Source organism: Methanobrevibacter thaueri (assembly GCF_015062915.1).
GTDB lineage: Archaea > Methanobacteriota > Methanobacteria > Methanobacteriales > Methanobacteriaceae > Methanocatella > Methanocatella thaueri_B.
Genome location: NZ_SUTJ01000001.1, coordinates 61,507 through 118,472, shown reverse-complemented (window position 1 = coordinate 118,472; position 56,966 = coordinate 61,507). Strand labels below are relative to the sequence as shown.

Below are 56,966 nucleotides of genomic sequence, written 5' to 3'. Positions count from 1 at the left end.
AGGTCTTCTGAAATTTCAAAAATCACTGCTGATGCTTTAAGGCCAGCATTGATGCTCGAGAATTATCCTCGTTCAATGATTGATATTTACATAGAAGTAATCGAAGCGGAAGGAGGAACCCGTTGTGCAGGAATCACAGCAGCTTCCGTTGCATTAGTTGATGCAGGAGTGCCTATGAAGGATATTGTAGTGGGCTGTGCTGCAGGTAAGGTTTATGATGAAATCGTTCTTGACTTATCCGAAAAAGAGGATAAGGAAGGACAAGCTGATGTTCCAATAGCTATGATGCCAAGAACCGGTGAAATCACATTGCTTCAAAGTGACGGTGACTTGACCGAAGAAGAATTTGCAAAAGCAATCGATTTAGCTATGGAAGGATGTCGTAAAGTAAACGAAATCCAAAAAGAAGCTTTAATGAAAAAATATTCTATTGAATAAGTGGGTGGATTAATATGGAGATAGTACCGGAAATTACAAGAAAAAGTATAACAAGCCTTGTCATGAATGATAAAAGAGAAGACGGCAGGGCCCTTGATGAATATAGGGACATTTCTATTGAAACTAATGTTATTTCAAAAGCAGAAGGATCCGCTCGTGTAAAACTTGGTAAGACTCAGGTCATTGTAGGTATCAAACCTACTCTCGGAAGTCCATTCCCAGACACTCCTGACTTAGGAGTATTGATGACCAACTGTGAAATGTTGCCAATGGCTGACCCTACCTTTGAACCAGGTCCACCTAGCGACGATTCAATAGAACTTGCACGTGTAGTTGACAGAGGAATTCGTGAAAGTGAATTGGTTGAACTCGACAAGTTATGTGTAGAGGAAGGAAAACACGTTTGGATGCTTTTCATTGACCTTCACATCATCGACAACTGCGGAAACCTTTTCGACGCATGTGAACTTGCGGTTATGGCAGCACTCAAAACAATGAAATTGCCAGTCGCAACCATTGAAGATGAAGAAGTAGTCATCAGCGAAACCGAAACCATTGATTTACCGATCAACAATGAACTTGCTTTATGCACATTCGTTAAAATCGGTGACAAGATGGTAATTGACCCAACATTAACCGAAGAAAAAGTGGCTAGCGCCCGTTTGAATGTTGGTGTTACAAAAGACGGTCACATCTGCTCCATGCAGAAAGGTGGTAAACAACCATTGACCAAAGATGACATTCTTTTCGCTGTCAACATGGCAGTTACAAAAACAAAAGAGTTAATAGAACATCTTTAAATGTCCGTTGGACGATTAAGATTTCTAAATTCTTTTTTTTCTATTTTTTTATTATCAATAAATACAAATTTCGAATCTATTTTTTCTATGAGCCCCTTTATGTGCAGAATATCCTCGTTTAGAAGATCTTCAATTACAGGGATTATGTTCCTATTGTAGATTGAATGCAATGGCTCTGATGTCTTTAATTTATTGGACTCATCATGATACGGCACGATGGCCTGATAATTTTCATTAATCTCTTCAAAAATAGTGTTTATATAGTTTGCGGAAACATAAGGGCTGTCGCAAGGCAATACCAGGGCATAGTCGCTTCCGATTTCACCAAGCCCAGTCATGATTCCAGGCAATGGGCCCTTGTTTTTGATTTCATCCTCCACAAAGGCAAGTTTATAGTCATAATCTTCAGGGTCGATGAATTTGCCATATCTGGCAATCCTGTCCTGGTCATTTAAAACGATTATGACTTCATTTATATGATGGTTTAAAGTAGAAAGAATATGTTTAATCATAGGTTTGTCTTGAATAATCATTGAACCCTTGTCCTGACCCATTCTGCTACTTTTACCTCCACATAAAATAATGCAGGATTTAATATTTTCACTACTTTTATCTTCATTACTCATATTAAATCTCTCCGAAATTATTCTTTCACGTAAACGTCCGCAGTCTCATCGAATGGATTGGTACGGACAATCAATGCAATCATGTATGGGTAATGCTTGTAAAGGTATTTCAAGTAGTAAACCCATTCATAGACAAGCTTGTTGTAAACCCTTTGCATGTCTCCATTCAAGTGACCAAAATCAGCGTCATTGACCAATGCCAAATCGGTCCTGTGCTCCAATTCCTCATCCAAGTGGAGAATGGCATTCATCAATTCAGTGAATTCCTCTTTTTCAAGCAGATTAGGATTGTTAATCAGATTGATAATGAAATCCCGTTTGCCTGCAAGTAATGCCCTTAAGTTTTCAAGGAACTCTTCACGCTCTTCAGGTGAAACGTCAGCGCTGAAGTCAAGGGATGAGCCCTTAAGCTCAGCCAGCTTATTGTCAAAGTCATTTTCATCCCAATTCTTGATTGATTTGAGGTTTTCAGTGCTTGCTTTGTATTTGTTTGCATGGCTCAATTGGCTGATCAATTCATTTCCAACTTCAGAGAAGAATGTGCTCATAAGCATGTCCAATTTCTCAAGCATTGCTTCTTTCTCTTTTCTTTCGATAATTTCGTCAAGCAGGAATGCCACAATAAGTATATCAACAGGAATGAAACCTAAATGGGTCCATATGTATGATATGATATGCTCGGCATCGCCTAAAACAAGATAGTTTGAACCATAAATGATAATTATCAGGATAACCATCAATATGGAAAATTTAGCTTTCCAGCTTAATCGTTCACTCATTATATAATCTCCAGTATTTTCTATCGTTTTTTAGCAGTAATGATAGCTATTGGGTTTTCACTAATCATCAGAACTCCACGATCAAGAATTCTTCCGTTTGAAACGTTAACTTCCATCAGTTTTGGATTGTACCCTAAATCCTTAAGCTTGTTGACTGCTTCAACCTTAGTGTCAACCAGGATAGCTGTAATTAAAATTCTTCCTTTTGAATTTAGTTTTTCATCAACAATTTCAAGGATATTCTCAAGCTGCTTGCCGCTGCCCCCTACAATGGCAATGTCAATGCCGTCAATATCCTTAAGGGCATTTGCCCCATCATCGTTAATAAGGGTGACATTGTCTCCAAGTCCGAATTTCTTGAGGTTTCTTGAAGTCACTTCAATCGCTTCGGGGTTTGTGTCGATGGAAATCACTTCGCCGGCTCTCTGTGAGAACTCACAGGTGATTCCGCCGGTTCCGCATCCGCAATCGACAACCTTGTCAGTTGAGCTAACTTCAGACTTATAAAGCAATATTGCTCTTATGGCCTCTTTTGTAGGTCCTGGAACGTCACAGGATTTAATGAAATCCTTATCTTCTAACATTTACTCCCACCTTTTAAATAGATTGTTTTCAATTTTCAAGGAGTCCAATATTTTGCCGACTATGAAATTCACCTGGTCGTCAACGGTATCATGTGTTGAGTAGAAACCGGGCATTGCAGGCAATATTATTGCTCCCTCTTGTGATAATGTTAGCATGTTCTGTAAGTGAATGCTCCTGAGTGGAGTTTCACGTGGCACAATAACAGTTGGTCTTCTTTCCTTTAAACTCACGTCTGCCACTCTTGTTATTGTGTTTGCACCATAGCCGTTGGCTATTGATGACAATGTCTTCATGGAGCATGGCACGATTGCAAGTGCATCGGCCTTGAATGATCCGCTGTTGATGGATGCGGTCAGGTCATTGAAGTCATAGTATTTATCCGCCAGTCCTATTACATCATCCACTTTGTAGTCGGTTTCTGATTCTATGACTATCCTGGCGGTGTCGCTTATCACCAATGCGTTTTCAATATCCAATTCCTTCAGTGCCTCAAGGAGTCTTATTCCATATATTACTCCACTGGCTCCTGTTATTCCAACAACAATCATTTTATTCTCCTAAAACAGTTTAATTTGGTCATAATGAATTCCATGGAATTTTTCCCTGTCGATTTCAGGTAAATCCAGGTAATTTTCAAGCTTGAACTTATCGAATTTTATCTTTTCCTCTTCGGGAACATAGACGCTGATGTCTGGTATGTTGAATCTCGCCTTGCTCAATGCCCCAATGATGTTTGATATTTCAGTCAATGGGTAAAGCTTACCGTCCACGCTGACTTGGGTTTTCATCTCGTCAAAGCGAGGGTATTCGGCAATGTTGATGAATACGTAATCCTTATTTATATCATAATCCTCGGCTATTTCCTCTTCAGCCTTTCTAAGTTCACTTGCTTTAATCTTATACATTTTTTCAGGTATCTTGAAATTGTCAAGCCTTATTGTCTTTACCCTTTTCGGGATTATCCTGTTGTCGAGCCTGTTCATGATGTCTCTTGCAAACTCGTCCTCGCAATTCCTGAAAATTGATATGATGTCTGTGTCATCGTACTTGTAGATGTCGTTTTCATCGATGATTTCATTATCTATTATTCTTTTAAGCGCTCGTCTGAACATTGTGTTGACGATTCTGGTTGTGTGGTGCTGATAGACGCTTGGGTACATGAAGTATCTTGACACCAATGCCCCTTCAGCTGCCTGAACTCCCTTGATGTCCAAAATCAATCCGTCATCCAATGTGAGATTTGAAATCAGTCTTTCATAATCAATCTTACCGTATGAAACGCCGGTGTTATGGGAGTCCCTTAAAAGATAGTCCATCCTGTCGACGTCAAGCTCGCCTGAAACGATTGGGCCGAGATGCCCCTTACCGTTTATGATGTCGACGATTTCATTGACATCGAATTTCTCTTCAAGCAAATCCCTCATTGATGTTTGGGTTATCACGAATTTTGACAATTCCTCATGGGGAACTGATAGGACTCCTTCGGATACATGGGAAAATGGTCCGTGACCTACGTCATGCAGGAGCGCTGATGCTCTGATGAGGTCTATTTCATCGCTGTTCAGGTCCAGCTCCTCGGACAGTTTTGATCCAAGATGCATTGTTCCGACACAATGCTCGAATCTTGTGTGTGTGGCGCCAGGGTAAATCAAGCTGATTAGACCTAACTGCTTGATTCTTCTTAAACGTTGAAACTGGGGCATGTCCATTATTCTTATTTCAAATTCATTTAAGCGAATATCTCCATATACGCTGTCTCTGATAAACTTCTTTTTTTCACTCATCATACCAGTCCTCGTATACGTCTTCCCAATCATCATAGCTAGTATTCCAATCCTCGTCAGTATCATTTGTGTAGGTTACATTCTCTATGGTGTTATTTGTTGTGTTAGTGTTATTCTTTGGCTTGATTGTTGGCACATAGTTGATTTCATCAGGCTCGAATGAGTCATTGTCAAGTGATATCAATTTGTATGAGTCGTTGTCCTCATGGATTGTCAGGCTTGCAAAAGCTGAGCTAATGCAAAATGCAGCGACTGCAATTATTAAAAATATAATCAAATTTGCTTTTACTGACCCTTTCATAATAACACCAATATTTATTTCGATTAAGAATATAAACTATACTATTGTTATTTTTTTAAAAGCTATTATTTATAGTTGCTTAAAAAATAACGATTTTTAGCTATTTTTTTTCACAATTTTGATGTGGCCTGCAAAAACTTTATATATGATTGTGTTCTATCATTATATATCGGAAGTATACTTCCGACATATTATTGCCGACTAAATGGCAATTGTTCAAATTAAATATAATAGAGTATGATAAGATGGTTATGTTTAGTGCTGGCGACACCGCATGGGTGCTTGTATGTACCTTACTGGTACTGATTATGAGCATTCCTGCAGTCGCATTTTTTTATGGAGGATTAAGTAAACGAAAAAACGTATTAAATACAATATTTCTGACTTTCATTGCATTTTCAATAATCAGTGTAATCTGGGTAATATTTGGCTATCAATTCGCATTCGGAGCCGATATTAACGGACTGATTGGTGCACCAACCAATTTCTTCCTGCAGGGAATCGGATTGGAAGACCTTAACGGAACAATCCCGACATTGCTCTTTGTGATGTTCCAGTGCGCATTTGCAGGACTTACATGTGCAATCATGTCAGGTGCACTTGTTGGAAGGATGAGAACAAAAGCATGGGTAATCTTCGTTCCGCTATGGGCATGTCTCGTATATGTCCCAATTGCCCACTGGGTATGGGGCGGAGGATGGTTAATGCAAATGGGAGCGTTAGACTTTGCAGGAGGAGCAGTAGTACACATAAACTCAGGAATCTCCGCACTAGCAGTAGCATTGGTATTAGGAAAAAGACAGGACACATCACTGATTCCGCACAACCTCGGATATGCAGTTCTCGGCGCAGCATTGCTGTGGTTCGGATGGATGGGATTCAACGGAGGATCAGGCCTAGCAGCTGACGGGCTTGCAGCAAATGCAATTATCGTCTCAAACGTTGCAGCAGCAATGGGACTGATTGTCTGGACCGTGATAGATACATATGTGGTTGGAAAACCGACAGTGCTCGGTGCAATATCCGGAGCGGTTGCAGGTCTTGTGGGAATCACTCCTGCAGCAGGTTTCGTGGATGTTCCGGGAGCACTTGTAATTGGTGCGGTCGCTCCAATAATCTCATACTTCGCAATCTATTACCTCAAACCGAAACTCGGATACGACGATGCATTGGATGTATGGGGCATTCACGGAATGTCTGGAGTATGGGGAGCAATAGCAACAGGAATCTTTGCAGTGCCAACAATCGGAGGAGTTGCAGGACTGATTGCAGGAAACCCTGAACAGGTAGTAATTCAGATAATAAGCGTAATAGCAACAATGATCTATTCATTTGCAATCAGCTACGTACTGGCCAAAGTCCTTGACAAGGCAATGGGAGGCATAAGAGTTGAAAGCCATGAAGAGGTCGGTGGACTTGACTCCAATCTCCACAAGGAATCCGCATATAACTTTAATTAGAGGTGATGTTTATGAAATGTATAGTTGCAATAGTGAGACAGGAAAAGTTCGAGGATGTTAAAAGGGCCCTGGTTGAAGTGGGATGCGACGGAATGACAGTTTCTGAAGTGAAAGGAAGAGGAAGCCAAAAAGGAGTAAAGGAATCCTACAGAGGTTCAAGCTACTGCATTGACCTTTTGCCAAAAACACGTGTTGAAATCGTTGTAAAAGACGAAAAACTCGACATCTTTGTAGAGGCCATCAAGAAAGGAGCCTACACCGGAAACATAGGTGACGGAAAAATATTCATACAGCCTATTGAAAACGTAATAAGAATCAGGACTGGTGAGGAAGGTGATAAGGTAGTTTAAATTATAATAACACTAAGTGGGAAATATCCAAAATATTTCCCATTTCTCCCTTCTAGTAATCTATAACCACACCAGAAATGTCTGAAATGTCAACCCAAGTGGTGACACCCTTGATTTCGTAAAGCCCACCATTAATGAACTCGTATGAGACTTCCTTATTGTCGCTTATGAGATGAACATCACTGCCGTTGATTTGATCAACCCTTTTTATGATGCCTCCGTATTCGCTTGAATTGGCAACTACGATATCTCCGACATGTACGTCATGGGTCTTGTTCAAAAGCACGGTCTGGCCGTCCTTAAGGGTCGGAAGCATTGATGTTCCGTCAACATGGATACTGACTGGGATCTGATTGGGTCCTAAACTTGAATCAATGTTTACTGTAGGATTGTTCAACCCATACCTATTGCATATCTTTTCAATGCCGTCATGAAGTCCTGTGGCGTTGGTTGTGGTGTCATCCATTACTGATGTAGTGTAGTTGCAGATTTCATGGTTCATTCTGTCTATGTCCACATTGCTCATGCTTCGTGTCTCAACGCTTACGTTTTCACCGTCAATGTAAACGTCAACAGTGTCATTATTAATCATCAGCAATGCTCCAAAAGCTATAAAAATAAGTATTATTAAAGCTAAAATAAGTTTTTTAGCCATCACAATCACTCGTCCATGATGTTCAAGTCCATATTGAGCAGTGCGCGCATTGTCTCAATGTCAATCTGGCCGGGAGCGGTAACGTCGGTTCCTGCCGCAAATGTGATTGGTGAGTCGAATTTTGATGCCATCACGCGAGTGTAACTTCCCAAATCTCCCATGGATATGGCTATGGTGTTTTCACAATGTGAAAGAACTGCCAAAATGGTTAATGTGTCCTCCAAATCCTGAGGCATGAATGCGACCTTGGCAATGTCGCCCAATTCCTGTTCCTTTTCGACAATGTACATTATCTCATTCAAGTCAGGAGTCTTTTCAAAATCATGATATGAAACGATGGTCTTGACTCCTGTATCATGGATCTGTTTGATGTATTCGTCGCTGCTTTGAAGCTCAATGTCAACATAATCGACCAAGTCACAGCATTCATAAAGAATATTGAACCTTTCCTCTTCAGATCCCTTGAATGCGCCTCCTTCAGTACTGATTCTGTTTGTTGCAATCATAGGGAAATTAATTTCACGGATTGTATCCTTGATTTCACTGATATCAGGGTTTTTAAGAGCATCTATCCTGAACTCCAATACGTCAGCGCCCTTTCTAATACAATCCTCTGCTACAGCGATTACGTCCTCGCACTTTTCCTGAAAGATAGGAATTGCAATTTTTGTTTGGGAATACATTATTATATAATATAATTGTTACCATTAATTAAATTTTCTTATAAACTTTATATAAATTGAAAAACATAATATATACCAATAAAATTTAAAAATTTTATTATTTATTTAATTAATTATACAAGGTGTTAATTTGAAAATTACAGCTATAGGAGCAGACATATCAAAAAATGATGTGTCATGCAGTTCTAAGCTAGTAGAAACTATTGAGAATAATCTTCATACAGTATTGGACGCAGGAGCAAAGGATGTTGCATTGACAAATGTGACAGGAGATGACGTTGTCATCAGCGCATTTGTCGAGGATGACCTGCATGAGGCTGTCAATGAAGCTATCGTTAATGTTTTACGTATGAGTGCAGAGAACTTGGGCGACGTATCCGGAATTTCCGACAATCCTGAAGATGCAGGAGAAGGAGTTTCATACGCCGAAGCGAATATCAGGCCAGACAGATTCCCTGACGCTATTGTTTTAGGTTTTGATACATACGGTGGTGAACCGTTTGTTGCAGATGTTGCAAACTCAGCCATTGAGGCTGCAAGAGGAATGGCAAACTGTACAGATGTGTCAGATTTGATTGAACCGAAAACAAGAAAGATACCTGGTGTGGGTTATGTGTCACCTGAAACAGACGATCCAGTGGTTGTCGCCACAGTCGAGAATATAGAGTCTGTCGGAGTGATTGCAGGAGCCATGATTGGAGCTGCACTTGGAAATAAGAACGTTTATTTAGTTAAAAGAGGAACAACTTGTAATGTATTGCCCGGTAGCGTTATTTTTTCAGCTACCGCTTTTATGAATGGAAATGTGATAGATTTAGCTGTTCCATTCGAAAATAAAACTAGGATATTAAGATAAGGGGGTTTATTAATGATTTTATTGAATGAAGATACAAAATGTCTAGTTCAGGGAATAACCGGTAAGCAAGGTTCATTCCACACTGAACAAATGTTAAATTATAATACTAATATTGTTGCAGGACTGACTCCTGGAAAAGGAGGCCAGGACTTCATGGGAGTGCCTATATTCAACTCCATGGAAGAGGCTGTTGAAGAAGTTGACGTGAACGCTTCCATAATTTTCGTGCCTGCAAGATTTGCAAAAGACGCCGCTTTCGAGGCAATCAGACACTTGGATTTAGTTGTAATCATCTCAGAACATATTCCAGTCCATGACAGTATGAAAATCATGGCATATGCAAAACAGATGAACACTACAATCATCGGACCTAACACTCCGGGAATCATCTCTCCGGGCGTTGGAAAGTTAGGTATCATGCCTACTCACATCTTTTCAGAAGGAAACGTTGGAGTAATCTCAAGAAGCGGAACATTAACTTATGAAATTGCTAGTGAACTCACCAATGCAGGAATCGGTCAAAGTACAGCAGTGGGAATCGGTGGAGACCCAGTGACCGGTGACAATTACGTTGACATATTAAAAAGATTCGAAAAAGATGACCAAACAGACGCAGTGGTTTTAATCGGTGAAATCGGAGGAACTGCAGAGGAAAGAGCCGGTAAATACATTGCAGAAGAAATGTCAAAACCGGTTGTATCATACATTGCAGGAAGAACCGCACCACCAGGCAAAAGAATGGGTCACGCAGGAGCTATCATTCAAGGATCATCTGGTACTGTTGCAAGTAAAACCAAAGCCTTAAATGAAGCTGGTGTTGAAGTGGCTGTAAAACCATCAGAAATCGTAGATTTACTCAAAAAGGTAATGTAGATGTCAAATCAGGAAATTATTGATAAATTATTAAACGGCGAAATGAAGCTTTACCAAGTGGACAAGGAAGTTTCAGCTCGCGAAGCAACTGACATTAGAAGAGAATTTTTAGAGCAGAAATATGACTTGGACTTGTCCAACATCTCCAACTACACCCTTGACATGGAAAGGGCATCTGCAAGAAACATTGAAAACTCAATTGGAGTATTGCAACTCCCTATGGGTATTGCAGGACCAATGAAAATCAATGGTGAATATTGTCAAAGGGAAGTATTCATTCCACTTGCAACCTCCGAGGGAGCACTGGTTGCATCCATCAACCGTGGAGCATCAACAATAACCGCTTCAGGAGGAGCAAACGCAAGAGTCGTATCAGACATCATGACCCGTGCGCCTGCAATAAAATGCGATGGCGTCAACGATGCAATTGAAGTCAAACAATGGTTTATTGATAATTTCGATGAATTAAAAAGCATTGCCGAAAGCACAACATCTCACGGTAAACTAATTAAAATAGACCCTATATTAATCGTGGGAAGCTATGTATACCCAAGATTTGTATTCTCAACAGGAGACAGTATGGGAATGAACATGGTTACAATAGCTTCCGAAAAAATCTTAGACAAACTTGCAGAGGAAACCTCTGCAACACACATTGCCCTAAGCGGTAACGTATGCGTTGACAAAAAGCCTGCTGCTATAAACATTGTTGAAGGAAGAGGAAAAAGCGTTATAGCAGATATCCTGATACCAAAAGACATTGTTGCCAAAAAGCTCAAGACAACTGCCGAAGCAATTGTTGAGGTAAACACAGCAAAGAACCTTATCGGTTCAGCCGCAAGCGGATCCATGGCATTCAATGCCCATTATGCAAACATGGTTGCAGCAATATTTCTGGCAACCGGTCAGGATGCGGCACATGTTGTTGAAGGATCATTAGGAATCACAACCGCTGAAAACCGCAACGGCGATTTATATTTCTCAGTTAACCTGCCTGACCTGCCAGTGGCAACAGTCGGTGGAGGAACAAGCCTTGAAGTTGCACAGGAAGGATTGAACATCCTTGGAGTTGCAGGTTCAAATCATGCAAAGGAATTTGCTGAAATTGTGGCATGTACCGTTCTTGCTGGAGAGCTTTCTCTTGTAGGCGCATTGGCTGCTGGACACCTTGCCAGGGCTCATCAGGAACTCGGAAGAGGATAAAATGGATGATCTTTTAGAGGATTTATATCCTGAAATCACCCTTGAAACAGATGATTTGATAATGCAGATATCTGTTAAAAAGGATTACTCCCAAATTAAAGATTTAGATGAAAGAAAAAAAGAATTCATCAATGATTTAAATGAGTTCATTAAGGAATTTAGTGAAACTCCCGAATCAAAGGAATTCATGGCTTTTTTTGATTAAATTGGAGTCATACAATTATTGTATGATTTCCAATCAACTCATGTAAACTATATTTTTCAATAATATTAAATTGGGATAAACTATATGAAATATACAACGAGTTTAGTTTTCATTATAATGGGAGGTTTTTAAAATGGAACATAAAAATATAATAATTATACTGCTTGTTGTAATTGTTATATTGGCATTTGTGGCGGGCATAATGTTTTTACAGCAAAACACATCTGAACCAAAAAATGTTGACAATAACCAAGATGAAGTGGATGAGGTCGATGAATCTTCACCTTCACCAGACACCATAACTGTGAAATTGCCTGAATTTGACAAGACTTACACAGAAACTGCAGGAGATTATGCTGTTGATGCACAAAAGTGGATGGGAGGATCTGTTGGTGGATTTGAAATTCATTTATATAAAAACGGCAAATCAGTTGACAAAGATTCTTATTTGACTAGAGCTTATTTCTACATGGATGGTGAGTGGAAATGGAGTGAATGGGGTAATGGTGAAGATGATTATGAATTATGTCATAGATACCCTGTAAGCAACGGAGTTGAAATCCAAAAAGTTGAAGTTAAATTTTAAGGATTTTGGATACTAGTATTTGGAATCCAGTTTTTCAAATACTTTTTTAACATTGACCTTGGTTTCAAAGCAACCGGTCTTTTCAAGCAAAACCCCTTGAGGGTAAAAATCAGACAGTAACATCATCATCTGGTTTAGGTCCTCATGACAGGCAACGCCAAGAACAGTCTGGAACTTGTTTTCCATAACTATCTTTTTAACGAAACTGGAACCTGGAACGATGTACATTTTATATCCTAAAGGTTCTGCTTTTTTCTTTATTACACCGATTGAGCATAATCCACATTCAGTGCAGTTCAATCCTTCCTTTTGAAGTGTTGCAGGACAATCCTTATGCCTGAGACAATGTGGTAGGAATATCAATGTCTTTTCAGCAGGGATTCTGTTGTACTGTTCCTTATTGAGATCGTTTCTCACCTTGATTGCAATGTCGTCGATGAGATTGTCGTCAAGTTTTAGAAAATGAGCTATTGTTTTTAATGGTGAGTAGAGAAGGTCAACTATGTATAATAGGAATCTTGGAAACTTTATCTGGTTTTTCTTGGCTATCAAAAGGCCCAGTATCAGGAATATAATCAGCAATATTATGATAATGCCCACTATAAGCACTACCAACTGGCCTAAGAACATGTAAAAAGAATCAATGAACAACATTATTTCAACCTAAAACTCTTCAATGGTGTAATTGTCAAATTCCCTGTTCAGTCTAACTCCGGTTGGTGTTTTTACAATTTCTAGTCCTGACAGACTGTCGCATGAACACAAAACGTTCTGTTCGGGATGGGTTCCTGGAGTGATGTTGCAATTGAGGTTCACCTCGTCACCAATTGATATGACGGTTTCCAATCGTTTGGTTGATGGATGATCCTTATTTAAAATAACCAATGGTGAGGACTCTTCACGGGAAAGGTAAGCCTGTGATCTTATGGCGCGCTTGTCCTTTTTGAAGTTTGACACGGCTATGATGTCATCTGATTCTAAAAACTGGACTATTTCCTCATTGTCCTGTGTTGCAATGAAAAGCATCTTGTCATCATATGCAACCTTAACAACACCCACCATTCCTGTTTCGCCTTCAAGAAATAGTATCTCATCATTTTTAAAATCAATATTCATGTTATCACAAAAAATAAAAAAAGAGAGTAAATATTGAATTTACTCTGCAACTTCCACATTGTCACTTTGACAAGATGGACAAACAACTTTCTTTCCAAGTCCTTTAAAGGAATTTCCACAGTCTTTACAATGATATTTTTTTGTTTTCAATTTTTTCAAATCGATATCGGCCATTGGCCCTCCGCTAGAGCACATTTTAAATCACCTGTTATATTATATATAATATATATTATTAATAAGTTTAGTTTTGAAGTTTCTCACGTGTCTCATTAATCTTACTTAGTGTTTCCTCATCCCTTGTCAGGTCAAACTTAAGCTCCAGGAAATACATTAACTGATTATATAGCTTATTTGCCTCATATTCCTTGATGAATTCGTCAAGGGTTTCAAGAATAAACGGATTCACGCCCAATTGAATATTCTTATTGCCTATTATTTCAATGCATTCCTCAAGTGAAAGTTCCATATTGTCGTTTTTGGACTGGATGGACTTGATTTCAGCATATGCAAGAGGGCTTGGCTCAAACTCCATGCTGTAGATGTAAAGCGCCAGGGCTGTTTTCATGTCATTTTCCTCAACATAGTAATATCCGAGGTTCCTGTAGCATCTTGCAATGTCCTGCGGATAATAGGAGTATTTGAGTGCATCGCATGTTCTGATGAAGCTTTCATTTAACGTGTAGGTGTGAACTTTATAGATTTCGGTCAGCTCAAGGATTATCCTTGCTGAAACAGGATCGATCTTTATTGCCTTTTTCAGGTACTCCTCTGCCTTGTCATATTCCTTGTTTTCCAAAAGCAGAAATCCGTATACATAGTACAAATCAAGCAGTGGCTGGTTGTCGGGAATGTATCTGAGCTGCTTTTCAGCACCGACATATTTCCTGAAAATCAACTCTTCCAATGGGTTTGTGAAATAATGGTACTCGCTTACCTTGTCGTCCTCAAACATTCCCGGAAAAGTTTTCATGAAGTCATTGAGCTTTTTTAAGGGCTCATCATAGTTTCCGTTCTCAATCTCATAGAAAATGTCATTTAATACATCAATTATAGGATTTTCCCTTTCGGATATCTCTATGAATTCCTGTTTCTCGTCATCGCTCAGGCAATCCCACATTAGACGTGAAATCTCCTTGATGATTTCCTTGTTGTAGGGATGGTCCTTGTAAACCTCAATCTGTGAGGAAAGGTACTTCCTGTTCAAATCCGGGTTTTCACCCAGGTTAGCCTTAATCTCTTTTATTATCTCTTCGTACATTAACACACCTAAAGTTAGTTTAATGGGTAATGTTTTTATATTACTTCTTACCTATCTAAATATGTATAAAAACTTAGTTTTATATTTTTATTAAAAAATTTTTAGGTGATTATTAAATGGCAAATCAACCAATATTTATCCTTCCTGAAGGAACTGAAAGATATTCAAAAAGAGATGCTTTAAGAATGAATATCACTGCCGCTAAAGTATTGGCAGGTATTGTAAGAACTACATTAGGTCCTAAAGGTATGGACAAAATGTTAACAAGCTCATTAGGTGACGTAACCGTAACCAATGACGGTGCAACCATTATGAGAGAAATGGAAATCAACCAACCTGCAGCTAGAATGCTCGTTGAAACAGCTAAAAAACAAGAAGAAATCGTTGGAGATGGAACCACTTCTGTTGTTGTTATTGCAGGTGAATTATTAGCTAAAGCTGAAGAATTATTAGATGACGGCATTGCAACTTCCGTAGTTGTTAAAGGATTCAGAAACGCTACTGCAAAAGCTGTTGAATTATTAAAAGAAATTGCAATTGACGCTGACGATGAAGAAACCCTTAAAAAAGTGGCTGTAACTGCTATGAGTGGTAAAGGTTCAGACTATGCAAAAGAACACTTAGCAGACCTTGTTGTAAAAGCAGCTTTAAGAATTGAGGAAGACGGAAAATCCGATATTGACAACATCAACATCCAAAGGGTTTCCGGAGACTCCGTGGAAGATTCATTCCTTGCTGAAGGAATCATCATCGACAAGGCATCAGTATCCAAAAACATGCCTAAAGATGTTGAAGACGCTAAAATCGCAATAATGAAATATCCAATTGAGCTTAAAAGCATCAATACCGATTCTAAAATTGACATAACCAGTCCTGATCAATTTGAAATCTTCCTCCAACAGGAAGAAACCATGATAAAAGAGTTAGTTCAAAAAATCATCGATTCCGGAGCAAACGTATTATTCTGTCAAAAAGGAATTGACGACATGGCAGAACACTACCTTAAAAAAGCAGGAATCATGGCTTTCAAACGTGTCAAAAAATCTGATATGGACAGAATCGCAAAAGCAACCGGTGCTAAACTCGTAACTGACATTGAAGATTTATCCGAAGAAAAATTAGGTAAAGCAGGTCATGTATACCTTGACAAAATCTTTGACCACGAGTTAACCTTAATCGAAGAATGTGACAATCCGAAAGCATCTTCAATCGTATTAAGAGGAAGTACCCGTTACGTTACCGAACAAATCGCAAGAGCACTTGACGACGCATTAGGCGTAGTTGCTGCAACCATTGAAGAAGGAAAAGTTCTCATCGGTGGAGGAGCTTGTGAAATCGATTTGGTAAAACAATTAAGAGAATATGGTGAATCCGTAAGCGGAAGGGAACAATTAGCTATTTTAAAATATGCTGAAGCATTGGAAGTAATCCCTAGAACCTTAATTGAAAATGCAGGTTTAGACACCATCAACTTGATTGCTGACTTGAAAGCTGCTCACGAAGACTCTCCATTCATTGGAATCAATGTATTTGAAGGTAAAGTTGTTGACATGAAAGAAGCTGGCGTTATTGAACCTTTAAGAGTTAAAATACAAGCTCTCCAATCCGCTGGCGAAGCTGCAGAAATGATCTTACGTATCGATGACATGATTGCAGCAAGAAATGCACTCAACTCCACCGGACCTGATGAGTCTGGAAACGATGCAAGCGGCATGCCACCAATGCCTGGTGCAGGCGGTATGGGCGGAATGCCTCCAATGATGTAAAATTAAAAATTTTACACATTTTTCTTTTTTTTATTATTTTTGCTTATTTTTTAATATTCTTTGTTAAACTTATTGTTTTTAATTATAACTTGACTTATCTTTATGGTTATAGCTTAAATAACTTTAAATCATGCCCTATTTTATCTAAAAAGCTTTAACATTACTGTTCTTATTTTTGTTTTATTAAGTCACTTTAAAAAATGTTTCATCATGTAATATTCTTTTAAAGCTTAATTCAAAGATATTTTTACTTCTTTGTTTATTTTCATAAAGTTTTAGACTTAATTTTAAAAATTAAACTCATTTAATTGGATTTAGCAAATACAAAGCTTTATATAAGATATTTGCAATAAATATTTGTACGATGAGAAAATATTCTCATTAATTTTTAAAAATTTTGTTAAGGAGGTAAAATATTTTGAACAAAAAAATATTACTCACTTTAGTGGTATTGTTCACGGCTGTGTTATCGCTCAGCGCAATATCAGCAAGTGATGTTAATGTTACAGATTCATATGCTACTAGCTTAGTAGATGACACATCAGATGTATCAGTCCCACTGGAGAAAACTGCTGATTCATCAGAAATTTCTGTATCAAGTGTTTCAAATGTTGATAATGATTCATCTAAAGTTTCTCTATCAAGTGAAGAAGTTTTAGAATCTGAAAATTCAAATACTTTATCAACTAACTCGGATAGTGACTATCTCTTGAATAGTGAAAATGGGATTGCCAGCCTATCAGCTTCATCCGACAATGAGCTGTTAAGTGCAGAAGGCAATGTTTCTTCAAAAATCGATGTATCAAAGACTATTCAGGCAAAGGATATCACTAAATATTATAAGGGAACTGCACAATACACAGCTACCTTTTTGGATGAGTACGGAAATCCTCTGGCGAACACCAATGTCAAGATCACTGCCAATGGAGTGACATACACCAAAAAGACCAATGCGAAAGGTGTGGCTTCTTTAAGCATAAATCTTAAACCTGGAACCTACAAGGTGATTGCACAAAACCCTGTTACAGGTTATAAGTTGACTACAACCTTCAAGGTACTGTCAACAATCACTGCAAGTGACATCTCTAAGGTGTACACTGATGGCAGAAAATTCACTGCTAAATTCCTTAAAAGCAACGGTAAGGCTCTAGCTAAAAAGACAGTTAAGTTTAAGATTAACGGAAAAACATATAAGGTAAAAACAGATGCTAATGGTGTTGCTAGTTTATCATTGACCACCCTTAAAAAGGGAACCTATAAGATAATCTCTTATAACACTGATGGTTTGACAAAAACCAACACTGTTAAGGTAGTTAGGTCTACTACTTCATCATTAACTGCAAGCAATTACGTTTTCCTTAATACTGACACTAAGAAAATTAAAGTCAAATTGTTAAACAAGTTCGGATACGCTCCGGGCAAAGGAAAAGTAGTTAAATTTACTATCAATGGAAAAACATATTCTAGAACAACAAATGCCAATGGTATTGCTTCACTTAATCTTCCTTCATTGGCGAAAGGGGTTTATACAGTAAAATATAAATTTGAAGGGAATAGTTTCTATAAGGCATCAAGTACAACAAGTAAAGTAACTATCATTACTACTAAAACTCCTACATTTACTGTAAAAAGCGGAACCAGCTTCACTTATGGTAAAAGCAACACATTTAAGGTTGCTGTAACTGCAGCTGGCGTTCCATTAATAAGCAAAAAGATCACATTCAATGTGGACGGTAAAACATATACTAAAACCACTGACAGCAATGGTATCGCATCGTTACCGATTGATTTGGTGATAGGTAAGCACACAATTAAGTATTCAATAGCTAAGGACTCCAAGATAAACGCTAAAACTGCGTCAAGTACAGTTACAATCAAGGAAAAGACTGTAACAACACATAATGCATATTGGTTGTACGGTTCAGACATGAAAAGCGTGAACCTTAAGACTCTTGCTTCAAAAGGAGTTACAGATATTCTATTGAACTTCAAGGCTTACGAATTATACGGTAAATCAGGTGTTGAATCATGGATTGCTAGTGCGTCTGAAGTCGGAATCGATGTTCACATGTGGGTTCAGGCATTCTACTCAGGCAGCACAGGTTGGGTAAATCCAGTTAAAGACGGCAAGGAATATACATCATATTTCACAACTAAAATAAATGAAATAAAAACTTATGCGGCTTTAAAAGGTCTTTCAGGTATCCACTTGGATTATTTAAGATATCCTGGAACCGCTTATAAGACTACTGGAGGAACCGAAGCAATAACATCATTTGTAAAGCAGGTTAAGACTGCTGTTGATTCAATTAACAGTAATTTGGTCCTATCCTGTGCATTGATGCCTGAAACTACAAGCAGCGCATATTATTATGGACAGGATTATGACTCATTAAGTAAGTACATGGATGTAGTAATCCCTATGGTCTATAAGGGAAATTATAACAAGGACACTACATGGATTGCTTCAGCAACCAAATGGTATGTGGAAAACTCAAAAGGAGCTGATGTATGGACAGGTATTCAAACATACAAGTCCGATGAGGATACAACAAAACTCTCAACATCAGAGCTCAAAACTGACATAGCATCAGCGTTGAAAGGTGGATCAGCCGGTGTCGTATTGTTCAGATACGGTATTTCAAACGATGTGGACTTCAATTCTGTGTCCTCATCATCCTCATCAGTCAAGACAGTATCCATCAAGAATATTGTCACTGGTGCAACCAATCTGAAAAAGTTCTATGACTCCAACGGCAAACTGCCTAATACAGTAACAACCGGAGGATACACATTCACTTTACCGGAATTCCTGTACTTGATGAGTCAAGCAATATATCAAATAAACAGTTCCAATACCAATGACATTATTGTCCTTAGCGGAGTTTCAGTACCAAGCGCTCCTTCCGGAGACACAATAAACTCTAAAAAGTTATACGATTATGTAACTGTCGCAAAGAATGTTGCAGTGTTCATTAGCACAAACAATCATGCTCCGAACTATGCTTCATCCGACGTGGGTAAGATTATCTACTCCGAATTGGTTGACGCATTTTCACGCGTATTGTACTTCTACGATACCGAAAATAGATTGCCTAGCTATGTGACTGTTACTTACGCTTCAAGCTCAAGTTCCAGTTCAGATTCCAGTTCAAGTTCAACAACCGGAACAGGTTCAGGATTGAATGAGAAATGTACTGAAACCAGTTTGGCCAAGTATCTCAAGTCCACAACCAACTGTCAAGTTGGCGCTTCAGCAATTAAATCTATTGTCAATTCAGTTACAAAAGGATTGACCACTGATCTGGCTAAAGCTAAAGCGATATTCAATTACGTCAGGGACCATATATCATATAGTTTCTACTATAACACCAAATATGGTGCTACCGGTACTTTAAGCGCCGGAAAAGGTAATTGTGTTGACCATTCACACCTGTTGGTTGCAATGTTCAGAACCGCAGGTCTTGAGGCAAGATACGTACACGGTACCTGTAAGTTCTCAAGCGGAAGCACATACGGTCACGTATGGACTCAGGTATTGGTTAACGGTCAATGGTATGTTGCTGATGCAACTAGTTCAAGAAACTCTTTAGGATCAGTATCTAATTGGAATACAAACTCATTTACCTTAAACGGTATCTACTCCAGCTTGTCATTCTAATGGATATTCTTTTCTTTTTTTTCTTTTTTTTAAATTCTATTTTTTTATATTTTAGGTTAATCAAAACTTTTTTATACTTTCAATAATAAACATTTAGATTAATTAAAAAATAGGTGACTTTCATGGCAGAGGCTAAAATAAGTGAAAACATTGAAGAATACTTGGAAGTTCTCTACCGTAACGGCAGCAACGGAGAACAGGTTTCAACCACACAATTATCAAAGGACTTAGGTATTGCACCAGGCAGTGTAACCCAAATGCTTAAAAAACTAGAAGATTTAGGTTATATTGGATATACTCCTTACAAAGGAGCAACCTTAACTGACGAGGGCATGAGAATCGCTCAAAAGATTACAAGAAAACATAGGATTTTGGAAAAATTCCTATTGGATATCTTAAAAGTCAAAGAGGAAAATGTCCATGAACAGGCCTGTGAAATGGAACATACCTTGTCTGATGAGGCTGAAAGGGCTTTATGCACTATGATGCACCATCCTGACCTGTGTCCTGATGACCATATCATTCCTGCATGTGATTTTGATTTTGAAAGTTGCCAACAATGCTTTTCTCAAAAAGACTTTGACCAGGTCATCAATAGGAAATTCAATTTATTGTCTGTTTCAGAGTTAAATTCCAATGCGGAAGGTACAATATCATTCATTCGTGGAAACGAAGACCTTCTTGATGAAATCACTGACGCTGGAATTAAGGTCGGTCAACACTTGAAGTATGAATTCAATGAAAACCGCATAGGCAACCACTATCTGGTTACTATTGATGATGTAGAGTTAAACATTCCAACCGAAATGGCCCATAATATCTTTATTAGGGTTTAACTTTACCTTTCTTTTTTTTACAAAAATTTTATATAATATTTATTTCAAACTTATTAGCATTAAATATAATTTATTTCTTTTTACGGTGTTTTAATGCGTGGAAATTTATCAAACGGTATTGTTTCTATAAAGATTGAGGAAGGAAGTAAAAGACCGATTGCCTTGCATGAGAAAAGCAAGTTCGGAAAAATCGAGGCAGATTTTCTTCACCTTTCATTAATTGAGGCATGTTACCTTTCAGAAAAGGGACGCCTGAATATCTATGAGGATGACGTTGAATGCAGCGTGGGCTATCTCATTGACCTTTTAAAGGAACAGGATGTCTACGGCAAGTATGTTGTCTACAGGGACTTGAAGGACAGGGGCTATGTGATAAAGACCGGTTTCAAGTACGGTTCCGAATTCAGGCTCTATGACCGTGGAGGCGGTCCGGGCCAAGGACACTCAGACTACCTGGTAAAGATCATCTTTGAGAATTATGATATCAATGCACGTAATTTTGCAAGCTATGTGAGGGTCTCACACGGAGTCAACAAGAAGTTGCTTCTGGCCATTGTCGATGAGGATTTCGACATAACATACTATAATATAGAATGGACAAGACCATAGTTTAAATCAAAGGAATCATTTATATTTCATAACTTTTATAATAATTTTTAATAATTTTTAATCATGAATTTAATTTAACAGAATTGTTGGTGAAAATATGGCAGATTTAATAGACCCATGGGCATCATTTACCCTAGATTATGACAAATTGGTGAATCAATTCGGTATAGGTAAGATTTCAGAAATTCTAAAAGACGTTAAAAACCCTCAAAGGCTAATGCAAAGAGGAGTCATATTCGGACACAGGGAATTCAATGAAATCAACAACCTGATCAATCAGGACAAGGACTTTGCAGTTGTTACAGGTATGATGCCAAGTGGACAAATGCACATTGGCCACAAGATGGTTGTAGACCAATTGAAATGGTACCAGGACATGGGTGCAATGCTTTCATTGCCGATTGCAGACTTGGAAGCATATGCTGCACGTGGAATGAGCTTTGAAAAGGGTCGTGAAATCGCTGTCAATGAATACCTGACAAACTGGATAGCATTAGGTTTGGACCTTGAAAGGGATAACGTTAACGTTTATCTGCAATCCCAGAATCAGGAATTGCAGACCTTGGCATTCAAGGCAGCCAATAAAACCAATTTCAGCCAGCTCAGGGCAATCTACGGTTTTGAAAACTCAACCAACATTGCTCATGTGCAAGCGCCATTGATGCAGGTTGCAGACATTCTGCTTCCGCAAATCGAGGAATTCGGCGGACCGAAAAAGGTTGTTGTTCCCGTTGGAATCGACCAGGACCCTCACATAAGACTTACAAGGGATATTGCCCACAGGCTTCATGAGGAAACAGGCTTCATCCAGCCGGCATCAACATATCACAGGTTCCTCACAGGCTTAACCGGGGATAAGATGAGCAGTTCAAAGCCAAACACTGCAATATATCTTAATGACGACACAAAAAGTGCAGTCAAAAAGGTCAAGTCCGCAAAAACAGGCGGAAGGGAAACCCTAAAAGAGCAGGAAGAGCTTGGTGGAGAGGTTGACAAGTGCGTAATCTATGAGATGCTATTATACCACTTCATCGATGACGATAAGGAGCTTGAACAAATCAGGCATGACTGTCTGAACGGAACCCTGCGCTGCGGTGACTGTAAGATGAGAACCGCCGAGCTGATGGAAGAGTTCATGGATGACTTGCACGAAAAGCAAGATGAAGCAAGGGAACTTGCAAATACCCTGATATAAATGATTGATTTTAAAAAAGAGATAAGGCAGGCATTCACAGAAAACAAAATGGCCGTTTATGCATCAATAGCCCTCCTTGTCATTTCACTTCTTGCAGGATACTTCCTTGAACCCTACCTGAATTCATTTCTCAACCCTGTTGTCGAAAACATTTCAAACCAGGTTCGCACAGGCAATATCCAGCTGACATTTCAAAGCATATTTTCAAACAATATCAAAATAGTGTTCATAATGTTTATAATGGGAGTTTTATGCTGCTTTTCAGCGGTTATACTTGCATTCAACGGTTTGTTCATTGGATATTTCACTGCAATTCAGGATGACCTGTTAACTACATTGCTGATGCTGGTGCCTCACGGCATTTTCGAGCTGCCATCATGCATCATAGCCTGTGCATCAGGTTTTGTTCTATTCAATTTTATACTGAATTTCTTTAAGACATTCGCAAAGCAGGAAGACGGGCCGATTTCAAGTCAGCTGTACGATTCATATGTTGACAATTTCGACAAGCTAAAACAGGCAATCATTCTGCTAGCTGTATCAACAATACTGATGATAATTGCAGGTTTCGTTGAGGTTTACCTGACACTGCCTATTGCAGAATTCATAACCTCTAATTTTTAGTTAAATTTTATATAAAATAATTTTAAAAAATATATATGTGATTTTTTATGATAAGATGTGTTTCATGTGGAGAAGAATACGACGATGATGAAGTAATCTACACTTGTGAAAAATGTGGATCAGTACTTGAACTCGTCAATGAAATAGATGTTTCTAAAGACATTTTTGACGGTAGAAAAGATAACTTATGGAAATTCAAGGAATGCATTCCAGTTGATGAGACAAAAATAGTCTCCCTTGATGAAGGTGGAACCCCATTCTGCAAATGTGACAAGCTAGGAGATGAGCTTGGAGTAAACTTATACGTTAAGGTAGAAGGATCAAACCCTACCGGAAGTTTCAAGGACAGGGGAATGACTGTCGGAATGACCAAAGCTATGGAATTGGGTGTAAGCACCGTAGGTTGTGCTTCAACCGGTAACACTTCCGCTTCACTTTCAGCATACGCTGCCCGTGCAGGATTACGCTGCATCGTATTTTTACCTTCAGGTAAGGTTGCACTTGGAAAACTTGCTCAGGCAATGTTCCATGGTGCCGAAGTAATGTCTATCAACGGAAACTTCGATGAGGCACTTGAAGCCATGACCGCTCTTGCATTGGAAAAACATCTTTACCTATTAAATTCTATCAACCCTTACAGACTTGAAGGGCAAAAAACCATCGGTTATGAAATCGTCAGAGACTTAGGCTGGCAGGCTCCTGACAGAATAATACTCCCTGTTGGTAATGCCGGTAACATTTCAGCAATATGGAAAGGAGTGAAAGAATTCTACGACGCAGGATTCATCAAGGACTTGCCAATGATGACTGGTATCCAAGCGGAAGGTGCATGTCCTGTAACTAATGCATTCAAGAAAGGTGACAAAAGAGTAGTGCCTGTTGAAAATCCTGAAACTATCGCTACCGCTATACGTATCGGTGCTCCGGTCAGTGACATCAAGGCATTGAATGCAATCTATGATTCAAACGGATATTCCGAAACAGTGAGCGATGAGGAAATCTTAGATGCTCAAAAGTTGCTTGCAAGAACTGAGGGTATCGGTGTCGAACCGGCTTCAGCAGCTTCCATTGCAGGTCTTAAAAAACTTGTTGATGAGGGTGTTGTTGACAAGGGTGAAACAATAACCTGTGTGGTTACCGGACACTTGCTCAAAGATCCTAACACTGCTATTGATGCATGTACCCAACCTACTGAGGTTGATGCGGATATAGACACTTTAAGAGAGATTTTGATGAACAAATAAATTTTGCTTTAAATCTCTTTTACTTTTAATTTTTTCTTTTAATTCTTATTTATTCAAACAAAAGTTACACTTTTTTTATTTCAAGTCATTTGTGAAAAACATTTCACGATATAGTAATGTCACTATTTATGTTAAAATATCATGGTAAGTTATGTTGTAATTATCAAAAATCAACCCTTCATTACCAATAGATTTATATATAAGCAAATTAAAACTATTATTAACAAATTAAATGAGGTGTATAATTATGAGTGAATTACCAATTGCTCCTGTAGGCAGAATCTTAAAAAATGCTGGTGCACAAAGAGTAAGTGATGATGCTAAAATCGCATTAACCGAAGCTATCGAAGACTGCGGTAACGAAATCGCTCAAAAAGCTGTCGGATTTGCTCGCCACGCTGGTAGAAAAACTGTAAAAGCAGAAGACATCAAATTAGCAATCAAATAGATTTGTTAGTTGATCTTTAGATAGTATCCAATACTATCTCTTTTACTATTTTTTTTAATTTTATTTTTTTTTAAAGAATGATTGAAAGTTCTGAAATTACTTATTTTGGCTTATTTTTTGAAAACATTTATATACTATGCTAACTAATTTAATATTGTCTAGTTCTCTAGAATTATTTCATTAATTACTAAATTTTTATTTTTAGTTTTGCTAAAAATTATATGAAATTCAGAAGTATTTGTATTGAAAGTCTAATCCCTCTTATTTTTTTCTCGGGATTGTGGATTTAGTGATATATGAATTATTCAAGAATTAGTATTATTAAAGGCTGTTAGATTACTCTATAGATAAATTAAGGTAATTTAGAAGCCGTAATTAAATAATATTATGATTCAAAATGGATTATAATATCTGCCGATGGATGGCATAGCCAGATGAAAAAGGAGGTATATTTTATGGCAAACATTTATGTAAAATTTGACACACCAGAAGAATTAGCTAAACAAGCTGAAGAAGCATTAGAAACCGCACAAGCTACCGGTAAAGTAGCAAAAGGTACCAACGAAGTAACCAAATTCATCGAAAGAGGAGACGCAGCATTAGTTGTTATCGCAGAAGATGTTGATCCTGCTGAAATCGTTGCTCACATTCCTGTATTAGCAGATGAAAAAGAAATTCCTTACGTTTACTTACCTACCAAAGAACAAGTTGGAATTGCTGCTGGTTTAACTGTTGGAACTGCTTCCGCATGTATTGTTGATGCTGGTGACGCAGAAGCTGCTGTAGCTGAAATCGTAGAAAAAGTTGCTGAATTAAAAGAATAGATAATATTCTTTTAGTGATTTACGGTGATTTAAATGGAAGAAGGAACTCCTGCTGAAGTCATTGAAGTTTTAAAAAGAACTGGTATGACTGGTGAGGTAATGCAAGTTAAATGCAGAATCCTCGATGGTAGAGACAAAGGAAGAATTTTAACAAGAAACATTATGGGTCCTGTAAGACAAGGCGACATCTTAATGTTACTTGATACTATTAGAGAAGCTAAAGAAATTAGAACTCCTTAAGAAGGTGTAAAAGCATGAGAACTTGTTCATTCTGTCATAAAGAAATAGAAGAAGGTACAGGAAAAATGTACGTCAAAAGAGACGGTTCAATTTATTTCTTTTGTAGCAGCAAATGTGAAAAAAATATGATTAAACTCGGAAGAGTTCCAAGAAAAGTTAAATGGGTTAAAGAATGATTCAAAAAAGTTTTGTAATGATGAAACCAGACGCTGTACAAAGACGTCTTATGGGTAAAATATTATCCCGTTTTGAAGAAAAAGGTCTTCAAATCGTGGCTTGTAAATTAATTCACATTGATGAAGATTTAGCAAAAACTCATTATGGAGAACACGCTGAAAAACCATTTTTCCCAAGTTTAGTTGAATACATTACTTCTTCACCATCCCTTGCAATGGTCATTCAAGGAGAAGAAGCAATTACCACTATCAGGAAAATTGTCGGCGCAACCAATCCTTTAGAAGCAGATCTTGGAACAATCAGAGGAGACTTTGGTATGGATACCGGTAGAAACATTATTCATGCTTCAGATGCTCCTGAGTCTGCAGAAAGAGAAATTGCACTTTTCTTTAATGAAGATGAAATTTGTGATTACAAAATCGTCGATAACGATTTAATTTATGAATAGATAAATTTTAGAAATTTTATTATTAAGAAGATATTATGAAAATCAGATCCCCGATTGTATCAGTTTTAGGACATGTAGACCACGGAAAGACTACATTGTTGGATTATATTAGAGGTAGTACCATTGCTGATAAGGAAGCAGGAGGTATTACACAACATATAGGTGCTACAGAGATACCTAACGATACTATTGAAGAAATCTGTGGGAATTTCATATCAAGATTAACTATCAAGGACTTGATTCCTGGATTATTCTTTATTGATACTCCAGGTCACGCAGCTTTCACCAGTTTGAGAAAACGTGGTGGAGCACTTGCAGATTTGGCCGTTTTGATTGTTGATATTAATGATGGTTTCAAACCACAAACATTCGAGGCATTGAATATCCTTAAGATGTATAGGACTCCATTCATAGTTGTCGCCAACAAGATAGACATGTTATTCGGTTGGGAAACACATGAAGGAGCTTCATTCAAGGAATCTTTCGAACAACAAGCTCAAAGTGTCAAACAGGATTTGGACACTAAAATATATGAGATTGTAGGTACACTCCACAAGGAAGGTTTCCAATCCGAAAGATTTGATAGGGTAAGCAATTTCGCTTCACAAATCAGTATCATTCCAATCAGCGCCAGGTCCGGTGAGGGAATCATTGAAGTTTTAGCAATGCTATTAGGACTTGCTCAGGAATACTTAACCGAGCAGCTTGAAATCAATGAGGATGCTCCTGCCAAGGGTACAGTGCTGGAAATCAAGGAAGAAGTTGGTTTAGGTCTTACAATTGATAGTATTATATATGATGGTGTTTTGCGAACTAATGATGAAATCGCTTTAATGACTTCCTCAAATGATGTATTGACAACTAAAATCAGATCCATCTTAAGACCTCTCCCATTGGAGGAAATGAGGGATTCCAAAAAGAAATTCCAAAAGTTCGATGAAGTCGTTGCTGCAGCAGGTATCAAAATCGCTGCTCCAAACTTGGACGATGTCGTTTCCGGTTCACCTCTTAGAGTATTAAACGATAATGAGGATGTGGAAGAGGAACTCTTGAAAGAGATTGAGGACATTACAATAAGTACTGAAGATGAAGGTATTTTAGTTAAAGCGGATACATTAGGTTCTCTTGAAGCGATAGTTAAGCTTTTAAGAGAATTGGAAATCCCTATTCGTGAAGCAGACATCGGTGATGTTAATCGTAGAGATATAATTAATTCATCTATTGCTTTAAATGAAAATGATGCACATGGTGCAATCATCGCTTTCAATGTTAATGTTAATCCGAATTCCCAGGAGGATTTGGAGAATTCAGATGTTAAGCTGTTCAAGGGTGATGTAATCTATCAGATTATTGAGGATTACGAGGCATGGATTGATGAGATGGAACAAGCTAAGAAAAAAGCGTTCTATGATGCCATTATAAAACCTGCAAAATTCATGTCATTGCCTAAATTGGTTTTCCGTCAAAGTAAACCAGCCATTATTGGAATTGAATCCATTAGCGGTACAGTCAAGCAAGGTCAAACCTTGATTAACAAGAATGGTGAATATGTTGGTGTAATAGCAAGTATGGAGGATAAAGGTGAAACATTGCCTTCCATCCCTAGAGGTCAAAGGGTTGCTATGGCCATTAAGGACGCCATTGTCGGAAAGCATTTCGATGAGGGGGATGAGCTATATGTGGATATCCCTGAAAAGCATTACAAGTTCATCGAAAGGGAATTTAAAGATAAGCTAACAGAAGATGAATATGAAACATTATATGAGTTTCTTGAAATTAAACGCAAACAAGATCCGGATTGGGGTAAATTTGGTCTTTTTGAATAATAAATTTAGTATTATAAAATAATTTAAGGAGGAAAAACCATGGCATTCAAAGTTGTTGTGTCTCAAAAAGCTGAAACTCATCAAATTGAAGTGGACGATGCTAAAGCACTCAACGGTTTAGTGATCGGTGATGAATTTGATGGTGGAATTGTTGGCTTAGATGGTTACACTTTAAAAATTACTGGTGGAAGTGACAAAAACGGTTTCACTATGAAAAAAGATGTTTCAGGTACTAGAAGAATCAAAAGCTTATTAACTGGTGGTGTCGGTTATCATCCTAAAGCAGATGGTGTTAAAAGAAGAAAAACCGTAAGAGGAAACACTATTGCTGATGATATCGTACAAATCAACACTGTAGTTACTCAAGCTGGTAGTAAATCAATAGCTGATATTCTTAGTGCTGGTGAAGAAGAGGAAGAATAGTTCTACTATTTTTCTCATTTTACTTTAAGTTGAATTAAAATTATTAAAAAGGTGGTTATCTGTGAACGTACAGTCAGATGTTAACATAGGTTTGGTTGGTCATGTAGACCATGGTAAGACTACTCTTACTAAAGCATTATCAGGAATTTGGACTGATACTCACAGTGAAGAAACAAAAAGAGGTATTTCAATCCGTTTAGGTTATGCGGACATTGAATTCAGAAAATGTCCTGAATGTGATGAGCCTGAATGTTACACTACCTCTGAAAAGTGTGAACACTGTGGAAGCGAAACTGAATTAATCAGAAAAGTGTCTTTTGTAGATGCTCCTGGTCACGAAACTCTTATGGCAACTATGTTATCTGGTGCTGCAATTATGGATGGTGCAGTGTTAGTAATTGCTGCAAATGAGTCTTGTCCACAACCACAAACAAAAGAACATCTCATGGCGCTTGATGTAATCGGCGTTAAGGATGTTATAGTAGTTCAAAACAAAATTGATATTGTTTCAAAAGAAAGAGCTATTGAAAGTTATAATGAAATCAAGGAATTTGTTAAAGGTACTTGTGCAGAAGATGCACTGATAATACCTGTATCTGCTCAACAAGGTGCTAATGTAGATATCCTTATCGAAACTATGCTTAAACAAATCCAGCCACCGGAAAGAAATATTGATGACACTGCATTGATGCATGTAGCTAGGTCATTTGATATTAACAAGCCGGGTTCAGGTGCGGATAAAATCAAAGGCGGAGTAATCGGAGGAACATTGGTTCAAGGTAAATTCAAACTTGGAGACACCATTGAAATCAGACCTGGCCCAACCAACAACGGTAAAAGGGTTACTCTAAAATCAGAGATCATCGGTCTTGAGGCAAATGGTAAGCAAGTTGAAGAAATAGGTCCTGGAGGACTTGTTGGTATTGCAACAAGATTAGACCCATCTTTAACCAAGTCAGATTCTTTATCTGGTACTGTTGCAGGTGAGGAAGGCACTTTGCCTGAAGTATTGGACGCTTTCAGCATGGAAGCTAACTTGCTTGATCGTGTTGTAGGTACTAAAGAAGAACGTGAAGTTGCTCCAATTAAGATTAAAGAACCATTAATGATTAATTGTGGTACTACAACTACTATTGGTGTTGTAACTTCCGCTAAAAAGAATAATGTTGATGTTACTCTTAAATTGCCGGTTTGTGCAAGCCCAGGTGATAGGGTTGCTTTAAGTCGTAGAGTCGGTGCCCGTTGGAGATTAATTGGATATGGTATTATTAAATAGAGGTAAATAAATGGACTCTAAAGAAGTTGTGATCGACACCAATTTTTTTATGGTTCCTTTTCAGTTCAATGTGGATATAATCACTGAACTTGAAAACTTATTACCTTCTTATAAACTAACAACTCCAAGCTTTGTTATCAATGAATTGAAGGGTTTGAAAAATAATAATAAGGGAAAAACAAGGTCGAATGCGAATTTGGCCTTAAAATTAGCTAATTCTTCAAAAGTTGAAATAAAGGATATTTCATTACTTGAAAATGAAACTGTGGATGATGCGTTACTTAGAGTTTCAGAAGTTTTAGCTACTAACGATATTGAACTAAAAAATCGTGCAAAAAATAAAGGAATAACAATCGTATACTTAAGACAAAAAAAATATATTGCTGTTGAAGGTAAAATATAATATTGATTAAACTTATTAAAAGAATGAGGGATTATTTTGTATTATAAAACAAAAATTAAAGATACTGTAAGAATACCACCTTATAGGTTTGAAAATCCTCTCGAAGAAGTTGCTATTCAGACTTTAAACGAAACTTATGAGGGTCGTTTAGATAAGAAACTTGGTTTACTTATTTGTGTTAATGCAATAAACCATATCGGTGAAGGAAAACTTATCATGGGCGATGGTGCTTCTTATCACGATGTTGAATTTGAAGCTATTTTCTTTAAGCCTGAGCAACATGAAATCTTTGATGGTGAAGTAATTGATATAGTTGATTATGGTGCTTTTGTCAGAATTGGACCTATGGATGGTCTGATACACGTTTCACAAGTCACTGACGATTATATTAACTATGATGCTAAAAGAGGAGCTTTAATAGCTAAGGAATCCAACAAGACTTTGGATGTTGGGGACCTGGTTAGAGCCAGAGCAGTTAGCGTTTCCATTAAGGACGAATCTACCAACAATATTGACAATGCAAGGAATTCCAAGATTCCGCTCACAATGAGGCAAAACAATTTAGGTAGATTTGAATGGATTGAAGAAGCAAAACAAAAAAGTAAGAAGGGTAAAGAATGAAAGCTTGTACCGTTTGTAAAATGATTTCAAGTAAAGATCACTGTCCTAGTTGCGGAAATCCAACTTCTGACAATTGGAGCGGTCTTTTGATTATAACTGACCCGGAAGAGTCTAGAGTGGCTAAGGAATTGAACATTGAAATTCCTGGTGAATATTGTTTAAGGGTAAGATAAGGTGTTAATGTGTTACAGCTTGATGCAGAATTAAATGAAGATATAATTATCGAATTGAAAAAGCCATTAGGCAAGTTATATCCTGACTTTGAAGATGCCATTGAGGAAATCAAGTCTTCCGAGTTTTTAATCTCTGTAGGTGATGCAACTTTTGAAAATCTTACCAAATATGAATTATATCCAAATATTGGTATAATTGATAATTTAATTCAAAGAAAAAATCATACTCATGAAGTTATACGTGCTGATCATATATTGAAAGCCGACAATCCTGCTGGATGCATTACTGATGATCTATGGGAAACCATAGGCCAAGCTCTTGAATTATCTAGCAATGGCGAATGCTATGTAATTGAAGTAGCCGGGGAAGAAGATCTTGCAGTTCTTCCTTGCATCATACTGGCAAATCCAGAAACAACCATTTTATATGGTCAACCAAATGAAGGATTAGTGCTTTTGAAAGCTCGTGATTTAAAAAATAAAGCTCAAATGCTTATTGACGGATTTATTGAAATAAATTAAATGAGGTTTTATCATGGAAATCGAATTTATCGAAGAAAAAGAAAACAAATTATTTAACAGAAAAGAAATCAAATTTTACGTTGATTATGATGGAGAAGCAACTCCTAAAGTATTAGACATCAAATCTAAATTAGTTGCTTTATTAAACACTAAAAAAGATTTACTTGTTGTCGACAATGTACAACCTCACTACGGTGAACCTAAAGCATTAGGTTATGCAAAAGTTTACGACACTGTAGATGACTTAAAATACATTGAAACCAAACATGTAATGGCTAAAAACGAAGAACCTGAAGAAGAAGCTCCTGAAGAAGAAGCTGAAGCAGAAGAATAGGTGATTATATGGTAAGAAAATCTGATTTATACGAAGTAGATGGAGACAAAATTGTAAGAAAAAACCAAATTTGTCCTCGTTGTGGTGAAGGTGTATTCATGGCTGACCATGGTGACAGAGTTGCTTGTGGTAAATGCGGATACACTGAAATGAAAAAATAAGATTTTTTAAATCTTTATTTTCTTTTTTTATTTATTTTTAATTTATTTTAATCATTTTTTAGAAGGGATTTTTTTGGATAATATTAGAAATGGTCGTTTTAAAACTGGAATGACTGATGAAGCAGCTGAATACACTTCATCCTTTGATGCTGATAAATTTCTTTTCGAAGCGGATATCAAGACTAATTTTGCACACACTTCCATGCTGAAGCATGAGGGCATTATCGATGCTGAAATTGCAGATAAGATCTTATGCGCTCTTGACAGCCTTAAGGAGGAAGGTTTCGAGGCATTGAAATTCGACGCTTCCGTTGAAGATGTTCATATGGCTATTGAAAATTATGTAACCTCCAAAATCGGACCTGAAGCCGGTTTCATGCATACCGCAAAGTCCCGTAACGATCAGGTTGCATGTGATGTCAGATTGGTATTGCGTGAAATGATTGAAGAGATTCAAATCGGCATTCTTGAATTCATTGAAGGATTGACTGAAATGGCAGGCGAGCACCTTGAAGACGTGTTCATTGGTTTCACTCACCTGCAGCATGCACAGCCAATCACAATCGCTCATCACTTGATGGCTCATGTGCAGGCCCTCAAAAGGGATTATGAACGTTTGGCCGACACTTATAAGCGTGTTAACCTAAACCCATTAGGTTCTGCAGCAATGGCAACCACCAGTTTTCCAATAAACAGGCAATTGACCACTGACTTATTAGGTTTTGACGCTTATCTGGAAAATTCAATGGATGGAGTTTCTGCAAGGGATTTCATCTCAGAAACAGTGTTTGATTTGGTGGCTTTATCATCCACATTGGCTAAAATCTGTGAGGAATTGGTATTGTGGAGCACATATGAATTCGGCGTTATTGAAATGGCCGATGAGTATTCATCAACTTCTTCTATTATGCCTCAAAAGAAAAATCCTGATGTGGCGGAACTCGCTCGTGGTAAGACAAGCATTGCTACAGGGGAGCTCATGACCATCTTGACAATCCTTAAGGCCATTCCATACACTTACAACAGGGACCTGCAGGAAATTACTCCTCATTTATGGAATGCAGTTCAGGTAACCCATGACACATTGTCTATCGTAACCAAAATGATGCTTTCTGTCGAATTCAAGGTTGACAGGTGCGCTGAACTTGCCGGCAAGAACTTTGCAACTGCAACCGATTTGGCTGACATCATGGTTCGCGAAAAGAAGATTCCATTCAGGACAGCACATAAGATTGTGGGAAGAATCGTTAACGAGGCTACTGCAAGTGATATGGCTGAAGAGGACATCACTTCCCAATTTATTGACGACATTGCTGTGGAATTGGGCTTTGATGAGTTGAACTTGGAAGATGAGCTGATCCAAAGGGCTTTAAATCCTCGTGAAAACGTCAGAATCAGAGCGGTTCCAGGTGGACCTGCACCTGAAATGGTTGAAATCGCTCGTGATAATATTAAAGTGTTCTTAAATGATGAGTTTGAAAGGCATGGAATATAACTGGGGATTTTATGAATTTCAATAAAATAATTTTAGCTTTGCTTGTTGTTTTCCTATTGGCTTCAAGCACTTCTATTATTTTTGCTGAAGAGGTTAAGGTTTCAGGCATCTCCTTTGACATTCCTGGAAACTACTCAATCAACAAAACCACTGACGATTCATGTATATTGAAGTATGATGGTTCGGACAATTATACAATTAGCGTCATTCAGGTAGAGTCCTCAAATCCTATCCTGGAGAAAAACAGTCGTTTGTCCTCCGGTTTCACATTCCTGTCTGAGGAAAACTACACTTCAGAAAATGGTTTGGACATTAATCATCAGAATTTCAAGAAAAACGAGTCTTATTTCTCTTTTTACACTTTTGATGAGGGCAATTCATCATACATGATGATTTACACTTTTCCGGTTCATGATAATTTGGACAATCGTACAAATCCTGTTAATGAAATTATTGAATCCATTCAATAATTATATTTTTTTTCAATCAAAAATTGTTTAGGCATACCTAAACTTTATATAGTCTAACGAACAAAATTATAATTGCGGAGGTAATCCTTGATTACTGAAGCATGATGTTGTGAAGTGAGATATTAATAGAAAACTTATTAATTGTTCCTCAATGAATTCAATAAGTAAAGCTCAGCTTCTATTTTTATCTCTACACAACAATCATGACTTTTTTTAAAAAATAAATGTTAAATATTAATTACTTGGTTTTATAAAAACTCCATATTAAGTCAAGTGCCTCGCCGGGTTCCAGTGCTCCTGAACGGGTCTCCCTAAGTATCCTTTGTATGGAGAATTTCTTCATGTATGGGAATTTCCTGTGAACCTCATACAATAGCGGACATCCGAATCCTTTGAATGTCTTTAAATCATAGTTTCCGATTAAGGATTTTATCTCTTGCTTGCCAACACTTAAACTTGCCGGAAGGTTCAATCGATATAATGAATCCTCTTGCAGATTTATGCATTGGCTACCTGTTGCAAGCATATCACCAAAGACAATTATTGGTATTTTGTTATCTTTTGCATATTGCTTAACCAGTTCGGAAGTGTTCTTGGAGCATCTTCCACATGGATGAAGCTTACCTGTAAATGATTCGGAAATAACCTCAGAGTAATCCGCACTGATATACTCATGAGTGATATCAAGAGATTCGGTAATCAACTTGATGTTTTCCTTGAATTGCTTCGGCAGGATGATGGTTCCCGGATCAACTGTAACAGCAACAGGATTGAAACCCAATTTCTTTGCTAAAATAAGTGAAAAACTGCTGTCAACACCACCTGACAGTGCAACAACAGCTTCAGTATCTGAAGATTCTTCAAATTCATTCTTCTTAAAGTAATCATCAAAATTAAAACTGTAAATGTTGTCCAACTTGTTTTCAATGGTTATTTTCAGGTTTTCAAGACCCACTGAATTCAAGTCAAGATTCTCAACAGTCTTTTTAGATAATTTTAATTTATATTCCTTGTTCAGGAAGTCCCCATAGGACTCAACATGTATACTTTCAAGGCCAAGCCTTTCCCTGAGCTTTCCGACAACCCATCCACCCTTTCCGATGATTGCGGATTTGTCGGGACGGTCCTCGGTTATTATCCACAGTTCATTGGTGTCCTCATTGAAGTACATCTCCTCAATGAAAATGTTGACCTTGTCATGGCCAATCTCATCTCTGATTCCGTTGACCTCATCCAGAATGAATTCCTTAGTATACATCAATATTAATTATGGCTCAACTACTTTAAATAATAATCTTTTCAGGAGTTTAACTTCCTCATCAGTCATTTTTGATGTAACGTTTTTCTCCCAATTGCCAATGAATTCAAAAAGCTCATCTGTTTTTTCCATCCCCTTGTCAGTCAACTCAACAATCTTTTTGCGCCTGTTTGATGGATCCTCGCATCTTGTGATGTAACCGTTGTCCTCGAATTTCCTCAATAGTTTGGCGGTGTATCCCTCACTGACCTTGAACAGTTCCACCAGTTCCTTTTGTGTTGTCTTGCCTTTGAATCTGATCCTAATAAGGAATGGAATTTCTGAACGTTTAATATCGGTTTCTTCTAGTTCCTCTTTCAAGTATCTGCCATAATTTGCTATCATTTCCTCAACATAATGGTAGATGAAGATGTTTTCAGTGTTTTCCTGTGTGAATTGAGATGGAAGTGTCATTTTCAAGCCTCAATTTTGTATCTGTTGGTTCTGGTAAATAACAGTATCAAGTCAATAATCATTACTGCAATGGCTGCAAGCATCACATACTGAACGCCCATTCCCGCAACGACCGCTCCGGCAATTGTGGTTCCTAGGGTAACGCCGACATTTCCCATGCTCAGGAATATTCCATTTGCAAATTCAGGTGCATCAGGTGCTGCGGACACCATCCAGTACTGTGAGATATCATTACCGATACCTGCAAGCAATCCCCAGAATACCATTAGAACTATTATTGGTATTTTAATGCCGCTTAAAGTAAACATTCCAATCATCAGTATGGAAAATATTATTGGAAATGTCAAAACGGTAAGGTTTGTTTTACTGTTGAGCAGCTTGGCTCCGGCCCAATTTCCAACGATTGAAGCTACACCATATATGAACAGCACTATGCTCAGCTCTGTTCCAAAAATGCCTGTCATTGTGTTTAAAAACTCGGAAATGTATGAGTATGCGGTGTACATTCCTCCATTTAAAAATATGACTCCCAAAATTGATATTATGAACACTCCTGTTGTTGCCACCTTCACCTGGTTTCCGTAGGATTGCTCTTTTCCAGGTAATGTGGGGAAGAATATTATTGTAGCTATTAAGGCAATGAATGTAACAAGGCTGAACCAGAGCATTGAATACTGGTATCCGAGGTTTGTTGCAACGAATGTGGTGATTGGCACACCAATGATCATTCCTGCGGACACTCCCATGATGACCTTGCTCACAGCATCCTGTGCCTTTTCAGGGGATACGATTTCAGCAGCGACTGTCAATGCCAAACCGCAGTATATAGGATGGAATATTGCAGGGATGACTCTGCAGATTAGTGCAATGTTGAAATCGGTCACGAATGCTCCGATTGTGGAGAATACTGTGAACACTGCCAAAACAAGGATGAAACTTTTCTTTCGGTCGAACCTTGAGAATACCAATGGCATGAATATTCCGCAAATTGCGATTGTAAGTGCGAACAGGCTCACGAAGAGTCCTGCCTGTGTAATGTCAACGTGGAAGTATTGCGCTATTTGGGGAAGTATTCCAACAACTCCCATTTCGGTACTTAATACTCCAAAAGTACCCAACATCATGATGTAAATTATTAAGTTTTCATTTTTCATGTTAATCTCCAAACACTTTCAATAGATAACTCTTTCATAAGGAAAGATTTATATATAGTAATTTTCAATTTATTATTATATAAAACTTTAGGTGAAAATTATGGAATATGTAAAATTATCAAACGGTGTTGAAGTGCCCCAACTTGGATTTGGAGTATTTCAAATACTGCCGAATGAAACCAAGGATGCAGTTTCAAAAGCGATTGAAGAAGGATACAGACACTTTGACACAGCACAGGCATACATGAATGAGGAAGGAGTGGGTCAAGCAATTGCAGAAAGCGGAATTGACCGTGATGAATTCTTCATAACCACAAAGGTATGGCATTCCCATCATGGATATGAGCAAACCAAAAAAGCCTGTGAGGAATCATTGAAGAAATTACAGACAGACTACATTGACTTATATTTAATCCATCAAAACATCGGTGACGTGTTCGGAACATGGAGAGCAATGGAAGAGCTATACGAGGAAGGAAAGGTAAAAGCGATTGGAGTATGCAACTTTACCGAAACCAGATTCACAAACCTTGCCATCCACAGCAAGATAAAACCAATGGTGAATCAAATAGAAATCAACCCATTCTACCAGCAGCAAGGAACAGAAGACTTCCACGCAAAATTTGGAACCCTGATTGAATCATGGGGGCCACTTGCAGAGGGAAGAAACGGAATATTCAAAAACCCACTTTTAGCTGAAATAGGTGAAAAATACGGAAAATCAGTGGCACAGGTAATCATAAGATGGATCATTCAAAGGGGAATAATAGTATTTCCAAAATCCACAAAACCTGAAAGAATGGAAGAGAACTTCAACGTTTTCGATTTTGAACTAAGCGATGAGGACATGGAAAAGATTAAAGAACTTGAAACCGGTGAGCCAATAGCATACATTGACACACCAGAATTTGTAGAATCAATCTCACAATTTGGGGTATAATTATGAATTTCGATTTAAATCACAATAAGGAAGTAGTTGTGCTTTTAGGCGCAGGAGACATGGGACTTGCAATAATCAAAAGAATCTCAGCAGGAAAGAAAATACTGCTTGCAGACATCAACGAGGAAAAGCTGGTGACCCTCAAGCATGACTTGACCTATTCAGGATATGACGTTGAAACACAGGTTACAAATGCAATGGATCTTGACTCAATCAAGGCACTGGCCGAAAAGGCAGCATCACTCGGTCCAGTAATGTATTTCATTGACACAGCAGGAGCATCACCAAACCAGGCAAACCCACAGCACATCATTGACCTGGACTTGATTGGAACATCCTATGCAGTGGATGAGTTCGGAAAAGTGATGGCAAGAGGAGGAGCAGGATTAATCATATCCTCAATGACAGGTTACATGCCGTCTCCTCTCACAAAAGAGGATGAGCATCTTCTCAGGGTAACACCAACCGATGAGCTGAAAGACCTGGATTGTCTAAAAGAGGATGTTATTGTAAACTCTGGAGTGGCATATGTTGTCTCCAAAAGAGCAAACCAATTGAGAGTGCAATACGCTTCAGCAGACTCCTGGGCTGAAAGAGGTGCAAGAATAAACACAATCAGCCCAGGAATCATCGTAACACCATTGGCTTATGATGAATTTGAAGCAAACGGCGAAGGATACCAGGCAATGATTGATGTCTGCGGTGCCAAAAGGGTTGGAACCTCAGATGAAATTGCATTTGCCAGTGAATTCTTATTATCCGAAAAGGCTGGTTTCATCACAGGAATTGACCTTCTCATTGACGGCGGTACAATCGCTGCCATCAACAGTGGAAAAATGGATATTCAAATCCAATAATTTTTCCATTAACTTTTTCTATTTTTAACTATAAATATTATTGTAACATATTTTTTGGAGATTATTTTTATGCAATATCGTGAACTGGGAAACACCGGCATCAAGGTATCAGAAATAGCCTTTGGTGCAGAATTTTTAGTTGAAAGACCTTATGAAGACACTGAGGAACTCATCAAGGCATGTGAAGCTAATGGAATTAACTTTGTGGACTGCTGGATGAGTGAACCTGACGTGCGCTCACACCTGGGCAAGGCCATAAAGCCTAATCGTGAAAACTGGGTCATTCAAGGCCACATCGGTGCCACATGGCAAAACAACCAGTATGTAAGAACCCGTGAAATGGATAAGGTGATTCCAGCCTTTGAAGACTTTATGGAACGTTTCCAGCTGGATGTGCTTGACTTTGGAATGATCCATTATGTCGACCAAATGGAAGACTATGAGGAAATCATGAACGGACCGTTCATTGAATATGTCCGCAAGCTGAAAGAGGAAGGAACAATCGCACACATAGGATTCAGTACACACAATCCTGAAATCGGATTGTTAGCTGCAAAAAATCCCGAAATTGAACTTCTGATGTTTTCAATAAATCCTGCATTTGACATGTTCGGCGTGATGGATGACATTGAGGAGTACAGAAAGGATGATGCATATGATGATGAGTTTTCAAGCTTGAATCCTATCAGGGCGGAATTGTATGAAACCTGTGAGAAAAACGGAACAGCACTCACAGTGATGAAAGGATTTGCAGGAGGTAATCTCCTGTCTGATGAAACCTCACCTTTCGGTGTTGCACTTACTCCCGTTCAATGCATACATTACTGCCTGGAGCAGAAAGGTGTTGACAGCATCTTTGTAGGGGTCAAGACAGTTTCAGAACTGGAGGAATCACTTAAATACTGTGATGCAACCGAAGCCGAAAAGGATTATGCAAGCGTTTTAAGGAATGCTCCAAAACACTCATTTGACGGTCAGTGCACATATTGCGGACACTGCGCACCATGTACCAGTGAAATCGATATTGCAATGGTTAACAAACTATTTGACTTGGCCAAAAATCAGGATGAAGTGCCGGCAAGCATCCAGGAGCATTATAACAATCTAAAATACAATGCTACCGACTGTATAGCATGCGGAGACTGCGAGCCACGCTGTCCATTCAATGTCCATATTGTTGATGTGATGCTTGACGCACAGGACCTGTTCGGGTTTTAGGTGATTAGATGCATTACTTGACTCTGAACAATGGCGTAAAAATGCCGATTTTAGGTTTTGGAACATATCAAATTCCACCAGAGGAAACAAAACAGACAGTTCTGGATGCAATTGATGTTGGATACAGATTAATAGATACTGCTCAAAGCTATTTAAATGAAAAAGAAGTCGGTGAGGCCATTGCAGAGTGTGGCATACCAAGAGAAGAGCTGTTCATCACAACAAAGGTATGGATAGAAAATTACGCTTATGATAAATGCAGGGCTTCCGTTTTAGAGTCCATGGAAAAATTAGGACTGGACTACATTGACCTCGTGTTGCTGCACCAGCCGTTTTCAGATTACTACGGTGCTTACCGTGCTTTAGAGGACTTGTATGAAGAGGGATTAATCAGAGCCATTGGTGTTTCAAACTTTTATCAGGACAGATTAACAGATATCTGCTTATTTGGACGCAAAATAATTCCTGCAGTCAATCAGGTTGAAACCAATCCATTCCATGCACAATACCTCGCTCAGGCGAACATGGAGAAAAACGGTGTTCAAATGTCTGCATGGGCTCCATTTGGAGGGGGAATGCAAGGGATGTTTGCCAACGAAACATTGGTTAAAATTGGTGAAAAGAATAATAAGACTCCCGCACAGGTGATTCTTCGATGGCTTATAGAGAGAAGTGTTGTGGTCCTGTGCAAATCCACTAATAAGGAAAGGATGGCTGAAAATATTGACGTGTTTGACTTTGCATTGGATGAGGAGGATATGCTTGAAATAATGAGCTTGGATAAATCAGAAAGCATGTTCTTTGACCATACTGATCCTGAAATGGTGGAATGGTTTGATGAGGTGGTTGAAGTTAAAAAATCATGAAATATTATAAGGATGGAAAGTTATCAAGGTTCAATTTCATACCTTTTTCATCATATAATGCCTTGATTGCTTCTTTTCCATGTAATAGATTAGGGTCCTTTGCTTGCTTTCTTATTTTATCAATGGCTTTAGGATTTCTTATTTTTTTTCTGCAAGCATACTCAATGTTTTGTTTTGTCATATTTATACTCCGTTTCTCCTAATTGTAATTTTCTTTCCATTGAATTCATCATTAAATGTTATTTTTGGCAAATAGTTTACGGCACTATTATCAATATTTCTATTCTGAAAATATTTCATTCCACTCAATTGGGATGCCCATCATTTTGAATAAATAATAAACTCCTTCTTTTCCGGTGATTATATTGGGGTCATCCATTCTTGCTGCTGCTTTTTTAAATACTTCTGGGTCAGTTATACGTTTTTTACATCCATAGTCAGCAATTTTTTCAGTCATATGAATACTCCCTTTCAGTTAATTGTATTCTACTTTCATTTTTATTATTTATATAATTTTTTAATAAATTTCCGTACTCATTGTCTATTTTATCATTTTTTTCATCTTCTTTTTTGTCTTTATTACTATAATAATCCAATGTCATATTAAATAGTAAGTTTGAGTTGATTTTTAGTTCAAATGTTAATTTTTCATCTTTTATTTTGGCTTTCAGTATCCATAATTTGTTATACCCTGCAATCAACTCATAGTCTTCCCATTCTCTTGAAAAAATTCCAAAATTCTTGTCGGAAGGTGGGGTATACATGTCTTTAGTATGGTTATGGATTGAGGCTATTTTCTTTCCCTTAAATTCATCATCATCAAATGTTATTTTAACATTGATTCCACTGCCTATCGTACATTTGACTATCTCTCCAGTTACATAATCAAAGATGATTAATATTTCATAATCTAAATCAATTGTTTTTCTTATGAATTCATCAACAAGATTAAATGCTTCATCACTGAATTCGGAAGGTAAATCGTCCCTTCTTATAATGGATTTGCATTTAATTTCTAATTCCATGTATTTTCTTAAGTCGGTATTTTGATTTCCATTAATCATGATGGTTAAAAAGTTCAATATCATTAGCACTATTTTTTTAAATTTCATGGATTTAATTTAGTTTTAATATAATATAAATTATTATTTTCAGATTAAATCAATAAATATTTATTTGATGGATTTTTAAAAGCAATTTTATAAGTATATTATAATTTCACATGATTAAAGCAATTTTTCAAGGCCAAGTGAATAGTTTAATATAAGTTTTATAACAAATATCTTACTTGATTATTATGGCGTATGAAATTAAAAACAAAAAGAACATATCAACAATTGGCGTCCATGCCGGTCAAGAGGATGTTGACGAGACCGGTTCAAGGGTGACACCGATTTATCAAACTACTTCTTATGTATTCGACTCTCCTGAACAAGCTGCAAACCGCTTTGCACTTAAAGAGGGAGGAAACATTTACACAAGATTAAACAACCCTACAACTGAAGCCTTTGAAAAAAGAATGGCTGCAATCGAGGGCGGAACCGCCGCATATGCAACCGCATCAGGTATGGCTGCAATCTTTTATGCAATCATCAACCTGACACGAGTGGGAGACAATATCGTTTCAGCTGACAATCTCTATGGTGGAACATATGAGCTTTTTGAAAACACATTGGAAGAGTTGGGACGTACTGTAACATTTGTCGACTCACAGTCACCTGATGAGTTCGAAGCAGCTATTGATGAGAGAACCCGTGCAATCTATGTTGAATCAATTGGAAATCCAAAACTGGACATTCCTGATTTCGATAAACTAGCTGAAATTGCACATTCACATGACATTCCATTGATTGCCGATAACACTGTAGGAATAGGTTCCGTAAGGCCATTTGACCATGGGGCAGACATCATCGCTTCATCAGCAACCAAATACATTGGAGGTCATGGTACCACTCTTGGTGGTATTGTCATTGAAAAGGGAGACTTTGACTGGATGAACGGCAAGTTCCCAACATTGTCCGAACCGGATGAAACCTATAACGGATTGGTATTTGCAGAAACATTCGGCGAAGCCGCATTCACCACAAGGCTCAGGACAGTTGTCGGAAGAGACACAGGTGCAATTCCTTCCCCGTTCGGATCATTCCTGTTACTGCAGGGACTTGAAACCCTCGGATTGAGGATAGAAAGGCACGCTTCAAATGCAATGGCTGTCGCTGAACACCTTGAAGCCCATCCTAAGGTTGCCTGGGTAACATATTCAGGTCTTGAATCCTCACCAAACCATGAAGTTGCTAAAAAATATGCTGAAAAGGGTTATGGTGGAATCGTTTCATTTGGACTTAAGGCAGGTTATGACGGTGCATTGAAATTCATTGAAAACGTTGAGCTGATTTCATTTTTAGCAAACATCGGTGATGCAAAGTCATTGGTGACCCACCCTGCATCCACAACACATTCCCAATTGACTGAGGAGCAGCAACTCTCAACAGGTGTTACTCCTGACCTCATCAGGTTCTCTGTTGGTATTGAGGATATTGAGGACATTCTGGCTGATGTGGACCAGGCTCTGGATAAGATTTAATCAAATCTTATTTTTTTCTTTTTTTCACTTTTATCTAAATGGTGCAAAAATACCATGACCTCTGTCTGGTGTAATCACAGCAACATTGGCTGTTTCGATAGTCATGAAACATATTAATGGTGAATTTGACAGGTTGTAAACTTGGTGAAAAAGAATAAGAAAAATTAGTTAACTATTCTTTTTGCAAATTCTTGAGCGTTTCTCAAGTCCTCATCATTAGGATGTCCTCTGTGGACAAACTTGAAAGCTCCACGGCAATGGAACTCGTTATCGCTCATTTTTAATCCTTGAGCTTCAACTTTTGACTTGACCTGTTTGTAGGTTGACTCGATAAGTGCTGCTGATGAGAAGTTTACGACCTCACCGACATTAACGTTAATGTTTTCAATGAATTCCTCGATTTGTCTGCTGATTCCGGCAGCATAGACTGCGCTTCCTAAAAATAGGATGTCAACGTCTTCGGTTAAAGGTTCATCAACGGTTTTTGCCTCGACATTGATTGCACTGCCGATTGCTTCTGCCAATTTTTTTGTATTTCCAGTTTTAGTGTAATATCTGATTGCTACTTTCATTAAATCACGTCCTTTTAATTAAGTTTAACTTGTTTGAATATAAATCTTTTGTTAGGTAAGGTTTAAGTTACTTATTCCTTTTTATATTATTTTCAACTAATTGTTTCTTATGAAAAGTATTTTTGATAAATGCAAGTTTGGGGATTTAACACTTAAAAGCAGAATAATCCGAACAGGTTTATGGGAATCCCAGCAATGCGATTTGGATGCAATATATGAAAGATATGAAAAAATAGCGTCAAGCGGTGTTGGATTAATCACATCAGAGCTGTATTCACTCTATCCAAAGGATAAGTTCACAGAGCATTCATTCAAGATGGACAACATCAATTTCATGACAATGGCAAGGAAACTGGCTGAAATCACTCACAGCTATGATGTTCCTATTTTGGGTCAGGTCGAGTTCATCAAGTTCAACAGGGGAATAGACCTTGACATTGCTGTCAATGACTTGACAATAGAGGATATCCGCAAGATCCAATCAGACATAATTGAAGCGGCCCAGAAGCTTCAGGTTGCAGGATTTGACGGCATACAATTGTCCGTTGGAAACAACTTTTTCCTCTCAAAGTTCATCAACCCATACTACAACCAAAGGGATGACGATTACGGCGGCAATGTCTTTAACCGCATGAGAATGGTCCTGGAGCTGGTTAAGGTGATGAAGGACAATCTGGACCTGCATGTTTCAGTCAAGGTAAACACATTTGATGAGAGAAAGGACGGTTTTGATGCAAATGAAAGTCTTGAAGCCTGCAAGTTGCTTGAAAAGGTTGGTGTTGATTCAATACAGATTACAAGGCCACTTTCACCATTGTACTTTACAAAGAAACTGTCCGGTGAAGATGAACTGGTCGATTATGCAACAAAACTGATCGATTCTGTTGATGTGCCTGTCATTGTCGGCGGAGGATTTGACAATATGATGCATATGAACGAACTTTTAAACAACACTAACATTGAGTTTCTGTCAATGTACAGGCCATTTGTCTCCCAAGGGGATTTCCTTAAGCAATGGGAAGCTAATGGAGAGGGAGAATCTAGATGCCTGAAGTGCAATAACTGCTATAGGACCAAGACCAGCACATGTTATCACTTTGATTAAAACAAGTAAATATTGTTATTCCATGAATAAAGTATGTTTAATTTTTTATTTTTAGTTTAAATAAAAAGTTGTCCGAAGATATAAAATTGTCCTCATTTCCAAGCGAAATTATTTTAATAATTTGATGTATACTTATTATTAGATATTTCAAAGATTGTGTATTTCTAAAATTAAGAATAATCTAATTAGATGAATTTTAATTGTCATTGTGATTTGTAATTAAATAATTTTGGAATCAGTTTTTGGAATTTAATTAAAAGAAAAAGAGGTTATTAAATGACAATTTGTATATCTGCAATATGCACTGAAAATGAAGAAGAAAATATTGTCTTTGGTGTTGACCATATGATAACTACTGGATTGGGACAATTTGAGCATGACATAACTAAATATAAATTGTTATCACGGAACACTGTTGGAATGATAGCAGGTAACGCTTTGTTGATGGATTATTTTCTTGATGATGATTATTCGCAAAAATCATATTCAGAAATTCAAAATATCCTTGAGGAAAAATTCAAACAGAAAAGATTAGAAAAAATTCAAAAAGAAGTTTTTGATGTGTTTTCTATTGATAAAGAGTTTGTTAAAGAAATTCTCAAAAATCCTATCACTAATGAATATCAAACATTAATTTTAAAAAACATTGCTAAATCTAAACTAAATACTGCAATTCTTTTAATGGGCTTTGAGGATAATAAAGCTAAAATTAGTGAAATAGTCGATACGGGAATTGAAGATTATGGTCAAATTAATTTCAACACTATCTGTTCTGGTTCAATTCAAGCACAGAATACATTATTGTTTCAACATCATTCTAGGCAAGATGATTTAAAAACAACATTGTATAATGTGTATAAGGCAAAAAAGAATGCTGAAGTAATGCAAGGTGTTGGAAAAGAAACAGATATAGGATATTTAAGTCAAAATGGTGTTAGAATGCTTGATGAGAAAAGTATTAATATTCTTGATGAAATATATAATATTGAATTAAATTGTGGCAAACAACATCATATGCTTGATGAATTGAATATTAAATATTGTTAGGTGATAAAATGTATCATGAAGAATTTGAGGATTTAAAATTTACAGGGAATAAAGGAAGGGATGCTTTTATTGAACAAGTATTAAATGTTGTTGATTTTGTTTCAGATAGTGAAAAAAAGGAAATATCTAAGTTATTAGATTAGATTTTTAACTTTATTTCACCTATTTTTTTTAAAATTTTATTTATTATAGGTTATCATGCAGACCAATGACAATATTGACTTGATTACGGGCAATCCAAGAAAAGCCATCAACAAACTGGCTTTTCCAACAATATTTTCAATGCTTCTGATGTTTGTCAATAACCTGATTGACAGCTTTTGGGTTTCAGGCATCAACGCCGATGCCCTTGCGGCACTCGGTTTCATCGCACCACTGTACCTTGTCATCATTGGCCTCGGCAACGGTGTGGGTGCAGGTGCAAATTCCCTGATTTCAAGATATGTCGGAGCCCAAAGAATTGATGAAGCAAATAATGCAATAATACACTCAATAATTTTGACACTTATTGTCTCAGTCATTGTTTTAATAATAGGTATCTTCTTTTTCGATGATTTGATTATTTTATTAGGTGCAGGCAGTGTAAGCACATATTGCCTAAGTTATGGACAAATCATATTTTTGTTAAATATTGTATTTTTAGCACCTAATGTCACTGCCAGCATATTCAGGGCTGAAGGTGATGTGGCAAGGGCTACAAACCCATTGATTTTTACGGCCGTATTGAACATGATAATCGACCCAATCATGATTTACGGACTGAATCTTGGAATATTCGGAGCGGGACTTGCAACGGTAATAGCATCACTTGTAGGATATGTCTGGATGCTTTACTGGATATACATTAAAAAGGACACCTATTTCAAGTTCAGATTTTCATATTACAAACGTAGATTGGAAATCTATAAGGAAATCCTTGTGGTGTCCCTTCCGGCAACAACAGAGGAGATAATCTTTGCATTGGTTGCAATCATCCTCAACTTCCTCATCATGGTCACTGCAGGAGTCAGTGAGGTGGCCTCATTCACCATAGCATGGAGACTGATAACAATCGCATTCATCCCATGCATGGCCATTGGAATTGCAACAATAACAGTCTCCGGTGTGGCATACGGAGCCCGCAACTGGCCAAACTTCAATGAGACAATAATATACTCAACATTGATCAGTCTGGTGATAACATTGGCAATTTGCATATTGTTTTTCATTTTCGCCTATCCGATATGTGACGTATTCAATTTCCAGGCAAACAATCCATTGCTCGTCAAACGTGCAGCGGAAATCCTTCAGTTGATGTCATTCTATAACTGCCTCATTTCATTGGGTGCGACCGCAGCATACACCTATCAGGGAGTGGGGTCAGGTTTCAAGTCACTTTCACTGACAGTTTTAAGGGAACTCATCTTAAGCATGGCATTTGCATATATAATGGGAATCACATTTAACATGGGCGTTTTTGGAGTTTATCTGGGTGCAATAATCGGAATGAACATTGGATCGGTCATCGGATTTGCATTCATATGGGTTTTCAACCTCAAATTCAAAAAAGAAGTGGCATAATTTTTTACACGTTCACATCAATATTGTAAAAAGCTCGTAAAATTCTTGTTTTTATTGGAAAAAGCTTTATATACTTTGAATTTTAGATTTGGAATTGATGAGTCTGAATAGTAGAATATCACAAAAATGGATTGACAATATAAAGAAACTGGACAGTAAATATCAGTTGGCACATGGTGCAATTTATGCAACAGACAGAAGCATTCAGGAATTGAAAATTGACATGAATTCAGTCACGGCCAAGGTTCAGGGTGCACCAGGCAATGTCTATGATGTTGAAATCAAGTTCAGGGAACTTGATGATTGGGATAAGGAACGTATTTCAAGTTTAATTCACGCAAATCCCTTCATATATTCCAAGCTTTTCAACAGGCAGATTTCAGAAGAGCTGATCCATTCAGACATTAAAGTCTTTCCGGATTCACATGGTGATTTTGAAATGTCCTGCACCTGCGGAAAGGGGCCTTTCTGCAAGCATGAGGCTGCGGTATTCCATAGGATTTCAAGTGAAATGGTCAAAAACCCCTTTCTTCTCCTGTCACTCAGGGGATTGGATTTGAATGAAATGACAGACCACAAGCCCAATGATATCAAGGATATCTCAAAAGTCATGAATGATGAATCCGAATATGTGCTGAACGATTCAGGCGACATCAACTATCTGGTCAGGATGAATTTCCTTCTGGATGACTTTCCATCATTCTACCCGTCAAGATCAGTCAATTTCAATGAGGTCATATGTGATACGCTGGCGTCAATGTCAAGATGTATATACCAAATCCACAATTCAAGAGTCAAAAACGAGTTTCAGGAACTGATTATTCTTGGAAACGCATTAAGGGACTTTGAGTTTTTCAAGTCAAAGACAAAGAAAGGCATTATGGATGCCTTTGAGGACAAATGGGAATGCCCTCAAAGATGGGATGAAATAAGCATAGAATTGGACGGAAACTATGAAATCTCAAAAATCAGCACAGGAAAGTTCTCCAACAACTTCTTCAAATCCAATCTCAAATACCCGTTGTTTGCATTCCTTGCGGAAATCGACCAGGTTGACTTGTCATTCTACTGCGATGATATAATATTTCTTCATGACCTGTACATGTTCACCTCAAAGCTCATAAACATGAATGCGTTGGTGCCCGAATTCTTCAGCCTCGAAAACGGTGAGTATCATGTGAGATGGGTTCCGTCATTTGAAAAGTCAATATATGAGGAGCTTGAATACTTTTACATGACTTGTCCGGAAAACATATTGACATTCCGCCAGGGGGAGGTTTCAAGCGAAAGCCAGGTCAATGCCTTGATAAGCCTGATATTCGAGGGGTTCTGCCAGTATTACATTAACAGCTTCATTCCAAGAAACTTGTCATCATTTAAAAACGACGCTTATTTCAGATTGTTTTTCGTCAAAAGCCAGGACTTGAGCAATTACTCCGATAAAAAGGAAATCGAGATTGATGAGTGGCTTTCAGTTCTCTTTTTAAACCAGAAGGATTATGAATACGTCCTTAATACTGAACAGGTTGACTACCATTTCCTCCTGCAGCTTAAAATCAGGATTGACGGTGAAATCCATGATTTCACAGACATTGTGGATTTGGGTCGCAATGACATAATCAGCAACGTTTCAGTCATCCAAAACATATTTTCAAAATCGAATCTCTCGCTGAGTTTCCTGAACGGCAAGACAATGAACATACGCCAATACAGCTATTTCATGGACAACATCGCTCCCGTCTTGAGGGAATGTGGCATTGAGGTTAACCTGCCCGTTGAATTTAGAAACGCCCATGATGCAAAACTGCTGCTGAATGTCAACTCAAGCCAACCCACATCATCGCTTACATTGAATGACCTAGTTGAATTTGACTGGAAAGTGGCAATCGGTGATGAGACATTTTCTCTTGAGGATTTCGAGTCATTCAGCTCAAGCTTTCGTGGACTGGTGAAGGTAAAGGACAGGTATGTCCTTTTGGATGAGGGAAATCTCAACCGGTTGCGGGAGGATATAGCAAGCATCCCCGAAACCGATGACAAGTCTGAGATAATCAGCTACCTTCTCACCATTGATGAGGATAACGTCAAGATGGATGGTAAGCTTGAGGATTTGGTCAACGCCATGATACAGGTTCAAAAGATTGACGTTCCATCATCTCTAAATGGAAAATTGAGGGAGTATCAGGAGATTGGGTTTTCATGGATGGTTCAGAATATGCAGCTGGGGTTCGGATCGATTCTGGCAGATGACATGGGTCTCGGAAAGACCATACAGGTGCTTTCCGTGATATTGCATCTGAAGCAAACCAATCGTCTAAATCATGAAAAGGTATTGATTGTGGCTCCGACAAGCATTCTTACAAACTGGGCAATGGAAATTGAAAAGTTCAGCCCAAGCCTGAATGTTGAGATTTACCATGGTCCGAACAGGTACATTCCCGAAAGTGATTATGATGTTCTTCTGACTTCATATGGTGTTTTGAGAAAGGACATTGACGATTTTTGCCAATCAAAATGGTTTTTGATGGTTGCCGATGAGGCCCAAAACATCAAGAACCCGAATTCCAAAAAGACAAAGGCTGTAAAGGAGGTAAATGCGAAACATCATATAGCATTGTCAGGCACGCCTATAGAAAACCATCTAAGTGAGTACTGGTCAATATTTGACTTTACAAACAGGGGTTATCTTAAAAGCCTCAAGGAATTCAACAAGAGATTCATAAAACCGATTGAAAATCAAAGGGATGGGGAGGTTCTTGAAGAGTTTAAAAAGATTACCTCACCGTTTATCATGAGAAGGCTCAAGACAGATAAGAACATTGTCCAGGAACTGCCTGACAAGATTATCAATGATGTTTACTGCAACCTTTCAATCAAGCAGGCAAGCATGTATGATGAGACCTTGAACCAGCTTATCAATGATGTTGTGAAAAGCGAGGGAATACAGAGAAAGGGTTTGGTGCTTAAACTGATAAACTCCCTAAAGCAAATCTGCAATCACCCGTCACACTTTCTCAAAATCGATGAGGCCAAAATCAATGAATCCGGAAAGATGGAAGTGCTCGTTAATATCCTTGAGACAATCCTTGAATCCGATGAGAAGGTGTTGATATTCACCCAATACGTCCAGATGGGCAAGATCATGAAGAGACTTCTTGAGGAGAGGTTTTCAGAAGAGGTGCTTTTTCTTCATGGGGGAGTTCACAGAAACAGGCGTGATAGGATGATTGATGAGTTCCAGGACGGTGATGCAAAAATATTTATTTTGTCCCTTAAGGCTGGAGGCACAGGGCTTAATCTCACTGCAGCCTCAAATGTCATCCATTATGACTTGTGGTGGAATCCTGCAGTTGAAAACCAGGCGACAGACCGTGCATATAGGATAGGCCAGAGTGAAAACGTTATGGTATATCGGTTCATCACAAAGGGGACACTTGAAGAGAGGATAAATCAGATACTGTTGGAGAAAAAGGAATTGATTGATTTGGCCATTGGTGATGATAAAATGTTTATAACAGAAATGAGCAATGATGAATTGAGAGAGATGCTTAATTTAAGATAATTTAGTATTAAAATGAAAACATGAGTTAACCAATTTGTTTTAGTTCAAATCAATAAAATATTGTCTCACTTCGTAAAAATGTAGTGCTTAAATTTATCATAATCTTTAATAAAGATTAAATAAAAACTACAATATTAAATAATCTATGGAAAATTAATTTCCAGATTTAAATTTAACAATAATGAATAGGTGTTAAAATGGTACATGAAGTCACTCCTACTCCTCTATTTGAGGGAGATGATTTAAAAAAATTACAGGAATATATCAAAAGACCTATGAATGAAAAAGAAAAAGAAATTTCTAAAAGAATTAAAAATAAAAGAAGAGTACCTGTTTTCAGGTAATCTTTATTTTTAATATAAATTATCATCTAAAATCATTTAGAAAACTTTATTGGTCTAATTATTCTTATTTTAACTAAATTCTATACTTTAATTTTAATTTAAAATGTTCTAATCACTTTTATCAAATGAAAACGTTTTTATACTTTAACAAATAACTTACATTTTAGAGGTGAATTCTCATGAAAAAATCAAACGATGAAGAGGACATCAAAGTCAACAAAAGGCGCACCGACAAGGTATATTTTGAATCAACATTGCTTCAACAAATATCAGACGGTATTGACTTTATAAGGGACCAAAGCAAAGAAATCCTATCTGAAATAGACCTTAAGGGACTTGACAATATTGATATTGACGAATTTGGTGAATACACTTTGGATCAAATTTCAGACATTTCAGATGAACTGTCACAATTGAAATCAGAATTATTCGACTCAGATGATTTTCCTACATTCATAAAGGAATACACCCTTGATGCCAAAAGGGCATTGAACAGGGATGACGATTATGTAAGAAGGGCACAAAGAAGACTGGACAGGCACAATTCAGGCGAGCTTGTAAACGTTTACAAAACCAATGCCCGCATAATCGAGCTTTGTGACAAGGCAATAGAAGTCAATTCATCCAATGCAGATGCATACTATGTCAAGGGCCGTGCATTGATGAATCTCGACAAGTATCCTGAAGCCATCGAGGAATTCATTAACTCTCTGGCCATTGAGGATGACATCAAGGTCTGGATAGCCATTGCAAACTCAAATACTCTCAACGGAGACTATGATGATGCAATAGGCATATATGAAAAAATCTTGGAGAGGGATGAAAACTCATTCGATGCAGTTAAGGGCAAGGCATTGACCTATTACGCATCAGGTGACTTTGCAAAGGCAAATGAAGAGTTTAAAAATGCCTCTTCAATGGGCACTCTTGACAGCACATCCAAGGAAATATGGGACGAATGCCTGGAAAACATCTAGGCAAGGTTTTCCTTAAGCTGTGAGTTAAGAGTATTGTAATAATATCCTTTAAGAGCAAGCAATTCCTCGTGGGTTCCTTGCTCAATTATTTCACCATTTTCAATCACTATTATCTTATCCGCATTACGGATAGTTGAAAGCCTATGAGCTATTATAAAACTAGTTTTTCCTTCCATAAGCTTATCCATTGCTTTTTGAATCAGCTTTTCTGTTCTGGTATCAACACTGGAAGTGGCCTCATCCAATATGAGAACCTCCTTTTCGGCAAGAATGGTTCTTGCAATTGTCAAAAGCTGCTTTTGTCCGTGGGAAATGTTGTCCGTATCCTCATTCAGCTCGCTTTCATAGCCATCGGACAGTCTTCTTATGAAATTATCGGCATACACCTGCCTGGCAGCATCAACAATGTCTTCCTCTGAGGATTCAAGGTTTCCATAGCCGATATTGCTTGTTATGGTATCTGAAAAGAGCCATGAATCCTGCAATACCATTCCAATCATTGACCTTAGGCTGTTCTTGTCGTATTCGTCAATGTCTATGCCGTCGATTTTTATGGATCCTGAAGTGATGTCATAGAATCTCATGAGCAGCTTGACGATTGTTGTCTTTCCGGCACCGGTTTCGCCGACAATAGCTATCTTTTCGCCTTTCTTGACGTCAAATGACAGGTTCTTGATGATTTTCTCATTTGGAGTGTATGAGAAGCTTACATTTTCAAAGCTTATTCCATCCTTGATTTCACTTATCTGTCTTGCGGATGGGTTTTCCTCATCATCCAATTCAAGAAACTCGAAAATACGTTCGCTTGCAGCCATTGCAGTTTGAATCTGATTCATGACACGGGTTATCTGCTGGATTGGTCTTGTAAAGCTTTGTGTGTATTGGAAAAATGCCAGAATATCCCCAACTGCAATAACCCTTTGAAGCACGAACACCGCACCCAAAACAGCCACCACAACATATGTGAAGTTGGAGATGAAGTTCATCAAGGGACCGTTAAGGCTTGAATAGAACTGTGATTTCCACTCATGAGTAAACCAGTTCTCATTATCATTTTCAAACCTCTCCATTGAGATGTCTTCCTGGTTGAATGCGCGTATGATGTCATGGCCTGTGAATGTCTCCTCGATTTGGCCGTTAAGAGACCCTTTGAACTCCAATTGTCTTAGGAAATACTTCTGTGAAAACTTTGTCATGAACCTGATGAGTATGAAAGCAATAGGGATGAGAATCACGGTTGCCAGGGTCATCCAGATGTTGATGAAAAGCATCATGATGAACACGCCGACAAGGGTGATTATTGCTGTTGTCAGCTGGATGAATGACTGGGTGATTCCGTTTTGAAGGGAGTCAACATCGTTTGTAACCCTTGAGAGAATGTCTCCTCTCTTGTTTTCCTCAACACTGTCCATCGGAAGGTGCAGTATCTTATCCATTAGTCTTTCCCTTAGGTCATAGCTGATTTTTGTTGTCACTTCAATCAGGAAAATGCTTTGAAGGTATGAAAACACAGAACTTATGATATACAAAACTACAACGATTATTAAGAGATTAATCAATGAGTTGAAATCGATTGTGCCCGTGTGGTTCATAATCCTGCCGATTCCGTCATATATTATTGTTGTGGCCTGACCAATCAGCAATGGAGCTATTATCGTGAATGCGGTTGATATCACGGCACAGATGACTGTCAATGTCAGCTTCCATTTATGGTCCCTTAGGATTGTCAGGATGTTTCTGATTGCCCTTTTATTGTCAACAGGCTTTTCAGGAGGCTTTCTTCTCAAAGGTCTAGGGCTCATGACAATGCCTCCATCTGGTCAATTTGAATGTTTGCGATTTCCCTGTAGATGTCACAGCTTTCAACAAGTCTCTCGTGTGTTCCACGGTCAATGATTTCACCATTGTCAACCACAAGTATCTCATCAGCATCCATGATTGTTGAAATCCTCTGGGAAACGATTAGAATGGAGGAATCCTTAAGTTCCTTCAGGTTATTCTTGATTTTCCTTTCAGTGTTCATGTCAAGCGCTGAAAAGCAGTCGTCAAAAAGATAAAACTCATGCTCGTCAATGATTGCACGGGCTATTGAAAGGCGCTGCTTCTGGCCTCCTGAAAAGTTGGAACCTCCCTGTGTGACTTCTTCCGCCAGATTTTCAACAAAGTCAACCTGTGCAAGATCCAATGCTCTTCTTATTTCCTCATCGCTTGCATCGTTTTTGCCGATTTGCATATTGGACTTCACATCACCCTGGAATAGGATGGCCTTTTGAGGGGTGAAGGATATTTTATCCCTTAAGCTCTTTAAATTATATTCCTTTATGTTGACTCCGTCAATGAGGATTTCACCTGAACTCGGATCCTGAAGACGTGGAATCAAATTCAGTATTGTTGACTTGCCGCTTCCGGTTCCGCCAATGATTGCAGTGGTCTTGCCTGGTTTTAGAGTGAAGTTGATGTCTTTAAGTGTTTCCTTCTCGCTTCCAGGATATTTGTATGAAACGTTTTTGAATTCTATTGTCGGATTTTCAGGGATTTGATTAATTTCACCGTCTTTTATTGTAATTTCAGTGTTTAAAACCTCGCTGATACGCCTTGCTGAGACAAGAAATCTCGGAAGCATTATGAAGAATCCTCCAATCATCAAGAATGATGTGACGATTTGGGTGGCGTATTGTATGAAGGCTATGATGTCACCGGTCAGTATTCCGCTGTTTATTGCATCATATGCTCCAAAATAGAGAATCAGAACAACCATAATGTTCATTATCAATGTCATTAGCGGAAGCATGATAAGCATGGTCTTGAAAACGTAGATGTTGACGTCATAAAACTCCTTGTTCACTTTCCTGAACTTCTCCTCTTCATAATCCTGCCTAACAAAAGCCTTGATGACAGGTATTCCAATCAGGATTTCCCTTGCTGTCTTGTTTATCCTGTCGATTATCTCCTGCACTATCTTGAAGTAGGGAATCACCCTCACCATTACAATAACCATGAGGATTATGATTGCAACGAAATTGACCAGGATAATCCAAGAGAGGTTGGTTTGAAGCTCAAACACCTTGATTATGCTGCCGATACCAAGCAATGGCGCAAAAATGAGTGTTGTGAAAATGAATCCAAGAACTCCCTGAAGCTGGTTAACGTCATTGGTTGTTCGAGTAATCAGTGAAGAGCGTGAAATGTCATTCAGTTCATGATTCGAGAACTTCAAAACCTTATTGTAGATGATTTTCCTTAAATCCTTTGCATATCCTGAGGACACTCTGCTTGAAAAATAGGACACTCCGACAGTTGCAAGAGCAGATATTGCAACCATCACAAGCATTATCATTCCGATATCTATGATGAACTGGAAGTTGGTGTATTGGATTCCGGTATTGACGATATCTGCTGTGTATTGGGGCAAGGTTAAGTCACAGTAAACCTGAATTAGTAGGAAAATGAAAATGAATAAAATCTGAGGGATTTTATTCCTCATCGGTTTCAATAATTTCTTCATATTATTCTTGAATAATTTTTATTTAATATGTTTATTATAATTTTAGTTTCTCGGAAAAAGAGCTTGAGAAGTTGTAATCGCTCTCGATGATAAAAAAATTTCAATTAATCTAAATAATGTTCAGTCATACGAAATTTTCGTATGTCTGAATAATTTCATAATTTTATGTTATATTATTGAAAAATAACTATTTAAATCAAATAAATTTTTTCCACAAGTCAGTCTGAAGAACGCTATTTTCGCTTAATTCCTCAAGTTTCAGGAAAAGTTCCCATGGAACTGACAGTGTCAGATAATCATTTGGGATGAAGTGCTTCATCTTGCTTCTTCCTGCAAAGTCAATCGGTCCAAGAACAGGCTTTGGATCATCGCTGTCAGCTTCTCTAAATGTAAAGCATCCTATTGCCTGACATGCTGATGCCTGTGGAGTAAGTATATATGCCCCGTCAAGCCTGAATGATGAGTTTATCTGAATCAAAGCGGTAAGCTCAATCGGATTTACTGTAAATATCACAGATTCCGGAATCTCACCTTCTTCCAGGTTCTCAATGCCCTTGAAAATCACGTATTGTCCTTCATCATACACTGGCCTGTTTTTGATTCCTGCCTTTGCGGTTTCAAAATCTGAAT

At 37.9% G+C, this 56,966-nt stretch carries 66 protein-coding genes (2 of these 66 only partly in view); 44 read left to right on the top strand and 22 right to left on the bottom strand.

What is annotated here, in order from left to right; genetic code table 11:
- On the top strand, positions 1–438 hold the 3' portion of the coding sequence (rrp41, locus tag E7Z78_RS00700; RefSeq protein ID WP_303723256.1) for an exosome complex exonuclease Rrp41. The gene continues 255 nt to the left of window position 1, outside the view; 438 of the gene's 693 nt are visible here — the last part of the coding sequence; its start codon lies beyond the left edge, outside the window; its stop codon occupies positions 436–438.
- A gap of 14 nt (positions 439–452) precedes the next feature.
- Positions 453–1,238 (top strand): exosome complex protein Rrp42, encoded by a 786-nt coding sequence (gene rrp42, locus E7Z78_RS00695; protein WP_303723255.1) that lies wholly within the window; start codon positions 453–455, stop codon positions 1,236–1,238.
- Here the strand turns inward: rrp42 and E7Z78_RS00690 are convergent.
- From E7Z78_RS00690 to E7Z78_RS00665, 6 genes are read right to left on the bottom strand one after another with little or no spacing between them, the layout of a single operon-like run.
- Positions 1,235–1,864, bottom strand: coding sequence for a molybdenum cofactor guanylyltransferase (locus E7Z78_RS00690; RefSeq protein WP_303723254.1), 630 nt, complete (start codon positions 1,862–1,864; stop codon positions 1,235–1,237). The genes rrp42 and E7Z78_RS00690 overlap by 4 nt on opposite strands.
- 17 nt (positions 1,865–1,881) lie before the next feature.
- Positions 1,882–2,643: a hypothetical protein gene (locus tag E7Z78_RS00685; RefSeq protein ID WP_303723253.1), complete on the bottom strand. Its 762-nt coding sequence runs from the start codon at positions 2,641–2,643 to the stop codon at positions 1,882–1,884.
- A gap of 20 nt (positions 2,644–2,663) precedes the next feature.
- Positions 2,664–3,227, bottom strand: a complete 564-nt coding sequence (gene cbiT / locus E7Z78_RS00680) for a precorrin-6Y C5,15-methyltransferase (decarboxylating) subunit CbiT (RefSeq protein WP_303723252.1) — start codon at positions 3,225–3,227, stop codon at positions 2,664–2,666.
- Positions 3,228–3,776 carry a UbiX family flavin prenyltransferase gene (locus tag E7Z78_RS00675; RefSeq protein ID WP_303723251.1) on the bottom strand — a complete coding sequence of 183 codons (549 nt, stop codon included), beginning with the start codon at positions 3,774–3,776 and terminating at the stop codon, positions 3,228–3,230.
- Between the two features lie 9 nt (positions 3,777–3,785).
- Entirely contained in the window at positions 3,786–5,012 is a 1,227-nt protein-coding gene (locus E7Z78_RS00670) for an HD domain-containing protein (RefSeq protein WP_303723395.1), read from the bottom strand.
- Positions 5,005–5,313 carry a hypothetical protein gene (locus E7Z78_RS00665; protein WP_303723250.1) on the bottom strand — a complete coding sequence of 103 codons (309 nt, stop codon included), beginning with the start codon at positions 5,311–5,313 and terminating at the stop codon, positions 5,005–5,007. The genes E7Z78_RS00670 and E7Z78_RS00665 overlap by 8 nt, the downstream gene beginning before the upstream one ends.
- Positions 5,314–5,558: 245 nt before the next feature.
- Between E7Z78_RS00665 and E7Z78_RS00660 the strand changes: the two genes are divergently transcribed.
- Both E7Z78_RS00660 and E7Z78_RS00655 read left to right on the top strand, forming a co-directional pair.
- Complete coding sequence (locus E7Z78_RS00660) at positions 5,559–6,773, top strand: ammonium transporter (protein ID WP_303723249.1); 1,215 nt, start codon at positions 5,559–5,561, stop codon at positions 6,771–6,773.
- 11 nt (positions 6,774–6,784) lie between these two features.
- Positions 6,785–7,123, top strand: coding sequence for a P-II family nitrogen regulator (locus tag E7Z78_RS00655; protein WP_303723248.1), 339 nt, complete (start codon positions 6,785–6,787; stop codon positions 7,121–7,123).
- Positions 7,124–7,175: 52 nt separating this feature from the next.
- Here the strand turns inward: E7Z78_RS00655 and E7Z78_RS00650 are convergent, their stop codons facing one another.
- Positions 7,176–7,778 (bottom strand): S24 family peptidase, encoded by a 603-nt coding sequence (locus E7Z78_RS00650; protein ID WP_303723247.1) that lies wholly within the window; start codon positions 7,776–7,778, stop codon positions 7,176–7,178.
- A 5-nt stretch (positions 7,779–7,783) separates the two neighbouring features.
- Complete coding sequence (gene aroD, locus E7Z78_RS00645) at positions 7,784–8,461, bottom strand: type I 3-dehydroquinate dehydratase (protein ID WP_303723246.1); 678 nt, start codon at positions 8,459–8,461, stop codon at positions 7,784–7,786.
- 130 nt (positions 8,462–8,591) lie between these two features.
- On the opposite strand from aroD, the gene E7Z78_RS00640 reads away from it, so the two are divergent.
- From E7Z78_RS00640 to E7Z78_RS00620, 5 genes are all read left to right on the top strand, one after another.
- Positions 8,592–9,317 carry a hypothetical protein gene (locus E7Z78_RS00640; protein ID WP_303723245.1) on the top strand — a complete coding sequence of 242 codons (726 nt, stop codon included), beginning with the start codon at positions 8,592–8,594 and terminating at the stop codon, positions 9,315–9,317.
- 12 nt (positions 9,318–9,329) lie between these two features.
- Complete coding sequence (gene sucD / locus E7Z78_RS00635) at positions 9,330–10,190, top strand: succinate--CoA ligase subunit alpha (protein WP_303723244.1); 861 nt, start codon at positions 9,330–9,332, stop codon at positions 10,188–10,190.
- Positions 10,191–11,393 (top strand): hydroxymethylglutaryl-CoA reductase (NADPH), encoded by a 1,203-nt coding sequence (hmgA, locus tag E7Z78_RS00630; RefSeq protein WP_303723243.1) that lies wholly within the window; start codon positions 10,191–10,193, stop codon positions 11,391–11,393. It abuts the gene before it with no gap.
- 1 nt (position 11,394) lies between these two features.
- Entirely contained in the window at positions 11,395–11,598 is a 204-nt protein-coding gene (locus tag E7Z78_RS00625) for a hypothetical protein (RefSeq protein ID WP_303723242.1), read from the top strand.
- Between the two features lie 133 nt (positions 11,599–11,731).
- Entirely contained in the window at positions 11,732–12,184 is a 453-nt protein-coding gene (locus tag E7Z78_RS00620; protein ID WP_303723241.1) for a hypothetical protein, read from the top strand.
- Positions 12,185–12,196: 12 nt separating this feature from the next.
- Here E7Z78_RS00620 and E7Z78_RS00615 read toward each other — a convergent pair whose 3' ends face one another.
- Genes E7Z78_RS00615 through E7Z78_RS00600 form a run of 4 tightly spaced genes read right to left on the bottom strand, consistent with a single transcriptional unit; the run spans position 12,197 to position 14,558 of the window.
- A complete protein-coding gene (locus E7Z78_RS00615; RefSeq protein ID WP_303723240.1) occupies positions 12,197–12,838 on the bottom strand; it encodes a DUF116 domain-containing protein in 642 nt (213 codons plus the stop codon).
- A 9-nt stretch (positions 12,839–12,847) separates the two neighbouring features.
- Positions 12,848–13,300 (bottom strand): hypothetical protein, encoded by a 453-nt coding sequence (locus E7Z78_RS00610; RefSeq protein ID WP_303723239.1) that lies wholly within the window; start codon positions 13,298–13,300, stop codon positions 12,848–12,850.
- A gap of 39 nt (positions 13,301–13,339) precedes the next feature.
- Positions 13,340–13,495 carry a hypothetical protein gene (locus E7Z78_RS00605; RefSeq protein ID WP_303723238.1) on the bottom strand — a complete coding sequence of 52 codons (156 nt, stop codon included), beginning with the start codon at positions 13,493–13,495 and terminating at the stop codon, positions 13,340–13,342.
- A gap of 46 nt (positions 13,496–13,541) precedes the next feature.
- Positions 13,542–14,558, bottom strand: coding sequence for a tetratricopeptide repeat protein (locus tag E7Z78_RS00600; protein WP_303723237.1), 1,017 nt, complete (start codon positions 14,556–14,558; stop codon positions 13,542–13,544).
- Positions 14,559–14,674: 116 nt separating this feature from the next.
- Here E7Z78_RS00600 and thsA point away from each other — a divergent pair, with 116 nt between their 5' ends.
- The 23 genes from thsA (at position 14,675) to E7Z78_RS00485 (ending at position 34,334) form a co-directional block, all read left to right on the top strand.
- Positions 14,675–16,324: a thermosome subunit alpha gene (gene thsA, locus E7Z78_RS00595; protein ID WP_303723236.1), complete on the top strand. Its 1,650-nt coding sequence runs from the start codon at positions 14,675–14,677 to the stop codon at positions 16,322–16,324.
- Between the two features lie 463 nt (positions 16,325–16,787).
- Positions 16,788–19,985 (top strand): transglutaminase domain-containing protein, encoded by a 3,198-nt coding sequence (locus E7Z78_RS00590; protein ID WP_303723235.1) that lies wholly within the window; start codon positions 16,788–16,790, stop codon positions 19,983–19,985.
- 122 nt (positions 19,986–20,107) lie between these two features.
- Complete coding sequence (locus E7Z78_RS00585; RefSeq protein WP_303723234.1) at positions 20,108–20,821, top strand: metal-dependent transcriptional regulator; 714 nt, start codon at positions 20,108–20,110, stop codon at positions 20,819–20,821.
- 93 nt (positions 20,822–20,914) lie between these two features.
- Positions 20,915–21,430 (top strand): tRNA-intron lyase, encoded by a 516-nt coding sequence (endA, locus tag E7Z78_RS00580; protein WP_303723233.1) that lies wholly within the window; start codon positions 20,915–20,917, stop codon positions 21,428–21,430.
- Positions 21,431–21,527: 97 nt separating this feature from the next.
- Entirely contained in the window at positions 21,528–22,625 is a 1,098-nt protein-coding gene (locus E7Z78_RS00575; protein WP_303723232.1) for a tryptophan--tRNA ligase, read from the top strand.
- Complete coding sequence (locus tag E7Z78_RS00570) at positions 22,626–23,249, top strand: stage II sporulation protein M (protein WP_303723231.1); 624 nt, start codon at positions 22,626–22,628, stop codon at positions 23,247–23,249. It abuts the gene before it with no gap.
- Positions 23,250–23,296: 47 nt separating this feature from the next.
- Entirely contained in the window at positions 23,297–24,493 is a 1,197-nt protein-coding gene (gene thrC / locus E7Z78_RS00565; RefSeq protein ID WP_303723230.1) for a threonine synthase, read from the top strand.
- A 247-nt stretch (positions 24,494–24,740) separates the two neighbouring features.
- Positions 24,741–24,941: a histone family protein gene (locus E7Z78_RS00560; RefSeq protein ID WP_116591162.1), complete on the top strand. Its 201-nt coding sequence runs from the start codon at positions 24,741–24,743 to the stop codon at positions 24,939–24,941.
- Positions 24,942–25,396: 455 nt separating this feature from the next.
- Positions 25,397–25,765: a 50S ribosomal protein L7Ae gene (rpl7ae, locus tag E7Z78_RS00555; protein ID WP_303723229.1), complete on the top strand. Its 369-nt coding sequence runs from the start codon at positions 25,397–25,399 to the stop codon at positions 25,763–25,765.
- Positions 25,766–25,798: 33 nt separating this feature from the next.
- Positions 25,799–26,005: a 30S ribosomal protein S28e gene (locus E7Z78_RS00550; protein WP_303723228.1), complete on the top strand. Its 207-nt coding sequence runs from the start codon at positions 25,799–25,801 to the stop codon at positions 26,003–26,005.
- A 14-nt stretch (positions 26,006–26,019) separates the two neighbouring features.
- On the top strand, positions 26,020–26,181 hold the full coding sequence (locus E7Z78_RS00545) for a 50S ribosomal protein L24e (RefSeq protein ID WP_149731004.1): 162 nt from the start codon (positions 26,020–26,022) through the stop codon (positions 26,179–26,181).
- Positions 26,178–26,630, top strand: coding sequence for a nucleoside-diphosphate kinase (gene ndk, locus E7Z78_RS00540; RefSeq protein WP_303723227.1), 453 nt, complete (start codon positions 26,178–26,180; stop codon positions 26,628–26,630). The genes E7Z78_RS00545 and ndk overlap by 4 nt, the downstream gene beginning before the upstream one ends.
- 35 nt (positions 26,631–26,665) lie before the next feature.
- The gene (gene infB, locus E7Z78_RS00535) at positions 26,666–28,456 is read left to right on the top strand and encodes a translation initiation factor IF-2 (protein ID WP_303723226.1); all 1,791 of its coding nucleotides are present in this window, start codon (positions 26,666–26,668) and stop codon (positions 28,454–28,456) included.
- 39 nt (positions 28,457–28,495) lie between these two features.
- Positions 28,496–28,879 carry a 30S ribosomal protein S6e gene (locus E7Z78_RS00530; RefSeq protein WP_303723225.1) on the top strand — a complete coding sequence of 128 codons (384 nt, stop codon included), beginning with the start codon at positions 28,496–28,498 and terminating at the stop codon, positions 28,877–28,879.
- A 61-nt stretch (positions 28,880–28,940) separates the two neighbouring features.
- The gene (locus E7Z78_RS00525; RefSeq protein ID WP_303723224.1) at positions 28,941–30,155 is read left to right on the top strand and encodes a translation initiation factor IF-2 subunit gamma; all 1,215 of its coding nucleotides are present in this window, start codon (positions 28,941–28,943) and stop codon (positions 30,153–30,155) included.
- Positions 30,156–30,165: 10 nt separating this feature from the next.
- Positions 30,166–30,558, top strand: coding sequence for a PIN domain-containing protein (locus E7Z78_RS00520; RefSeq protein WP_303723223.1), 393 nt, complete (start codon positions 30,166–30,168; stop codon positions 30,556–30,558).
- Positions 30,559–30,594: 36 nt separating this feature from the next.
- On the top strand, positions 30,595–31,179 hold the full coding sequence (locus E7Z78_RS00515; RefSeq protein ID WP_303723222.1) for a DNA-directed RNA polymerase: 585 nt from the start codon (positions 30,595–30,597) through the stop codon (positions 31,177–31,179).
- Complete coding sequence (gene spt4 / locus E7Z78_RS00510; RefSeq protein WP_116591153.1) at positions 31,176–31,352, top strand: transcription elongation factor subunit Spt4; 177 nt, start codon at positions 31,176–31,178, stop codon at positions 31,350–31,352. Before E7Z78_RS00515 ends, spt4 begins: the two co-directional genes overlap by 4 nt.
- A 9-nt stretch (positions 31,353–31,361) precedes the next feature.
- On the top strand, positions 31,362–31,874 hold the full coding sequence (locus E7Z78_RS00505) for a GTP-dependent dephospho-CoA kinase family protein (protein ID WP_303723221.1): 513 nt from the start codon (positions 31,362–31,364) through the stop codon (positions 31,872–31,874).
- Between the two features lie 13 nt (positions 31,875–31,887).
- On the top strand, positions 31,888–32,208 hold the full coding sequence (locus E7Z78_RS00500; RefSeq protein WP_303723220.1) for a 30S ribosomal protein S24e: 321 nt from the start codon (positions 31,888–31,890) through the stop codon (positions 32,206–32,208).
- Between the two features lie 8 nt (positions 32,209–32,216).
- Positions 32,217–32,369 carry a 30S ribosomal protein S27ae gene (locus tag E7Z78_RS00495; RefSeq protein WP_067042875.1) on the top strand — a complete coding sequence of 51 codons (153 nt, stop codon included), beginning with the start codon at positions 32,217–32,219 and terminating at the stop codon, positions 32,367–32,369.
- Between the two features lie 73 nt (positions 32,370–32,442).
- Complete coding sequence (gene argH / locus E7Z78_RS00490) at positions 32,443–33,864, top strand: argininosuccinate lyase (protein ID WP_303723219.1); 1,422 nt, start codon at positions 32,443–32,445, stop codon at positions 33,862–33,864.
- Between the two features lie 11 nt (positions 33,865–33,875).
- Positions 33,876–34,334, top strand: a complete 459-nt coding sequence (locus tag E7Z78_RS00485) for a hypothetical protein (RefSeq protein WP_303723218.1) — start codon at positions 33,876–33,878, stop codon at positions 34,332–34,334.
- Between the two features lie 238 nt (positions 34,335–34,572).
- Here E7Z78_RS00485 and E7Z78_RS00480 read toward each other — a convergent pair whose 3' ends face one another.
- From E7Z78_RS00480 to E7Z78_RS00470, 3 genes are read right to left on the bottom strand one after another with little or no spacing between them, the layout of a single operon-like run.
- Positions 34,573–35,592 carry a 7-cyano-7-deazaguanine synthase gene (locus tag E7Z78_RS00480; RefSeq protein WP_303723217.1) on the bottom strand — a complete coding sequence of 340 codons (1,020 nt, stop codon included), beginning with the start codon at positions 35,590–35,592 and terminating at the stop codon, positions 34,573–34,575.
- 9 nt (positions 35,593–35,601) lie between these two features.
- On the bottom strand, positions 35,602–36,045 hold the full coding sequence (locus tag E7Z78_RS00475; protein WP_303723216.1) for a MarR family winged helix-turn-helix transcriptional regulator: 444 nt from the start codon (positions 36,043–36,045) through the stop codon (positions 35,602–35,604).
- A gap of 2 nt (positions 36,046–36,047) precedes the next feature.
- Complete coding sequence (locus tag E7Z78_RS00470; protein ID WP_303723215.1) at positions 36,048–37,199, bottom strand: MFS transporter; 1,152 nt, start codon at positions 37,197–37,199, stop codon at positions 36,048–36,050.
- Positions 37,200–37,299: 100 nt separating this feature from the next.
- Between E7Z78_RS00470 and E7Z78_RS00465 the strand changes: the two genes are divergently transcribed.
- The 4 genes from E7Z78_RS00465 to E7Z78_RS00450 all read left to right on the top strand — a co-directional run bounded on the left by E7Z78_RS00465 (position 37,300) and on the right by E7Z78_RS00450 (position 41,080).
- Positions 37,300–38,139 (top strand): aldo/keto reductase, encoded by an 840-nt coding sequence (locus E7Z78_RS00465; protein ID WP_303723214.1) that lies wholly within the window; start codon positions 37,300–37,302, stop codon positions 38,137–38,139.
- A gap of 2 nt (positions 38,140–38,141) precedes the next feature.
- Positions 38,142–38,996 carry an SDR family oxidoreductase gene (locus tag E7Z78_RS00460; RefSeq protein ID WP_303723213.1) on the top strand — a complete coding sequence of 285 codons (855 nt, stop codon included), beginning with the start codon at positions 38,142–38,144 and terminating at the stop codon, positions 38,994–38,996.
- A 69-nt stretch (positions 38,997–39,065) separates the two neighbouring features.
- Positions 39,066–40,214: an aldo/keto reductase gene (locus tag E7Z78_RS00455; protein WP_303723212.1), complete on the top strand. Its 1,149-nt coding sequence runs from the start codon at positions 39,066–39,068 to the stop codon at positions 40,212–40,214.
- Between the two features lie 8 nt (positions 40,215–40,222).
- The gene (locus E7Z78_RS00450; RefSeq protein WP_303723211.1) at positions 40,223–41,080 is read left to right on the top strand and encodes an aldo/keto reductase; all 858 of its coding nucleotides are present in this window, start codon (positions 40,223–40,225) and stop codon (positions 41,078–41,080) included.
- Between the two features lie 4 nt (positions 41,081–41,084).
- Here the strand turns inward: E7Z78_RS00450 and E7Z78_RS00445 are convergent, their stop codons facing one another.
- The 3 genes from E7Z78_RS00445 to E7Z78_RS00435 form a co-directional block, all read right to left on the bottom strand.
- Positions 41,085–41,261, bottom strand: coding sequence for a hypothetical protein (locus E7Z78_RS00445; RefSeq protein ID WP_303723210.1), 177 nt, complete (start codon positions 41,259–41,261; stop codon positions 41,085–41,087).
- Between the two features lie 99 nt (positions 41,262–41,360).
- Positions 41,361–41,537, bottom strand: coding sequence for a hypothetical protein (locus tag E7Z78_RS00440; protein ID WP_303723209.1), 177 nt, complete (start codon positions 41,535–41,537; stop codon positions 41,361–41,363).
- Positions 41,530–42,192, bottom strand: coding sequence for a hypothetical protein (locus E7Z78_RS00435; protein WP_303723208.1), 663 nt, complete (start codon positions 42,190–42,192; stop codon positions 41,530–41,532). Before E7Z78_RS00435 ends, E7Z78_RS00440 begins: the two co-directional genes overlap by 8 nt.
- Positions 42,193–42,377: 185 nt before the next feature.
- On the opposite strand from E7Z78_RS00435, the gene E7Z78_RS00430 reads away from it, so the two are divergent.
- Positions 42,378–43,664, top strand: coding sequence for an O-acetylhomoserine aminocarboxypropyltransferase/cysteine synthase family protein (locus tag E7Z78_RS00430; RefSeq protein WP_303723207.1), 1,287 nt, complete (start codon positions 42,378–42,380; stop codon positions 43,662–43,664).
- A gap of 164 nt (positions 43,665–43,828) precedes the next feature.
- On the opposite strand, the gene E7Z78_RS00425 is transcribed toward E7Z78_RS00430, so the two are convergent.
- Entirely contained in the window at positions 43,829–44,236 is a 408-nt protein-coding gene (locus tag E7Z78_RS00425) for a flavodoxin family protein (protein WP_303723206.1), read from the bottom strand.
- Positions 44,237–44,345: 109 nt separating this feature from the next.
- On the opposite strand from E7Z78_RS00425, the gene E7Z78_RS00420 reads away from it, so the two are divergent.
- From E7Z78_RS00420 to E7Z78_RS00390, 7 genes are all read left to right on the top strand, one after another.
- Positions 44,346–45,341, top strand: a complete 996-nt coding sequence (locus E7Z78_RS00420; protein WP_303723205.1) for a tRNA-dihydrouridine synthase — start codon at positions 44,346–44,348, stop codon at positions 45,339–45,341.
- Between the two features lie 276 nt (positions 45,342–45,617).
- Entirely contained in the window at positions 45,618–46,388 is a 771-nt protein-coding gene (locus E7Z78_RS00415) for a hypothetical protein (protein WP_303723204.1), read from the top strand.
- 8 nt (positions 46,389–46,396) lie between these two features.
- Entirely contained in the window at positions 46,397–46,531 is a 135-nt protein-coding gene (locus tag E7Z78_RS00410; RefSeq protein ID WP_303723203.1) for a hypothetical protein, read from the top strand.
- A 55-nt stretch (positions 46,532–46,586) separates the two neighbouring features.
- Positions 46,587–47,948, top strand: coding sequence for an MATE family efflux transporter (locus E7Z78_RS00405; RefSeq protein WP_303723202.1), 1,362 nt, complete (start codon positions 46,587–46,589; stop codon positions 47,946–47,948).
- A 97-nt stretch (positions 47,949–48,045) separates the two neighbouring features.
- Entirely contained in the window at positions 48,046–51,510 is a 3,465-nt protein-coding gene (locus tag E7Z78_RS00400; protein WP_303723201.1) for a DEAD/DEAH box helicase, read from the top strand.
- Between the two features lie 197 nt (positions 51,511–51,707).
- Entirely contained in the window at positions 51,708–51,854 is a 147-nt protein-coding gene (locus E7Z78_RS00395) for a hypothetical protein (protein ID WP_303723200.1), read from the top strand.
- 179 nt (positions 51,855–52,033) lie between these two features.
- On the top strand, positions 52,034–52,831 hold the full coding sequence (locus tag E7Z78_RS00390; protein WP_303723199.1) for a tetratricopeptide repeat protein: 798 nt from the start codon (positions 52,034–52,036) through the stop codon (positions 52,829–52,831).
- On the opposite strand, the gene E7Z78_RS00385 is transcribed toward E7Z78_RS00390, so the two are convergent.
- The 3 genes from E7Z78_RS00385 to E7Z78_RS00375 all read right to left on the bottom strand — a co-directional run.
- Positions 52,828–54,633, bottom strand: coding sequence for an ABC transporter ATP-binding protein (locus E7Z78_RS00385; protein WP_303723198.1), 1,806 nt, complete (start codon positions 54,631–54,633; stop codon positions 52,828–52,830). The genes E7Z78_RS00390 and E7Z78_RS00385 overlap by 4 nt on opposite strands.
- Positions 54,630–56,336 carry an ABC transporter ATP-binding protein gene (locus E7Z78_RS00380; RefSeq protein ID WP_303723197.1) on the bottom strand — a complete coding sequence of 569 codons (1,707 nt, stop codon included), beginning with the start codon at positions 56,334–56,336 and terminating at the stop codon, positions 54,630–54,632. The genes E7Z78_RS00385 and E7Z78_RS00380 overlap by 4 nt, the downstream gene beginning before the upstream one ends.
- Positions 56,337–56,532: 196 nt before the next feature.
- A protein-coding gene (locus E7Z78_RS00375; RefSeq protein ID WP_303723196.1) for a DUF169 domain-containing protein crosses the window boundary here: on the bottom strand, positions 56,533–56,966 show its 3' portion. The gene runs 367 nt beyond the window's last position; 434 of the gene's 801 nt are visible here — the last part of the coding sequence; the start codon falls outside the window, past its right edge; it ends in the stop codon at positions 56,533–56,535.

Bases quoted from the DNA above. Each gene is read 5' to 3' on its own strand.
- rrp42 (WP_303723255.1), top strand. From the start codon at position 453: ATGGAGATAGTACCGGAAATTACAAGAAAAAGTATAACAAGCCTTGTC.
- E7Z78_RS00690 (WP_303723254.1), bottom strand. From the start codon at position 1,864: ATGAGTAATGAAGATAAAAGTAGTGAAAATATTAAATCCTGCATTATT.
- E7Z78_RS00685 (WP_303723253.1), bottom strand. From the start codon at position 2,643: ATGAGTGAACGATTAAGCTGGAAAGCTAAATTTTCCATATTGATGGTT.
- cbiT (WP_303723252.1), bottom strand. From the start codon at position 3,227: ATGTTAGAAGATAAGGATTTCATTAAATCCTGTGACGTTCCAGGACCT.
- E7Z78_RS00675 (WP_303723251.1), bottom strand. From the start codon at position 3,776: ATGATTGTTGTTGGAATAACAGGAGCCAGTGGAGTAATATATGGAATA.
- E7Z78_RS00670 (WP_303723395.1), bottom strand. From the start codon at position 5,012: ATGAGTGAAAAAAAGAAGTTTATCAGAGACAGCGTATATGGAGATATT.
- E7Z78_RS00665 (WP_303723250.1), bottom strand. From the start codon at position 5,313: ATGAAAGGGTCAGTAAAAGCAAATTTGATTATATTTTTAATAATTGCA.
- E7Z78_RS00660 (WP_303723249.1), top strand. From the start codon at position 5,559: ATGGTTATGTTTAGTGCTGGCGACACCGCATGGGTGCTTGTATGTACC.
- E7Z78_RS00655 (WP_303723248.1), top strand. From the start codon at position 6,785: ATGAAATGTATAGTTGCAATAGTGAGACAGGAAAAGTTCGAGGATGTT.
- E7Z78_RS00650 (WP_303723247.1), bottom strand. From the start codon at position 7,778: ATGGCTAAAAAACTTATTTTAGCTTTAATAATACTTATTTTTATAGCT.
- aroD (WP_303723246.1), bottom strand. From the start codon at position 8,461: ATGTATTCCCAAACAAAAATTGCAATTCCTATCTTTCAGGAAAAGTGC.
- sucD (WP_303723244.1), top strand. From the start codon at position 9,330: ATGATTTTATTGAATGAAGATACAAAATGTCTAGTTCAGGGAATAACC.
- hmgA (WP_303723243.1), top strand. From the start codon at position 10,191: ATGTCAAATCAGGAAATTATTGATAAATTATTAAACGGCGAAATGAAG.
- E7Z78_RS00625 (WP_303723242.1), top strand. From the start codon at position 11,395: ATGGATGATCTTTTAGAGGATTTATATCCTGAAATCACCCTTGAAACA.
- E7Z78_RS00620 (WP_303723241.1), top strand. From the start codon at position 11,732: ATGGAACATAAAAATATAATAATTATACTGCTTGTTGTAATTGTTATA.
- E7Z78_RS00615 (WP_303723240.1), bottom strand. From the start codon at position 12,838: ATGTTGTTCATTGATTCTTTTTACATGTTCTTAGGCCAGTTGGTAGTG.
- E7Z78_RS00610 (WP_303723239.1), bottom strand. From the start codon at position 13,300: ATGAATATTGATTTTAAAAATGATGAGATACTATTTCTTGAAGGCGAA.
- E7Z78_RS00605 (WP_303723238.1), bottom strand. From the start codon at position 13,495: ATGTGCTCTAGCGGAGGGCCAATGGCCGATATCGATTTGAAAAAATTG.
- E7Z78_RS00600 (WP_303723237.1), bottom strand. From the start codon at position 14,558: ATGTACGAAGAGATAATAAAAGAGATTAAGGCTAACCTGGGTGAAAAC.
- thsA (WP_303723236.1), top strand. From the start codon at position 14,675: ATGGCAAATCAACCAATATTTATCCTTCCTGAAGGAACTGAAAGATAT.
- E7Z78_RS00585 (WP_303723234.1), top strand. From the start codon at position 20,108: ATGGCAGAGGCTAAAATAAGTGAAAACATTGAAGAATACTTGGAAGTT.
- endA (WP_303723233.1), top strand. From the start codon at position 20,915: ATGCGTGGAAATTTATCAAACGGTATTGTTTCTATAAAGATTGAGGAA.
- E7Z78_RS00575 (WP_303723232.1), top strand. From the start codon at position 21,528: ATGGCAGATTTAATAGACCCATGGGCATCATTTACCCTAGATTATGAC.
- E7Z78_RS00570 (WP_303723231.1), top strand. From the start codon at position 22,626: ATGATTGATTTTAAAAAAGAGATAAGGCAGGCATTCACAGAAAACAAA.
- thrC (WP_303723230.1), top strand. From the start codon at position 23,297: ATGATAAGATGTGTTTCATGTGGAGAAGAATACGACGATGATGAAGTA.
- E7Z78_RS00560 (WP_116591162.1), top strand. From the start codon at position 24,741: ATGAGTGAATTACCAATTGCTCCTGTAGGCAGAATCTTAAAAAATGCT.
- rpl7ae (WP_303723229.1), top strand. From the start codon at position 25,397: ATGGCAAACATTTATGTAAAATTTGACACACCAGAAGAATTAGCTAAA.
- E7Z78_RS00550 (WP_303723228.1), top strand. From the start codon at position 25,799: ATGGAAGAAGGAACTCCTGCTGAAGTCATTGAAGTTTTAAAAAGAACT.
- E7Z78_RS00545 (WP_149731004.1), top strand. From the start codon at position 26,020: ATGAGAACTTGTTCATTCTGTCATAAAGAAATAGAAGAAGGTACAGGA.
- ndk (WP_303723227.1), top strand. From the start codon at position 26,178: ATGATTCAAAAAAGTTTTGTAATGATGAAACCAGACGCTGTACAAAGA.
- infB (WP_303723226.1), top strand. From the start codon at position 26,666: ATGAAAATCAGATCCCCGATTGTATCAGTTTTAGGACATGTAGACCAC.
- E7Z78_RS00530 (WP_303723225.1), top strand. From the start codon at position 28,496: ATGGCATTCAAAGTTGTTGTGTCTCAAAAAGCTGAAACTCATCAAATT.
- E7Z78_RS00520 (WP_303723223.1), top strand. From the start codon at position 30,166: ATGGACTCTAAAGAAGTTGTGATCGACACCAATTTTTTTATGGTTCCT.
- spt4 (WP_116591153.1), top strand. From the start codon at position 31,176: ATGAAAGCTTGTACCGTTTGTAAAATGATTTCAAGTAAAGATCACTGT.
- E7Z78_RS00500 (WP_303723220.1), top strand. From the start codon at position 31,888: ATGGAAATCGAATTTATCGAAGAAAAAGAAAACAAATTATTTAACAGA.
- E7Z78_RS00495 (WP_067042875.1), top strand. From the start codon at position 32,217: ATGGTAAGAAAATCTGATTTATACGAAGTAGATGGAGACAAAATTGTA.
- E7Z78_RS00485 (WP_303723218.1), top strand. From the start codon at position 33,876: ATGAATTTCAATAAAATAATTTTAGCTTTGCTTGTTGTTTTCCTATTG.
- E7Z78_RS00480 (WP_303723217.1), bottom strand. From the start codon at position 35,592: ATGTATACTAAGGAATTCATTCTGGATGAGGTCAACGGAATCAGAGAT.
- E7Z78_RS00475 (WP_303723216.1), bottom strand. From the start codon at position 36,045: ATGACACTTCCATCTCAATTCACACAGGAAAACACTGAAAACATCTTC.
- E7Z78_RS00470 (WP_303723215.1), bottom strand. From the start codon at position 37,199: ATGAAAAATGAAAACTTAATAATTTACATCATGATGTTGGGTACTTTT.
- E7Z78_RS00465 (WP_303723214.1), top strand. From the start codon at position 37,300: ATGGAATATGTAAAATTATCAAACGGTGTTGAAGTGCCCCAACTTGGA.
- E7Z78_RS00460 (WP_303723213.1), top strand. From the start codon at position 38,142: ATGAATTTCGATTTAAATCACAATAAGGAAGTAGTTGTGCTTTTAGGC.
- E7Z78_RS00455 (WP_303723212.1), top strand. From the start codon at position 39,066: ATGCAATATCGTGAACTGGGAAACACCGGCATCAAGGTATCAGAAATA.
- E7Z78_RS00450 (WP_303723211.1), top strand. From the start codon at position 40,223: ATGCATTACTTGACTCTGAACAATGGCGTAAAAATGCCGATTTTAGGT.
- E7Z78_RS00445 (WP_303723210.1), bottom strand. From the start codon at position 41,261: ATGACAAAACAAAACATTGAGTATGCTTGCAGAAAAAAAATAAGAAAT.
- E7Z78_RS00440 (WP_303723209.1), bottom strand. From the start codon at position 41,537: ATGACTGAAAAAATTGCTGACTATGGATGTAAAAAACGTATAACTGAC.
- E7Z78_RS00435 (WP_303723208.1), bottom strand. From the start codon at position 42,192: ATGAAATTTAAAAAAATAGTGCTAATGATATTGAACTTTTTAACCATC.
- E7Z78_RS00430 (WP_303723207.1), top strand. From the start codon at position 42,378: ATGGCGTATGAAATTAAAAACAAAAAGAACATATCAACAATTGGCGTC.
- E7Z78_RS00425 (WP_303723206.1), bottom strand. From the start codon at position 44,236: ATGAAAGTAGCAATCAGATATTACACTAAAACTGGAAATACAAAAAAA.
- E7Z78_RS00420 (WP_303723205.1), top strand. From the start codon at position 44,346: ATGAAAAGTATTTTTGATAAATGCAAGTTTGGGGATTTAACACTTAAA.
- E7Z78_RS00415 (WP_303723204.1), top strand. From the start codon at position 45,618: ATGACAATTTGTATATCTGCAATATGCACTGAAAATGAAGAAGAAAAT.
- E7Z78_RS00410 (WP_303723203.1), top strand. From the start codon at position 46,397: ATGTATCATGAAGAATTTGAGGATTTAAAATTTACAGGGAATAAAGGA.
- E7Z78_RS00405 (WP_303723202.1), top strand. From the start codon at position 46,587: ATGCAGACCAATGACAATATTGACTTGATTACGGGCAATCCAAGAAAA.
- E7Z78_RS00400 (WP_303723201.1), top strand. From the start codon at position 48,046: ATGAGTCTGAATAGTAGAATATCACAAAAATGGATTGACAATATAAAG.
- E7Z78_RS00395 (WP_303723200.1), top strand. From the start codon at position 51,708: ATGGTACATGAAGTCACTCCTACTCCTCTATTTGAGGGAGATGATTTA.
- E7Z78_RS00390 (WP_303723199.1), top strand. From the start codon at position 52,034: ATGAAAAAATCAAACGATGAAGAGGACATCAAAGTCAACAAAAGGCGC.
- E7Z78_RS00385 (WP_303723198.1), bottom strand. From the start codon at position 54,633: ATGAGCCCTAGACCTTTGAGAAGAAAGCCTCCTGAAAAGCCTGTTGAC.
- E7Z78_RS00380 (WP_303723197.1), bottom strand. From the start codon at position 56,336: ATGAAGAAATTATTGAAACCGATGAGGAATAAAATCCCTCAGATTTTA.